The sequence below is a fragment of the Acidovorax sp. NPDC077693 genome (genome assembly GCF_044542805.1).
GTDB lineage: Bacteria > Pseudomonadota > Gammaproteobacteria > Burkholderiales > Burkholderiaceae_C > Acidovorax.
The window spans coordinates 1-55802 of the sequence record NZ_JBITVD010000013.1; the positions used below are offsets into that span (position 1 = coordinate 1).

The following is a 55802-nucleotide window of genomic DNA, read 5'->3' on the forward strand; positions in this document are numbered from 1 at the left end:
AAACATAAGCCAAAAGACATCAATCATTGTCACTGGAGTTCCCAAGATCAACGGCAAGCTCGACGGCAAGGACATCGGCTCGGGCACGGCCGTGTGGCGCCTGCACGAGTCGCTGAAGGCCGGCGAGATCAACGAGCACCAGTTCTTCGCGGCCGAGGCCGGCATGTCCCGCTCCGCCGGCACCTGCAACACCATGGGCACGGCCAGCACCATGGCCTGCATGGCCGAGTCGCTGGGCACATCGCTGCCGCACAACGCGGCCATACCCGCGGTGGACTCGCGCCGCTACGTGCTGGCCCACATGTCGGGCCGGCGGATCGTGGAGATGGCGCACGAAGGGCTCACGCTCTCCAAGATCCTGACGCGCGAAGCGTTCGAGAACGCGATCCGCACCAACGCGGCCATCGGCGGCTCGACCAACGCGGTCATCCACCTGAAGGCCATCGCGGGCCGCATCGGCGTGCAGCTGGACCTGGAGGACTGGACGCGCATCGGCCGCGGCACGCCCACGCTGGTGGACCTGCAGCCCTCGGGCCGCTTCCTGATGGAAGAGTTCTACTACGCCGGGGGCCTGCCGGCGGTGCTGCGCCGCCTGGGCGAAAACAACCTGCTGCCCCACCCCGACGCACTGACCGTCAACGGCAAGACGCTGTGGGACAACGTGCGCGAGGCGCCCCAGTACAACGACGAGGTGATCCGCACCATCGACAACCCGCTGATCGCCGACGGCGGCATCTGCATCCTGCGCGGCAACCTGTCGCCGCGTGGAGCGGTGCTGAAGCCCTCTGCCGCGTCGCCCGAACTGCTCAAGCACCGCGGCCGCGCCGTGGTGTTCGAGAACCTGGAGCATTACAAGGAGCGCATCGTCGATGAGGACCTGGACATCGACGCCAGCTGCGTGATGGTGATGAAGAACTGCGGCCCCAAGGGCTACCCCGGCATGGCCGAGGTGGGCAACATGGGCCTGCCCCCGAAGCTGCTGCGCCAGGGCGTGAAGGACATGGTGCGCATCTCCGACGCGCGCATGAGCGGCACGGCGTACGGCACCGTGGTGCTGCATGTGGCGCCCGAGGCCGCCGCGGGTGGCCCGCTGGCCGCCGTGCGCGATGGCGATTTCATCGAGCTGGACTGCGAGCAAGGCCGCCTGCACCTCGACATCAGCGACGAGGAACTGGCCGCGCGCCTGGCCGCGTTGGCCAGCACCGACATGGGCGGGCGCGGTGGCTACCAGCGCCTGTATGTGGACCACGTGCTGCAGGCCGACGACGGCTGCGACTTCGACTTCCTGGTCGGCTGCCGCGGCTCTGCCGTCCCTCGTCACTCGCACTGATACCGGTGGCCCATCCGCTACCGGACGCGCTACATATTTCATAGCTTTTAGCGCTTTCCAGACAAGCGCTAGAGCCGCATTTCATTCAAATTTCACCCATCCTCCGCCATGCCAGCCACGCCTTCCCTCCAGAGCCCACGCTACCGCGGCATCTTCCCGGTGGTGCCCACCACGTTCCATGAAGACGGCACCCTGGACATCGAGAGCCAAAAGCGCTGCCTCGACTTCATGATCGACGCCGGTGTGGACGGCGTCTGCATCCTGGCCAACTTCTCCGAGCAGTTCTCGCTGTCCGACGCCGAGCGCGAGACGCTGACCCGCGTCTCGCTGGAGCATGTGGCCGGCCGCGTGCCGGTCATCGTCACCACCACCCAATACGGCACCCGCGTGTGCGCCGAGCGCAGCCGCGCCGCGCAGGACATGGGCGCCGCCATGGTGATGATCATGCCGCCCTACCACGGTGCTACCTTCCGCGTGCCCGAAGCGCAGATCCACGAGTTCTATGCCCGCGTGTCCGATGCGATCCGCATTCCGATCATGGTGCAGGACGCACCCGCGAGCGGCACCGTGCTGTCTGCCCCGTTCCTGGCCCGCATGGCGCAGGAGATCGAGCACCTGGCCTACTTCAAGATCGAAGTGCCCGGCGCCGCCAGCAAGCTGCGCGAGCTGATCCGCCTGGGCGGCGCGGCCATCGAAGGCCCGTGGGACGGCGAAGAAGCCATCACCCTGCTGGCCGATCTGGATGCCGGCGCCACCGGCGCGATGACGGGCGGCGCCTTCCCCGACGGCATCCGCCCCATCATCGAAGCCCACCGCCAGGGCGACATGGACCAGGCTTTCGCGCTGTACCAGCGCTGGCTGCCCCTCATCAACCACGAAAACCGCCAGGGCGGCATCCTGACCGCCAAGGCGCTGATGAAGGAAGGCGGCGTGATCGCCTGCGAAGCGGGCCGCCACCCCTTTCCGGCCATGCACCCTGAGGTGCGCCGGGGCCTGATCGACATCGCACGCCGGCTGGACCCGCTGGTGCTGCGCTGGGGCCGGTAAACACGCCATGGCCAACACCGCCAACCTCTCGGACACCCGCCTGGTGGCCCTGGACTGGGGCACCAGCTCGCTGCGCGCCTTTCGCCTGGGTGCACGCGGGCAGGTGCTGGAGCAACGCAGCCGCCCCTGGGGCATCATGAACCTGCCCCCGGTACCCGCGGGCCAGGCCGATGCCAAGCCCGGCGCAGCATTCGAGCGTGCGTTGCAGGACGCCTGCGGCGACTGGCTGGCCACCCTACCCTCGGTGCCGGTGCTGGCCTGCGGCATGGTGGGCAGCGCCCAGGGCTGGCGCGAAGCCCAATACCTGGACACCCCCACCTCGCTGGACGACCTCGCGCGCGGGCTGACCGTGGTGCAGCGTGGCAGCGGCACCCCCCTGCACATCGTGCCCGGGCTGCTGCAGCGCACGGGCCTGCCCAACGTGATGCGGGGTGAGGAAACGCAGGTGCTGGGTGTCTTGGCCGACACATCCGTCGCCAGCCCAGGCCCTGTACTGGTCGGCCTGCCGGGCACGCACAGCAAGTGGGTGGTGGCGCAGGGCGACGGTGCCCGGCGCAGCATCCAGGGGTTCCACACCTTCATGACGGGCGAAGTGTTTGCCGCATTGCGCGGGCACACCATCCTGGGCAAGACGATGCAAACACCGGCTGCGCCTGACGACGCCGCCTTTGCGCAGGGCCTGCAGGTGGCGCGCGGCAGCGATGCGGCGCTGGGCCTGCTGTCGCACATCTTCAGCACCCGCACGCTGGGCCTGACGGGCGCGTTGCCCGCCGCTGCGCAGGCGGACTACCTGTCGGGCATCCTCATCGGGCACGAGATCGCCAGCCTGGCGCGCCTGCACCCGCCCACTGGCGCCGCCCCCATCCCGCTGGTGCTGTGCGGCGAGGCCGACCTGTGCCGCCGCTACGCCATCGCCCTGCAGGCCTATGGATTTACACAGCCCACCATCGCTGCGCAGGCCACCGTCACGGGCCTGTGGCAGATCGCCATCGCTGCTGGGCTCGCCGCCGGGCTGCCAGCAGCAACGGACGCAGAACGCACCCCATTCCCCAGGAGCCACGCCGCATGAACCCCATCGACAAGAACCTGTTCAGCACCATGCAGGCCTGCGGCCTGATCGCCATCCTGCGCGGCGTGCAGCCGCACGAGGTGGTGGCCATCGGCCACGTGCTGTACGACGCGGGGTTTCGCATTATCGAGGTGCCGCTGAACTCCCCACAGCCCCTGGCCAGCATCCGCGCCCTGCGCAATGCGCTGCCCGCCGACTGCCTGGTGGGCGCGGGCACGGTGATCACGGCCGAGGCCTGCGCTGACGTGGCCGCCGCGGGCGGGCAGATCATCGTCATGCCCCACAGCGACCCCGCGGTGATCCGCACCGCCCGCGCGTCCGGCATGGCCTGCGCACCCGGCGTGGCCACGCTGACCGAGGCCTATGCCGCGCTGGCGGCGGGCGCCAACATGCTCAAGCTCTTTCCGGCCGAGGCGCTGCCGCCGCATGTGCTCAAAGCCTGGCGCGCGGTCATCACCCCGCCCATGGCGCTGGTGCCGGTGGGCGGCATCGTGCCCGAGAGCATCGCCACCTACGCAGCGGCCGGGGCCAGCGGCTTCGGCCTGGGCTCGGCCCTGTACCGCCCGGGCGACAGCGCAGGCGACGTGGCCGCCAAGGCCGTTGCGTTCGTCACCGCGTGGCAGGACGCCTACAGCCCGGCACACGGTGCGCACCCCAATGCCGCCACGGGCCCGGCTGCCTAGACGTCCTATCGCTGCGTTGCCGCTCCTCAACCGCATTTGCATTCCCACGGCTTCCTTTCCATCCGCCCTCCCATGAAGATCACCCGACTGACCACATTCCTGGTGCCCCCGCGCTGGTGCTTTCTGAAAATCGAAACCGACGAAGGCATCGTCGGCTGGGGCGAGCCCATCCTGGAAGGCCGCGCGCAGACCGTGGCCGCCGCGGTCGAAGAGCTGGGCGACTACCTCATCGGCAAGGACCCGCGCCACATCGAAGACCACTGGACGGTGCTGTACCGCGGCGGCTTCTACCGGGGTGGCGGCGTGCACATGAGCGCCCTGGCCGGCATCGACCAGGCGCTGTGGGACATCAAGGGCAAGGCCCTGGGCGTGCCCGTGTCCGAGCTGCTGGGCGGCAACGTGCGCGACCGCATCCGCGTGTACAGCTGGATCGGCGGCGACCGCCCCAGCGAAACCGCCCAGCAGGCGCGGGACGCCGTGGCCCGGGGCTTCACCGCCGTGAAGATGAACGGCACCGAAGAAATGCAGTTTGTGGACACCTACGACAAGGTGGAGCGCTGCCTGCAGAACGTGGCCGCGGTGCGCGAGGCCGTGGGCCCCCATGTGGGCATCGGCGTCGACTTCCATGGCCGGGTGCACCGCCCCATGGCCAAGGTGCTGATCAAGGAGCTGGAGCCCTACCGCCTGATGTTCATCGAGGAGCCCGTGCTCAGCGAGCACGAAGAGGCGCTGAAAGAGATCGCGCGTATCTCGTCCACCCCCATCGCCCTGGGCGAGCGCCTGTACTCCCGCTGGGACTTCAAGCGCGTGCTGCAGGAGGGGTATGCCGACATCATCCAGCCCGACCCGTCGCACTCCGGCGGCATCACCGAAACCCGCAAGATCGCCACCATGGCAGAGGCCTACGACGTGGCCCTGGCCCTGCACTGCCCCCTGGGCCCCATCGCGCTGGCCGCCAACCTCCAGCTGGACGCGGTCTGCTACAACGCCTTCATCCAGGAGCAAAGCCTGGGCATCCACTACAACCAGGACAACGACCTGATGGACTACGTGTCCAACCCGCAAGTGTTTGCGTACGAGGACGGGATGGTGGCCATACCGAACGGACCGGGGCTGGGCATCGAGGTGAACGAGGAGTACGTGCGCGAACGTGCGCAGCAGGGGCACCGGTGGCGCAACCCGGTGTGGCGGCACAAGGACGGGAGCTTTGCGGAGTGGTGAGCGGGCGCATCCGGGGCGCATCCTTGGCGCCCTGTGACGCCCTCTTCCCGCGCACCCGGCCCGCACAGCCCCCGTCACCGCGGGGGGCGCGCCGCGCGGCTCAGACCTTCAACGACCGCTCGATGTCGGTGAGCTTGTAGCGAGCCAGGGCCAGATTGCCCTTGGCCTTGTCCAGCACCAGGTACAGGAACAGCCCGTCATTGTTGGGCACCAGGCGGATCAGGTGGTACTGGTCGGCCAGGGTGATGAGGATGTCCTCGATGCCGCGCTTGATGCCCAGGGCCTCCATGGTCTTGAGCTTGGCCTGCACCACCCGGGTGTTGCCGGCCGCCGCCAGGTCCAGGTTCATGCCGCCCCCCGCCTGGGCCAGGCACATGCCGCTGCGGTAGTCGACCAGGGCGACCGCCTGTGCGCCGTCGATGGTCATCGCGGCATCCATGGAACTCTTCAGATTCGAACTCATATCGTCAGGCCTTCTGTCTTCGTTGAAATAATCGTTGACGCGCGGGATCTTTCCCATCTGCTCCATCAGCACGAACCACAGCGTCTGCGGGTCGCTGTTGGGCAACTGGTACTTGTGCACGCCGGCACGCCGTTGGGCGCCCAGGAACCTGGTGATTTCGATGTCTTCCATCACCGCGTTGGGCAAGAGAACGAACCAGACCGCGGGCGCGGAACGCACGGTGCCAAGCGCCAGGATGGCCGGCAGCATGGTGAAGACGCCGGGCCCGACCAGGACGGCCAGTGCGTCGGGCTGCGCAGGCAGTTTCTTCAGGTCGGCCAGGGCTGCCGGCCGGTACCAGCTGATCTCGGGGGCGCCCGCAACCTCCCCCAGCGGCAGGCGTTCCCAGGCGCCATGGCCCGATGCGCCCGCCACGCCCAGGTGGGCCAGTGCGTATCCGCCGATGCGCGAGGTCAGGTCCAGCACTGCGAGTTCAGGGGTGCGCATCGACGGTGGGTGTCCTTGTGGTGGTTCTTGCGCCTCCCGTCGCTGCGCGAGCGCAGGGTGGCTGCGCGGCACGTCGGCAAAGCTCTGGCAAAAAACGCGGTGATCGTGGGTGGTGGGGTGGATGCAGGGCGTGTGGCTGTGGGGGCCACTGCGTCAGCGGGCTGCGCTGGCCCGGCCTGGGCGGCACGCCAGCGTGGGGTTGCCGCATCGGTCGGGCTGCGTTGCGGCGGATTCTAGGGACGTGCATCGGCATTCAACCGCTTGTTGAATGCATTCAACAGTTCATCCCGTCGCAACGATTTTTTTGCTGCAATCGCCATGGCTGGCGGCCGCATTCCGCAGATAGCTCTGCGCCAACGCAGGTCACACCGCGGCCCCGGTATGTGCTGCGGTGCCAGGTGCCTTGACCATAGCCAGAGCCATCAGGCGCCACGCGGAACGGGCCCACTGACTGCGATAGCGCTGGTTGACCGGCGCGATGCACGCGCTCTGCTCTGCATCGCCTGCCTCGGTCGCGGCCGATGCCGTGCGGGGCGAATCGGTGCGGTGGTGCACCCGGTCACAGGGCATTGCCGAACGCCATCGTGACGCGAGGAGGAGATTCGGAACCCCCTCAGCCCTCTCGCAAGGCACTATATTTTTTATAGCATTTACCGCTTATGCAGTGAGCGCTGGAGTCCAAAAATACCCCCCAAACCCCTCGCTCCCCGCATGATCACGGCCCCGTGTTGAGCATCTGCAGGCACTGTGATTAAAATCAGTGCCCAGCCTGCCGACCCCACCACCCCATGACGGCTCTGCCCTCCCCCGCATCGGCCCCTGCGCCCGCCATCCAGCTCACCCGCTTTCACCGCACGCGCCTCATGCAAATCTGGCGCTCGGCGGGTTGGCCGTGCAAGGACGCGCTGGAGATCGACCTGCTGGCCGCGCAACTGGTGGTGCTGCAGGTGTCGCCCGAGGGGTTCGAGTCCCTGCGGCTCACCGACGAGGGCATCCGCACGCTGGCCGTGGCACGCCAGCGCAGCGTGCGGGCGCTGAGCACGCACGACCGGCTGGCCGCCAGGTTCGCCGAGCACCTGCTGGCGGCGGGGCGCATCGTGTGGCGCGAGCTGTCACTGCGCGCGGTGGTGGACGGGCCGGCGCCGCAGACGCTCCCCGCTGCGGACGCCGCCCTGCCGACCGCCCCCACCCCCATCGGCCAAGGCCGCAGCACCCCGCTGTGGAACGAAGACACCGATTCGCCCGCAGCCCGCGCCGCCGCCAACGTGTGGCGCATGGCACGGCCCGACCTGTTTTCGGTGCGCAACACGTCCGTGCCGGCCTACCTGCAGCCCATGGTGCACGAGGTCAAAGCGAGCCGGGCCGACCTGCTGTCGGACCTGCGGCACGACGCCAAGCGCCAGGCCTACCAGTGGCTGTGCGAGGAGTGCTACTACGTGTTCCCGGCAGGCATCGCCCAGCCGGAGGAGATCCCGGAGCACTTCGGCATCTGGGTGCTGCACGGCAAGCTGGACGATGGCGCGCACAGCCGGTTCGAGCTGCTGCGGCCCGCGCGGCATGCCAGCTGCGCCCTGCCGTTTGCGGTGTGGATGGCGCTGTGCAAGGCCACGCCGATGCGCAGCGAGGCCGAGCTGGCGCAGGCCCACCTGGGCGAGGCCGCAGAAGCTGCGGAGCAGACGGCGGGGCATGCGGCAGGGCAGACCGCGGTGCCCGCCAACGATGCATCGGCCAACGACGCCTCGGCCACCGGCGACACGCTGGCCGGCGACCTCCCCGCCCCACCCTGCGCCGAGCCCCCGCCATGACCTACACCGTGGCGGTGCGCGAGCTGTGCGAGTTCACCGCCAAGCAGGGCGACCTGGACCTGCGCTTCACCCCGGCGCCCACGGCGCTGGAGGGCATCGCGGGCCATGCCACCGTGGCCACGCGCCGGGGCGCTGGCTACCGCGCCGAAGTGGCATTGGCGGGCCAGTACAAGACGCTGCGCGTGCGCGGCCGGGCCGATGGCGTCGATGCGGCGCAGCAGCGCCTGGACGAGGTCAAGACCTTCAAGGGCCGCCTGGACCGGCAACCCGCATCGCACCGCGCGCTGCACTGGGCGCAGGCGCGCATCTACGGCTGGCTGCTGTGCCAGCAGGAGGGCTGGAGCCACATCGACCTGGCGCTGGTGTACTTCGACATCGGCACGCAAAAGGAAACCGTGTTCACCGACCGCCACACCGCGGCCGACCTGCAGCAGCACTTCGAGGCGCAGTGCGAGCGGTTCCTCGCCTGGGCCGAGGCCCAGGTGGCGCACCGTGCGGCGCGCGATGCGGCCCTGGGTGCGCTGGCGTTTCCGTTCGGCACCTTTCGCGCCGGGCAGCGCCCGCTGGCCGAGGCGGTGTACAAGGCCGCCGCGTCGGGCCGCTGCCTGCTGGCCCAGGCGCCCACGGGCATCGGCAAGACCATGGGCACGCTGTTCCCGCTGCTCAAGGCCATGCCGGGGCAGCAGATCGACAAGGTGTTCTTTCTGGCGGCCAAGACCTCGGGCCGGCAGATGGCGCTGGATGCGCTGGAGCGCCTGGCCTCACCTGCCACCACGCCACCTGGCCTGCCGCTGCGCGTGCTGGAGCTGGTGGCGCGCGACAAGGCCTGCGAACACCCCGACAAGGCCTGCCACGGCGAGTCGTGCCCGCTGGCGGAGGGCTTCTACGACCGGCTGCCTGCGGCCCGCGCCGCCGCCGTGGCCCCAGCCACCGAAGGCGGCAGCCAGGGCCCGGCCCCGCTGCTGCAGGCCCGCGTGCGCGAGGTGGCGCTGGCCCACCAGGTCTGCCCCTACTACCTGAGCCAGGAACTCGCGCGCTGGGCCGATGTGGTGGTGGGCGACTACAACTACTACTTCGACTTGGGCGGCCTGCTCCATGGCCTGACGCAGGCCAACCAGTGGCGCGCCGCGCTGCTGGTGGACGAGGCCCACAACCTGGTGGAACGCGGCCGCAAGATGTACACGGCCGAGCTGCGCCCGGACAGCCTGGCGCTCGCCCGCCAGTCGCCCGCCGCCACGCGCCACCCCGCCGTGAAAAAGGCGCTGGACAAGGTGCGCCGCTGCTGGGTCGCGCTGGACAAGGAACAAACCGCGGCTGGCGCCCACTACGCGGTCTTCGATGCCTTACCCGACAAGCTGCTGGCCGCGCTGCAGCAGTGCGGCAGCACGCTGTCGGACCACTTTGCCGACCACCCGGCCGAGCCCGACGCGGCGCTGCAGGCCTTCTACTTCGATGCGCTGCACCTGGTGCGCATGGCGGAGCTGCTGGACACGCATTCGCTGGTGGACATTACCCAGCCCCACCAGCCCCACCAGCCCACGCATCACCCGCATCAACCGCAGCGCACAGCCGGCAAGGCACCGGCGCCGGGCGGCTCCACGCTGTGCATCCGCAACGTGGTGCCCGCGCCCTTCCTGCAGCCGCGCCTGCAGGCTGCGCACACCAGCACGCTGTTTTCGGCCACGCTGCAGCCTGCGCGCTACTACGGCGACCTGCTGGGCCTGCCCGACCAGCATGTGTGGGTGGATGTGGAATCGCCTTTTGCCAGCGCGCAGCTGCAGGTGCAGGTGGCCCGCCACATCTCCACCCGCTACCCGGACCGCAATGCGTCGCTGGCGCCCATCGCCGACCTGATGGCGCGGCAGTTCACCGCGCGGCCGGGCAACTACCTGGCGTTCTTCAGCAGCTACGAGTATCTGCAGCAGGTGGCCGATGTGTTCGAGCGCAACCACCCGCACCTGCCGCACTGGCGCCAGTCGCGCCGCATGCTGGAGGCCGAGCAGCGGCAGTTCCTGGACCGCTTCACCGACACCAGCGAAGGCATTGCGTTCGCGGTGCTGGGCGGCGCGTTTGCCGAGGGCATCGACCTGCCCGGGCGCCGGCTGATCGGCGCCTTCCTGGCCACGCTGGGCCTGCCGCAGGTCAACCCGGTCAATGAGCAGATCCGCCAGCGCATGCAGGCCCTGTTCGGCGACGGATACGACTACACCTACCTGTACCCCGGCCTGCAGAAGGTGGTGCAGGCGGCGGGCCGCGTGATCCGCACGCCCAGCGACGAGGGCGTGGTGCACCTGATGGACGACCGGTTCGGGCGCAGCGAGGTGCGGGCGTTGCTGCCGACGTGGTGGCAAGCGTGAGAAATGACCCCCACGCTCCCCACTTCGTGTGGTCGCTGCCTCCCGAGGGGGCCGCTTTTCATCTTGGGGCGACACAGCGATAAAAAAAAGGCCGGTCACGCAGGGTGACCGGCCTTGTCAAGGCTGCCGGGGCAGCTTACAGAGAGTCAATCTGTCGGGTCGTTGAGGTGGTTTCTTCAGGTGGCGTCAGGTCGCAGCCGGTGCCACCACCTCCAGGTCCTTGGCCTTTCCGCGCTGGCGGAAGAAGCCGAGTGTCTGCCAGGCGATGAACAGCACGATCAGGCCGATGAGCGTGCCGCTGATGGGGCGGTTGACGAACACATCGAAGCTGCCGCGCGACAGCAGCATGGAGCGGCGGAAGTTCTCCTCCAGCATGGGGCCCAGGATGAAGCCCAGCATGAGCGGCGACGGGTCCATCTCGAGCCGCATGAACAGGTATCCCAGTGCACCGAAGGCCACGGTGATGAACACGTCGTCCAGGTTGTTGTTGATGCTGTACGTGCCGATGCAGCAGAAGAACAAAATGGCCGGGAACAGCACGTTGTACGGGATCTTGAACACCGACAGCCAGTAGCGCACCAGCGGCACGTTCAGGATCAGCAGGAAGCAGTTGCCGATCCACATGCTGGCGACCAGGCCCCAGAACAGCTCGGGGTGGCCGGCGATCATGTTGGGGCCGGGCTGGATGCCCTTGATGATGAACGCGGCCATCATCAGCGCCATGACGGCGTTCTCGGGGATGCCGATGCTCATCAGCGGGATGAAGCTGGTGCGGGCGGCAGCCTCGTCGGCAGCGGCCTGTCCGGCCACGCCTTCGATGGAGCCGTTGCCGATCTCGTGCTTGTACTTGCTGACCTTCTTGTCGAGCGCGTAGGCTGCGAACTGGGCGATCGTCGGGCCGCCGCCGGGCAGGATGCCCAGGATGGAGCCCACCACGCTGCCCCGCAGCGCGCTGGGGATGATGCGCTTGAACTCGGGCCAGGTGGGGATGAGCTTGATCGTGCCGTTGAAGGGCGAGCGCTCTTCACGCGCATCCAGGTTCTTGGTGATCTCGGCGATGCCGAAGCACCCGAGCGCAATGCTCACGATGCCCACGCCGTCGGCCAGGAAGGGCATGTCCAGCGTGAAGCGGGCCGTGCCGCTGTTCACGTCGGTCCCGATCGAGCCCAGCAGCACGCCCACCATGCACATGGCCAGGCCGTTGAGCAGGCTGCCGGTGGTCACGAAGCTCACGCACACGAAGCCCACCAGCATCAGCGCGCAGTAGTCAGCAGGGCCGAACAGGAAGGCCACCTCGCCCAGGCTGGGCGCGAGGAAGGTCAGCACCAGGATGGCCACCGTGCCGCCGATGAAGCTCGACACCCCCGCCGTGAACAGCGCCAGGCCCGTCTTGCCTTTCAAGGTCATCTGGTACCCGTCGATGCACGCCACGATGGAACTGGCGTGCGGGATCTTCATGGTGATGGCGCTCACGCTGTCGCCGTACTGCGCCCCGTAGTAGATGCCGGCCAGCATGATGAGCGCGCCGGTGGTGTCGATGGAATAGGTCAGCGGCAGCAGCAGGCTGATGGTGGCCAGCGGGCCGAGGCCCGGCAGCAGGCCCACCAGGGTGCCCACGGTGCAGCCGAGGGCGCAGAACATCAGGTTCTGCAGCGTGAGCGCGTGGCCGAAGCCGAACGCGAGGTTGTGGAGGACTTCCATGGTGGTGCTCTCAGAACAGCGGCAGGTTGACGCCCAGAAGCTTCTGGAACATGAAGGCGATGCCCACCAGCACCGCGGCGATCTTGAGGTTGCGCACCACCGAGTACGACGTGCCCGCAAACCCCGAGCAGAACACCAGGAACACGATGCCCGCGATCATGTTCACGAAGTGCGACAGCGCCGCAAAGCCGCACAGGCTGCCCAGGATGATCGAGATGTTGCGTACCTGGAAATTCAGCGGCGCCGGCGCCACCAGGCGCGATCGCACCACGGTGATCACGCCGATGGCGAACAGCATGCAGCTCACGATGAACGGGAACAGGCCGGGCCCGGCGTGGCTGAGCTTGCCCAGCGAATAGCCCACCGACGGCAGGCCAAAGCCCAGCGCCAGCGCCATGAGGACGACGCCCCTGGCTAAGTTGCGGTTGACCATGAAATGTTGTCTCCAGAAAAGCTTGTGGGGGACACCCCGGCGAGCCGGTCCGCACCGGTGGCTGGGGTATGCTGACGGCGCAACTATCCCCACCGAACCTGATCGCTGGCTGATCTGGGCCATGCGTAATTCCACGTAGAACTTTGAACCGACCATGCGCCTCCTTCTGGTGGAAGACGACCCCGTGCTCAGCCGCACCATGGCCCGGGGCCTTGAAAACGCAGGCCACCGCGTCGAGCTGGCCCACACGGTGGAAGAGGCCCAGCACTGGTGGGCGGTGCAGGCCTTCGACGCCGTGCTGCTGGACCTGAACCTGCCCCATGCATCGCACGCGCGCAGCGGCCTGGGCAGCGGCCTCACCGCCCTGCGCAGCGCCCGCGCCCGCGGCGACCGCACGCCGGTGCTGGTGCTCAGCGCGCGCGACAGCACCGAAGAGCGCATCGCCGGCCTGGACGCCGGAGCCGACGACTACCTGGGCAAGCCCTACGAACTCAAGGAAGTGGAAGCCCGCCTGCGCGCCCTGCTGCGCCGCGCCAGCGGCACGGCCGACCTGGTGACCGTGGGCCAGCTGGCGCTGGACCGGCAGGCCCGCCGCGTGAGCGTGGCCGGGCAGCCGCTGGAGTTGCCCGCGCGCGAGTTCGACCTGCTGTGGGAGCTGATGACCCCGCCCGGCCGCGTGCTGAGCAAGGGCGATCTGTCGTCGCGCCTGTCCGATGCGGGCGAGGCGCTGGGCGAGAACGCGCTGGAGGCGTCGTTCTCGCGCCTGCGCCGCAAGATCGCGGGCAGCGGCGCGGCCATCCGCACGCTGCGCGGGCTGGGCTACCTGCTGGAGGAAGAATGAGGCACCGCCCCGCCGAGGCCCTTGCGCGGCGCCGGCCTCGTGCATCGCAGGTGGAGCGCAGTGCCACGCCCCGCTGACACGACGCCCGCGCGCCAGCGCCCCGCCCTGCGCGAGCGCATCGGGCGGCACGTGCTGCTGTCGCTGGTGCTGATCTGGGGCCTGGGCAGTACCGTGGTGCTGGGCGTGGGCAACCACTTTGTGGCCGAGGCCTTCGACCGCGCGCTGCTGGACGACGCGCATGCACTGGCGGCGCACGTGCGCGGTGGCGACGCCGCACCCGGCACGGCGCCGCTGCAGCTGGACCTGACGCAGCGCGAGGTCGGGCTGCTGCGGTTCGACCAGAGCGAGACCGTGTGGTTTGCGGTGTACGGCGACGGCGGCGCGCTGGTGGCGGGCGAGGCGGACCTGGCCCCCGACGGCGTCGCGCCCGGCAGCACACACACCTTCTCTCAATTGCGGCGCGACGGCCGGGAGCTGCGCCGGGTGAGCCTGCGCATCGACGGGCCGCAGCCCTTCACCGTGGTGATGGCGCAGACCACCGCCGAGCGCACGCAGCTGCTGCGCCGGCTGCTGGTGTATTCGGGCCTGGCGCAGCTGTGGCTGCTGGTGGCGCTGGGCTCGTGGCTGCTGCGCGGCATCGAGCGCGACCTGCGGCCGCTGAGCGACCTGCAGGACGCCATGGACCGCCGCGACGCGGCCGACCTGCAGCCGCTGCCCCAGACCCTGACGCAGCACGCCGCCACCAGCGATGTACAGCGCCTGGGCGAGGCGCTGGACGGCCTGCTGGCCCGCGTGCAGCAAAGCCTGCATGCGCAGCGCGAATTTGCCGGCAACGTGGCGCACGAGCTGCGCACGCCGCTGGCCGGCATCCGCACCCAGGCGGCGCACGCCCTGGCGCACGGCGACCCTGCCGTGTGGCGCAGTGAACTGGAAGGCATCGCCGCCGCCGAGCAGCGCGCGAGCCGCACCGTGGACCAGCTGCTGGCCCTGGCCCGGGCGACCGAATGCGGTATCGCGCTGGCGCTGCAGCCCCTGGCACTGAACACCGCCGTGCGCGAGGTCGTGCTGCGCTACCTGCCGCGCGCCGATGCGCTGGGCGTGGACCTGGGTGCCGAGGGGCTGGACCACGCCGTGGCAGTGCAGGCCAACCTGGCGCTGGTGGAGGGCATCCTGCACAACCTGCTCGACAACGCGCTGCGCTACGGCCGCGGCCAGCCGCCGCGCATCACCGTGTCGCTGCACCTACAGGCCGAGCACGCCGTGCTGTGCGTGGCCGACAACGGCCCCGGCGTGGGCCCCGACCTGGCCGGGCAGCTGCAGCAGCGCTGGGCGCAGGGCGACCCGGGCCTGCAACTGGGCCAGGGCGCGGGCCTGGGCCTGTCCATCGTGGCGCGGTATGCGCAGCTGATGGGCGGGCGGCTGGAGCTGGGCGAGGCAGAACCCGGTGCGCAGGCCACGGGGCTGGCCGCCCGCGTGTGGCTGCCCCTGGCGGTGCGAGGCGCGCGGGACGGCGGCCCCGCGAACGACAGGACCGACGGAACCAGCGGCAACACGCACGCTTGATGCAGGTCAAGGCGGCTGCGGGCAGGCCGGCCACAATGGGCCGGTGCCAAACCTCCTGAACCCGCCTTCCCGCTCCCCCACATGACCGTGACCAGCATCACCGACCGCAGACTGCAGCGTGCCGCGCTCTGCGTGGCCGTGGTGGCCGCTGGGGTGGCACTGGCGGCCTGCGACAGAGTGGGTGGTGGCCTGGGCACCCAGGCTGCCGTGCCTGCAGTTGCCAGCACGGCCGAGGCAGACTTCGACACGCTGGTGGCCGCCTGCACGCAGTCGCTGGCAGGCCGGGAGCGCACGGTGCAGCCCGACAACGAAGGCCAGTGGACGCAGACCGGCTACAGCCCCGCGCAGGTGCAGCGCGAGGTCACGCGCACCGAGTCGCCCATCACGCCGCACGTGGGCAAGATCGTGGTCAAGGACAACGTGGCGCAGGCCAGCGCCGGGTCGCAGGCCCAGGCGGCGGCCATCACGCTGACGCCCGCGCACCTGCGCTCCAACCGCACCCACACCTTCGTCTACAGCTTCGACGGCCAGCGGTGGCGCTGGAACAATGGCCTGCGGCTGACCAAGGCGCCGCCGCAGAACGACGAGACCACGCCGTTGTCTCTGGCCGATGTAGCGGCGGACAAAGGCCTGGCGGGGTGTCTGCCGCGTTGATGCGCCAGCGGCGGGCGCCAGGCCAACGCTATCATTTCAATAGCTTCTAGCGCTTGACCATCAAGCGGTAGAGGCCATTTTCATTCAGAACTAGCGGCCCCTGTGATGCCAGGCGCGGGCTGGCTGCCCACTCCTTCACGGACCCCGGGGCGTCAATCACCCACCGGGGTGCCGATCACTGGCCGGATCGAGCCCTGTCGCGGCTGCGGCCAGCGTCATGCAGGCACGGCGTCCTGAGCGCTGGGCACCGTCGACGCGGACGGGGCGTCGGGTGCAGCAGCCGCCCGCGCCGCCCCGTTGCGCCGTGCGGTGTACCGGTTCTCCGGCACCGGCAGGCTCAGATTGCCGCGCAGGGTCTCGGCAGCGTACTCGGTGCGCAGCAGCCCACGCGCCTGCAGCACCGGCACGGCCAGCTCGACAAAGGCCTTGAGCGAGGTGTTGGGCAGCGCCTCGAAGAAGTTGAAGCCATCCGCCGCGCCGCCCTCGAACCAGCGCTGGATTTCATCGGCGACCTGCTCCGCCGTGCCGACGAAGGTGCGCTTGGGCCGGGCGTGCCACAGCGCCACCTCGCGCAGCGTCAGGCCGTTGTCGCGGGCGTGCTGCTTGATGCGGTCGCTCGCGCTTTGCTGGCTGTTGCGGCCCAGGTCGCCCAGGTCCGGGAAGGGTTCGTCCAGCGGGTACTGCGAGAAGTCGTGGTCGCTGAACGGACGCGCCAGCGCGGCGATGGCGTTCTCGATGGGCACGAGCGCAGCCAGCTCTTCGTAACGCTGCTCCGCCTCCTGCTCCGTGCGGCCGACGATGGGCCGAAAGCCAGGCAGCAGAAACACCTCGTCGGGGTTGCGCCCCTCGGCCCGTACACGGGCCTTCACGTCCCGGTAGTAGGCCTGGGCTTCCTCGAACGTGTCGGCGTGAAAGAAGATGGCGTCGGCCCGCTGCGCGGCAAAGGTCTTGCCGTCGTGCGAGGCGCCGGCCTGGAAGATCACGGGCTGGCCCTGGCGCGAGCGGGCGATGTTCAGCGGCCCTTCCACCGCAAAGAACTCGCCCTGGTGGTCCAGTTTGTGCAGCTTGTCTTCGTCGAAGAACTGGCCGGTGGCCTTGTCGTGCACCAGGGCATCGTCCTCCCACGAGTCCCACAGGCCCTGCACCACATCCAGGTGCTCGCCCGCCAGGCGGTAGCGCACGTCGTGGGCGTAGTGCTCCTGGCGGCTGTAGTTGCGCGCGCTGCCGTCCAGCCACGACGTGACCACGTTCCAGCCCGCGCGCCCGCCGCTGATGTGGTCGAGCGAGGCGAACTGCCGCGCCACCGTGAAGGGCTCGCTGTAGCTGGCGGTGAGCGTGGCCACCAGGCCGATGTGCGAGGTGGCGGCCGCCAGGGCCGACAGGATGGTGATGGGCTCGAAGCGGTTGAGGTAGTGCGGGCTGGAGCGCGGCGTGATGTGCACGCTGTCGGCCACGAACAGGAAGGTGAACCGCGCCTGCTCGGCCAGCTGCGCCTGGGCCTTGTAGAACGCGAAATTGGTGCTGGCGTCGGCCACCGCGTCCGGGTGGCGCCAGTCGCCCCAGCCGGCCCCCACGCCGTGCAGCACCAGGCCGAGTTGAAGGGTGCGCGGCGCGCGTGGCGCCGGCGTGGCGGGTGCGGAAGATGAGGTCATGGTGGGGTCCCGAAACAAAAGCCCGAAGGCAGGTCACAAACCCCCCAGCGTAGAAACCTCGGCCCGCCGCGCCAACGAAGAAATTCAGATATCGGTATGCCCCGGGGCCACCCCCGCCACATCCACTGCCGCATCGCCCCCGCCCTGCCCCAACCCGTGCGCGCTTTGCTGCACCGCCTTCTCCACCGCGTCGCGGGTGAGCGTGGGCACGAAGCTTTCGATGAAGTGGTAGGCATAGCCCCGCAGCCAGGCCCCGCGGCGCAGGCCCAGGCGCGTGAGGTTCACCTCGAACAGGTGGCCCGCGTCGATCAGGCGCAGGTGGCGGTCGCGCTCGGCATCCACCGCGATGGACGCGACGATGCCCACGCCCATGCCCAGCTCCACGTAGGTCTTGATCACGTCGGCGTCCATGGCGGTGAGCACGATGTCGGGCGCGATGCCCTCGCGCGCAAAGGCCTCGTCGATGTGCGCGCGGCCGGTGTAGCCCAGCTCGTAGGTGATGATGGGGTGCTCTGCCAGCTGCTCCAGCGTCACGGGGCCCGCCAGGTCCAGCAGTGGGTGGCCCGGGGGCACGACGATGCTGTGCGTCCAGCGGTAGCAGGGCAGCGTGACCAGCCCGTCGTAGCCCGCCAGCGCCTCGGTGGCCACGCCGATGTCGGCCTCGCCGGACATCAGCATCTCGGCCACCTGGCGCGGCGAGCCCTGGTGCAGGTGCAGCGACACCTGCGGGAACATCGCCCGGAAGTCGCGTACCACCTGGGGCAGTGCGTAGCGCGCCTGCGAGTGCGTGGCCGCCACCGACAGGCGCCCCTGCGCGCTGGCGCTGAAGTCCTGGCCCGCGCGCTTCAAATTGTCGGCTTCGAGCAGCAGGCGCTCCACCGTGGGCAGCAGCGCCTCGCCCGGTGGGGTCAGGCCCGTGAGGCGCTTGCCGGCGCGCACGAAGATCTCTACGCCCAGCTCTTCCTCCAGCTCGCGGATCTGGCGGCTCACGCCCGGCTGCGAGGTGTGCAGCATGTTGGCCACCTCGGTCAGGTTGAAGCCGCGGCGCACGGCCTCGCGCACGGAGCGCAGTTGCTGGAAGTTCATGGCTGGCTCCTGGCGGGGAGCGAAGGTGGCGCGTTAAGGGCGCGCACAGCCAGTCGATAGGTCGGGTGGGCGAAGAAGATCACAGGCTGTATGTTGCAGTTCAAATAACCTGTCAATCTTAAAATAACGAATTTAAAACGATAAACAATATATAGAGATAACTTTCCGCCCAAAATGTCTATGTGGGACTGGCTACATCGATGGCGGGAGGCATCGGCGAGCGCTGCCCAGAGCGCCACCCTGGCTGCAACTCATTGGGGAATTGAATCGATGGCCGTTGGACGGCCGGGTACCTGGGCCCAGCCTCAGCGCACCGCGATACGCCGCAGCCACAGCATCACGAACACGGCGCCCAGCCCCGCGGTGACGATACCCACGGGCAGCTCCTGCGCGCCCAGCACCGTGCGGGCCAGCAGGTCGCTGCCCAGCAACAGTGTGGCGCCCAGCAAGGCCGCGCACGGCACGAACGCCGCATGCAGCGGGCCCACGAAGCGCCGCGCGACGTGCGGCACCATCAGCCCGACAAAGCCGATCACCCCTGTCAGCGCCACGCAGCAGGCGGCCGCCACGGCAGCGACGAGAAAGACCTGCACCCGCAGCCGCTCGGGCGCCACGCCGACGCTGTGCGCGGTGTCGTCGCCCGCCAGCAGCGCGTCGAGCGCGCGGTGCCGCAGCGCCACGAAGGCCGCCACCACCACCAGGCCCGCCAGCGCCAGCCACAGGTTGTCCCACCGCGCCAGGCCCAGGCCGCCCATGGACCAGAACACCACGGCATGCGCCGCACGCTGGTCGCCGGCAAACACCAGCGCGTGCGTCAGCGCGCCGAACAGGAACGACACCGACAGCCCCGCCAGCACCGTCTGCGCCGGGCCCTGCCCCACCGCGCGGCGCACCAGCAGCAGCACGGCCGCCGCGGCCACCATGGCCCCGGCGAAGGTGGCCAGCGGCAAGGTCCAGGCGCCCAGCGAATCACCCGCCCAGGCCAGCACCGCCACCGCACCGGCCGATGCGCCCGACGACAGCCCGAACAGGAACGGGTCGGCCAGGTCGTTGCGGGTGACGGTCTGCAGCAGGCTGCCCACCATGGCCAGCGTGGCGCCCACCAGCAGCGCCAGCAGCACGCGGGGCAGCCGCAGGTCGCGCACGATGGCCTGGGCCATGGCACCATCCGCGCCACCACCACCGGGGCGCGCCAGCGCAGCCAGGGCCTCGTGCCACGCGACCGGGGTGCTGCCCATCGTCAGCGACAGCAGGGCCAGCACCAGCAGCACGGCCCCGGCGGCCAGCGGCAGGGCCCAGCGCGGCAGCGTCATGGCACGGCCCGCAGCGCGCAGGCGATCTTCTCGATGGCGCCGATGTTGGCCGGGCCCGGCGTGAGCTCGGCATAGCGCAGCGGGATGAAGCGGCCGTTGCGCACCGCGTCGGTGAGCCGCATGGCCGGGTGCGACTGCAGCACCTGGCGCAGGTGGTCGGGGCCCTGGCCGTTCTGGTAGTCGAGCAGCACGATGAACTGCGGGTTGCTGGCCGCCACGGCCTCCCACGATGCGGTGCCCCAGCTCATGGGCAGGCCGTCCATCACGTTGCGGCCGCCAGCGGCGTCGATCAGCGCGGTGGGCATGGCGGCGCGCCCGGCGGTGAAGGGCTTGTCCTCGCCCGAGTCGTAGACGAACACGCGCGGCGCGGCAGGCAGCGCAGGCTGCGCTGCGGCCCGCACGCGCGCCTGCCACTGGGCCACCAGCCGCTCGGCGGCATCGCGGCGGCCGAACACCGTGCCCAGGCGCAGCATGTCGCCGTAGAGCAGGTCCAGGGTGGCGCGGGGCTTGTCGCGCAGCGTGTGCGCGCAGCTTTCGGTCAGCACCAGGGTCTTGATGCCGTGGCGTGCCAGCGTGGTGGGCGTGACCTCGCCACCGGGCTGCATGCCGTAGTACCAGCCCGCCATGAAAAGGTCGGGCCGCGCGGCGAGCAGGTTCTCGAGCGTGGGGTACTTGGGCGCGAGCTCGGGCACGTCGCCCAGGGTCTCGCGCAGCGATGCGTCGGACTTGTACCAGCCGGTGATGCCCGTCACGCCCACCAGTTGCGGGCGCAGGCCCAGGGCCAGCGCCATCTCGGTCATGTTGAGGTCGTGCACCACCAGGCGCTGCGGCGGGGCATCGAAGCGCAGGGTGTCGCCGCAGTTGGAGACGGTGACGGGAAAGCCCGCCACGGCACCCGCTGCAGCGGCGGGGCCTGCGGCAGCCAGCAGCAACGACATGGACAACAACCAGGATTGCAGCACTGCCTTCATCACGCGGCCTCTCTTTCAAACGACCACAGCGTGCCGCCGTGCCGTGGGTGCCGGGTGTGCACCAGCTCCATGCCGAACACGCTGGCCACGCGCTGCGCGCTCAGCGCCTCGCGCGGGGGGCCGTCGGCCACCAGGCGGCCGGCCTGCAGCATCCACACCCGGTCGGCGAAGGATGGCACCAGCCCCAGTTCGTGCAACGCCGCCACCACCGTGATGCCCAGGCCGCGCACCAGCGCCAGCAGGTCGGCGCGCGCCGCCAGGTCCAGGTGGTTGGTGGGCTCGTCCAGCAGCAGCAGCGTGGGCTCCTGTGCCAGCGCCCGCGCCAGGTGCGCGCGCTGGCGCTCGCCGCCCGACAGGGTGGAGAGCCTGCGCGCGGCCAGGGTGTCGATCCGGCAGGTGCGCAGCGCGGCATCCACCACCCGCGCGTGTTCCGCCCGGGCCACGCGGTGCTGGTGCGGCAGCCGGCCGATGGCCACGTAGTCGCGCACCAGCAGGCCCAGGTCCACCGATTCGGACTGCGCCAGCACCGCCACGTGGCGTGCGCGGTCGGGCGCGGGCCAGCCGGCCAGGTCGTGCCCCTGCACCCGCACCACACCGTGCGTGGCCGCGATGCGTGCGCACAGCATTTTCAGCAGCGTGCTTTTGCCCGCGCCGTTGGGCCCCACCAGGGCCACGCATTCGCCGCGGTGCACGGTCGCATCGATGGGCGCCAGCAGTTCGCGCCCGCCGTCGGTGCAAAAGCCTGCGGCCTGCAACTGCAGCACGGGGGTGGGCGTGGCCAGGGGTGGAGACATGCGGCGAGCTTATAGCGCCCAGCGCACGGCCAGCTCGACGCTGCGCGGCGCGCCCAGCAGGATCTGGTCCGGGTAGAACGGGTCCGACCAGGCGGCATACACCTTGTTGGCCAGGTTGCGCCCGCGCAGCGTGACCTGCACGCCGCGCGCCACGTCCACCGTCAAAGCCGCATCCAGCGCGGTGTAGGCGGCCAGGCGCACGGTGTTGGCGTCGCTGTGAAAGCGCTCGCCCACGTGCCGCACCGAGGCCGACAGCTGCATCGGCACGCCTGCCACGAAGCGGTAGCCCACGCCCGCATTGGCCACCACGCGCGGCGCGTTGGGCGGTGTGTTGCCCGACAGCGACCCGCCGCCGGCCAGGGCGTAGTCCTGGTAGCGCGCGCGGTTGAGCGCCAGGTTGCCCCACATGCTCCACTGCGCATCGGGCCGCAATGCGACCGAGGCCTCGGCCCCGCGCGACTGCAGGGCACCGGCGCGTGCCAGCGTCTGGCCGCCCTGCCCCGCATACACGTTGCGCCGCTTGGTGTCGTACAGCGCGAAGGTCCACTCGCCACGGTCCTGCCAGAAGCCCTGCTTCACGCCCACCTCGGCGTTGCGGGTGCGGGTGAGGTCCAGCGGCTGCGTGCCGCTGAGCAGGAAGATGTTGTTGGCCGCCACGTCGGCGCCCGTGCCGTACTGGCCGTACACGGTGGTCCCCGCCGCAGCCTCCCAGGTGAAGCCCAGGCGGCCCGTGGTGGGGCGCCAGGTCTTGTCGAACGGAAAGCCGTTGCGCTGCACGCCCTGGGCGTTGGCCGAGGTGCGCGACAGCTCGATGGACTCGTGCCGCACGCCGCCGATGAGCGCCACGCTGGGCGTGAGCTTGAGGCGGTCTTCCAGCGCCAGCACGGTGTTGCGGATGCCGGTGGTCTGCCGCTGCTGCGTGAGCGGGCCGTAGGTGCCGCGCGCCGGGTTCACCAGGCTCACACTGTCGCCGGGGAAGTTGGCCGCACCGGGGCGGATGAAGTCGAGGTCGCTGTATTCGAACGCCGCCACCAGGCGGTTGTCGCGGCCTGCCACCTGGCTGTCCCACTGCAGCTCGGTCTTGTTGCCCACCGATGTCTGGTCGTGCGCGAGGAAGAACCGCTCGCGGTCCACCAGGCCCGTGGTGGCATTGAACGCGGCGATCTCGTTGTTGAACCAGGTGCGGTCGGCGGTGTAGCGGTAGAACTGGGTGCGCAGCGTGAAGGCGCTGTCGATGCGCCAGTCGGCGCCCGCGCGCAGCCAGGTCTCGCGGGCCTCGTTGCGGTTGTCCTGCACGTTGTAGTTGGTGCGCAGCGTGCGGCGGTCGATGGCCACCGGGCCCAGGTTCGTGCCGTTGTAGTTGGAGGTATAGGTGCCCGACACCACGCCGCCCACCGGCTGGATGCCCGGGGCGTTGGCCGACACCAGCGGCGTGCCCCAGTAGCTGCTGCCGTTGTCGCGCTTGGCCTCGCCGGCCACGAAGAGCTTGACGCCCGGCGCCACGTGCCAGTCGAGCCCGCCCGAGATGTGGCGGTTGCGCTGGCCGGTGTCGTGGACGAAGCCGTCGCTGTTCGAGCCGCTCACGTCGATGCGGTAGTCCAGGTCCTTCCAGCCCGTGGTGCCGCCCGAGCCGAAGGCCACGCGCCGCTCGCCGAACGAGCCGACCGCTCCGGTCACTTCGCTCTGCACCGCGCCGCGGTGCGGCGCGCGGGTGACGAAGTTGACGGCACCACCCACGGCGCCCTCGCCCGACATCAGCGATGCCGCGCCCTTCAAGAACTCGATGCGCTCCAGGTTGGCCGCGTCCATCACGCGGGATGTCATGTTGGGCGGGCCGATCTTGATGCCGTTGTACAGCGTGTTGATCTGGCTGTTGGCAAAGCCTCGCATCGAGAACGCGCTGGGCTCGGCCGGAAAGTCCCCCGCCGTCACCCCGACTGCGGCCTGGGCGGCTTCGGTCACCGTGCGCAGGCCGCGCTCGGCCAGCACCTCGCGCGGCACCACGTCGATGGACGCGGGTGTCTCACGCACCGTGAGGCCCAGGCGCGATGCGCTGTCGGTGCGCTGCTCGAGCAGCGGGCCGGGTGTGGCGGACTCCTTCACGACGACATCGGGCAAGGTGCCTGCGGTCTGGGCATGCAAAGGGAAAGCAGCGGCCAAGGCCAACGGCAGCGCGGCCATCCGCAGGGGATGAAAAGAGTGGCTCATACGATGATGGAAAACAGATAGGCCCGGCGCCAGCCTCCCGCCAGCGCTTGAGCGTCACGGCAGCGCTCCAAGAGAGCACCACCCACTTGTTGGCCGGTATCCGGGCTGGCGGAAGAATCCCCCAAAGCCTTCCCAGGTGCTTGTTCAAGGCAGTCCAGTGGCTGTAGATAAGGGGAGCGGGCCACCCATAGGGCGACCCATCCGTTGACCGTTGCGGGGGCAGCGCAGGCGCGGCACGGTCCTGTTCGGTGGTGCCTCCCTGCTTCCCGTTGAACTGCGGCATGCGAACCATGCTGCGAGCACCAACGGGGCGATTCTAGGGGCACGGTGCAGTCCTCGCGTCAGAAGTCATACCGGGCCGACAGCTCGAAGGTGCGCTGCGGCGCGATCAGCACCTGGCTGGTGGCCCGGCCTGCGAAGCTGGCATAGAGCTTGTCGGTGAGGTTGCGCACACGGAAGGTCAGCAGCACTGGCTTAATGCGCCAGCTGGCCGCCACGTCGGCCGTGGTGTGGCCGTTGATGCGGATCTGATTGGCGTTGTCGGTGTATATCTTGCCGGTGTGGTTGATGGACAGGAACAGACCGAGCGGCAGGCCCTTGAACCGGTAGTTGGCGAACAGGTTCACGATGCGCTCGGGCACGTTGGGCGGCGTGTTGCCCACGCGCGATACGCCGCCCGCCTCGGTCAGCGTGTCGAAGCGCGCATCCAGCGCCGCCACATTGCCCGACAGCGTGAGCTGCTTCGTCGCGCGCCACGCAGCGGCCAACTCGACCCCGCGCGACGACTGCCGGCCGTTGTTGATGGTGACGTTGGCGTTGTTCGGGTCGCGCGAGAGCACGTTGTCGAGCGCGATGTGGTAGGCCGCCGCCGTCCATTCCACGCTGGCCAGGCTTTGCTTGAAGCCCACTTCCAACTGCTTGCCCTTGGACTGTGGAAACGCCGCATTGCCCGCCGACAGCAGGAAGAGCGAGCCCACCGGAATGGTGGCGTTGGTGTACTGCGCGTAGACGGACGATGACGCGCTGACGTCGTACACCGTGCCCAGCCGCGCCGAGTTGGACGAGTACCGCGTGCCGAAGGCGCTGAACGTGCCCAGGTTGAGGTCGGCCACGCTGCGGTCCACGTCCACGCGGTCGTGGCGCAGGCCGCCCACCAGCGTCCAGGCCGGGGTGAGCTTGAGCGAGTCTTCGGCAAACACCGAGGTGCTGCGCACGTCCGAGGTGAAGTTGGTGCGGTTGCCGCCGCCCGCCATGAGCGCCGGGTCGTCGTTGTAGGTGCCCACGGCCGGGTCGAACAGCGGCACGCGCAGGCTGGTGGCAGTGGCCGCCGAGCCGTTGGAAAAGCGCCGCGTGTTGTCGAAGTCGGTCTTGCTGATCTCGCCGCCCACCACGAACTTGTTCGCCATGCCCGCCAGACGCCCTGTGTGCGCGGCATCCAGCCGGTTGGACAGGTAGCGCTGGTCGTGCGCGATGGTGGTCTGGTCGCGCGTGATGGACGCGGGGGCGGTGAACACCGCGCTTTCCGAATTGCGCCACAGCCGGTCGACCTGGTTGGCCGTGAGCTCGTTGCGCAGCGTCCACTCGGGCGTCAGGCGGTGGGTGATGCGGGCGCGCAGCCAGTAGGCCTCGGACTGGTTCCTGTCGTCCAGGATGTTGTAGTTGTTGCGCGCGATGCGCCGGTCCACCACCCGGCCGTCGGGCGTGCTGACCACGCTGGTGGGCTGGGTCGCCAGACTGCCGGGAACGAGCGGCGTGCCCCAGTAGGCATGGCCTTCGTCGCGGGCATAGTCGAACGACACATCGAGCCGGGTGGCACGCGCCAGATCGAACGACACGCCGGTGGTCAGGTGCTCGAGCCTCTCGCTGTTGCGCGCAATGGTGCCCACGCGGGTGTCGTTGCGGCTGTAGTCGATGCGGTAGGCGCCCGTCTCGCCCACGGCGCCGCCCAGGCCCACCGCCGCCCGGGTGGAGCCGTAGCTGCCGTAGGACAGCAGGGCCTCGCGCCCGGGGTTGTTGCGGTCGGGCCGCTTGGTCTGGAAGTTGACGATGCCGCCGATGGCGCTGTCGCCCTGCAGCACCGACGCCGGGCCCTTGAGCACCTCGATGCGCTCGTAGTTCCAGGTGTCCTGCACCCGGTTGGTCACGCCTGCGCCGGACATGCGCACGCCGTCGTACAGGTACAGCACGTTGGTGAAGCCGCGCATCGACAGCGTGGTGGGTGCCGCTGGCGTGCCCCCGCCTGCCATGCCGGCCGCACCGCGCAATGCTTCGCTTAAGGTGCGCGCGCCGCGCTCCTGGATCACGTCCTGCGACAGGATCTCCACCGACGCGGGCGTTTCGCGCAGCGTGAGGCCCAGGCGCGATGCGCTGGTGCTCCGCTGGTCCAGCTGCAGGCTGTCGCGGTCCTGCCCGCCCACGATGCTGACCGCGGGCAATTCGCGGTCGGGCTCTGGCGTCTGGGACCAGCTGGCGTGCGTGGCAGCAGCCACCGCCAGCGCCACGGCGGTGCGGGTGAAGGGGGTCATGGAATCGTCCTCTCGGGTTTGTTTTTCGGTGTTGGATGGATGCGCTAGACGACGCGGTAGCGGCGCAGCCGCCAGAGCGCTACGCCCAGCAGCACCAGCGTCGGCAGCAGCAGCTGCAGCACGGCCCGCGCGGCCTGGGCCTGCACGGTGCCGGGCGCTTCGTCTCGCCATGCAAAGGCGGGGATGTGCGCGAAGTCCGCCTCGGTGATGGCCAGGCCGCCGTCGATGCGGGGAAAGAAGAAGTCCTTCCACGCCTGGTGGTAGGCCGTGATCTGCGCCATGAACCAGGCGTTGCGGCTGTGCCCCGTGCCCGCCAGCGCGGTGATGCCCTCGTACGCCACGGCCGCAGGCGACACGGCGCTCCAGCGCGCCACCAGCGCCTGTTGTTGCGCCTGCTGCGCATCGAAGCGGTCCAGCTCGGGCTGCAGCGTGTCGTCCACCTGGCGCTGGATGCGGTAGTTGGCCATGGCCCGCCCGCTCATGGCCAGGCGGCCGTCCTTGGGCACCAGCACGTCGGGCTTGTCCACATGCTCGTAGTCGGTGGCCAGCAGCGCGGCGTTCTGCGACATGGCCTGCGCGGTGACCACGCGGGTGCGGGTGGCCAGCTCAGCGCGCGAGGGCGCCGGGCTGGTGTGCGTGACCGCGATGTTCAGCAGCACCGGCACCACGAGCACCAGCACCACCCAGCCGATGATGAGCACCATCGCATTGGTGGCCGAAGACCGGCCGAAGGCATTGACCGCCACCACCGCGGTGAACCAGAAGAGCGCATACGCCCCCACCACCAGCGCCCACCACAGCGTGGCGCCGGGCATGGCCAGGGCCTGGGGGCGGGCCACCAGCAGCACCGCCAGCGGCACCAGCACGGCGGCGCCCAGCAGCACCGCGGCGCGCACCGCGACCTTTCCGGCAATCAGCGTCGGCAACGCCAGCGGCTGCGAGAGCAGCAGGCGCAAGGTGCCGTCTTCCTTCTCACCGGACAGCAGGTTGTAGCTGAGCGCGAAGATCAGCAGTGGCAGCAGGTACACCACCACGAACGCCAGGTCGAAGTGCCCGCTGAGCAGGTGCCAGGGGTTCTCGATGTCGTTGTGGTGCAGGAAGTTGACCTTGCTCTGGTGCGTGACCTTGAACTGCGACGGGAACAGGTCGGTCTGCCCCAGCGCCACCGGCGCCAGCGCGGCGCTGGGCATGACGGCGTAGTGCGCGCCCAGGCCGCCGGCCATGTTGGCGGGGTTGGCCGGGTTGCCGAACGGCGTGGGGGTTTCGGTGCCCGCCATGATGCGCTGGAGTTGCGCGAGCTGGCTGGCGCGCGACTGCGCATCGGCCGCCACCAGGGCCGCCTGCGCGCTGTCGCGCTGCGTGGTCTGTAGCACGCCGTTGAAGAGCGCATAGCCGATGAGCAGCAGGAACAGGCCGCCCACCCACCAGAGGCTGCGCTCCTTGAGCAGCAGGCGCAGCTCCTGCCGGGCGACCATGCGAAATCGTTGGAACTGAAATGCTTGCACGAGTTTTCCTTACAGCGCCCGCTGGCGCGCCACGGCAGCCCAGGCGAATGCGACGGCGAGCAGCAGGCTGGCGCACAGCACCGCCAGGCTCGCACCGCTGCGGGCCAGCGCCCAGCCCACGGAGGGCGCGTGGTATTCAAAAGCCGGCACCCGCGCCCACAGCGACGGGCTGGCCTGGTAGGCGAAGTGCTGGTGGCCCAGCGGGTCGGCGTGCTCCACCAGGTCCTGGCTCACGATGTCCTGGATGACGCGGCGGTGCCGCTCCGCAGCGGTGGTGAAGTCACGGTGGTGCACGAAGTCGGTGCCTGCCATGGCGGTGGAGAAGGTGCGGATGGCCAGCAGCGGCATCAGCAGGCCACCGGCCTCCTGCACCGCCTGCTGGTTCTCCCAGGTGTCCCACAGCCGGCCGAAGTGGCGGTCGTACACGGCATAGCTGGACTGGTCGTCGAGCTTGAGCGCGATGCCCCATTTGTTCAGGGGCACATCGCGGCTCCAGCGCTCGGTGGTGCCGAAGGCCTGCATCCACACCTTGTCGGAAGTCGCCTTGCGGTCGGCGTCCAGCGCCTGGTTGAATGCGAGCCGCGTCGGGCTGGGGAACACGGCGCGCGACAGCTCGGACATCACGCGCGGCGCCACCACGGTGTTGGCGATCCACAGCGCCAGCAGCACGGTGATGGCCACGCGCGAGGTGCGCGATGCGGCCGACACACCGAGCGTGACGAACACGAAGATCGCCAGGTACAGCGCATAGCCCAGCGCGAGGGCCGCAAAGCGCAGCAAGGCGTCGCCGCGCTCGCCACTGGCGGCAGACAGGGCCACCACCGCCGCCGCGATCAACGCGGCCGGCAGCAGCAACGCCGCCAGGCCCATGCCCAAAGCGGCCGCCTTGCCCCACAGCAGGCGCAGCGGCGGCACGCCCAGGCTCAGCGTCTGGCGCAGGATGCCCTGCTCGCGCTCGCCCGCAAAGGCGTTGAAGCCCAGCACCACCACCAGCAAGGGGCCCAGCACCTGCAGGATCCAGCCCACCGACAGGTCGCCAAAGCGCTGCAGGCCGGTGGCGTCCTGCGCGGGGCGGAACTTCACCTCGCTTTGCCGGTGCGCCTGCAGCCACACGGTGCTGCCGATGTAGGGGTTGATGCCGGGGTCGAGCAGCGCCAGCGCCGCGTCGGGCTTGAAGGCGTGCATGCCCTGGTGCGCCGCGTCGTGCGGGTGGCGTGCGCCCTGCTTGAGCCAGTCCTGGTAGTCGGAGTTCTGGGCCGCGGCCTGCTCTGCGCGTGCCTCTTTCTGGTGGCCGTAGCCCACCGCCAGCGCGGTGAACAGCAGCAGCATGACCATGCCGCCGGCCCAGTACAGCCGCCCGTCGCGCAGGCGCTCGCGCAGGTCCTTGAACGCGATCAGCCAGATCATTGGCCGCCCCGCATGTGCCGCAGGTACAGGGCCTGCAGGTCGGTGTCGCTGATCTGCTGGCTGTCCAGGCTCTCGACCAGGCGCCCCTGTTTCATGATGCCGATGCGCGTGGCCGTCTGCTTGGCGTGGAACAGGTCGTGCGTGGTGGCCAGGATGGCCACGCCCGCGTCGCTCGCGCGCTGCAGCAGCGTGGTGAACTCGGCCGCGGCATGCGGGTCCAGGCCCGAGGTGGGCTCGTCCAGCAGCAGCGCCTTGGCGTCCTTGGCCAGCGCCACGGCGATCCAGATCTTCTGGCGCATGCCTTTGGAATACGCGGCCACCCGCTTGTCGGCCGCGCCGGCGTCGAGCCCCACCTGGGCCATCAGCTCCAGCAAGCGCGTGCGCGGCGGCGGCTCGCCCAGGGCCAGCGCCGCGAAGTAGCGCAGGTTCTCCAGCCCGGTCAGCGTGCCGTACAGGTTCACCTGCTCGGGGATGTAGGCCAGGGACTGCTTGGTGGCCACAGGCTCGCGCGTCACGTCCACGCCGTGGATCAGCGCCTGCCCTCCGTCGGGGTCGATGAAATTGAGGAACAGGTTGACGGTGGTCGTCTTGCCCGCGCCGTTGGCGCCCAGCAGGCAATAGATCTCGCCCGGCCGGATGTGCAGATCGAGCGGGTGCAGGGCGGTGTGGTCGCCGTAGCGTTTGGTCAGGCCGATGGCTTCGAGCACGGGGAGGTTCTCCAGTCAGGCGCGGGAAAGGGAGGCAGGCCGTTTACTGCACAAAGGCACAAGGGCAGAAGGGCACAAGGGCAGCCAGCGATCGGCGCAAAAACCTGGCGACGCCAGATCAGCCTTTAATGATAATGCATTATCGATATCAAAAAAGAATCCCATCCGGTGGCCCGCACAAGAAACCACACGCCCGGCATCGCGGACCGCAGGGAGTGCAGTCACCGATAATTCGCAGTCCCTGCCCCACGCCACCCTGTCTTCCCCGATGGAACGATCCACCAAGCAACGCACCGCCATCCACGCCGCCATTGCGGACGCACACCGCCCCCTGACACCGCAAGAGGTGCTGGACAGTGCGAGGGAGAGCGTGCAGGGCCTGGGCCTGGCGACGGTCTATCGCAACATCAAGGCGCTGGTGGAAGATGGGTCGGTGCAGGTGGTGAACCTGCCGGGCGAGAGCCCGCGGTACGAGTCGTCTGCGCACGACCACCACCATCACTTTCAATGCACGGTGTGCTCGCGGGTGTACGACGTGCACGAGTGCCCCGGCGATCTGCGCAACCTGGCGCCCAAGGGCTTCACCGTGGAGCGGCACGAGCTGACGCTGTACGGGCGGTGTGCGGATTGCGCGCCGGTGCCTGCGCGGGCGCGTGCCAAGCGGTAGGCAGCGGGCGGTAGGCGTTTGGTGCGTACCGGGCTGCCGACCAGAACGCAAAAAGGCGAGCCGTGGCTCGCCTTTTCTTCTGGCACCACCGCAACGCGTGAGGCTGCGCTGCGACCTGAGGCTATCCCCGCGTGAGCCGGTGCGGCACGTAGCGGTCGGCCTGGATGTCGGGCGTCACGCCATGGGTGTAGACGTCGTCGGTGATGGGCAAGAACTGCGCGTCCCACGCGGCCCACTGCGTCTTCAGGCGCGCGAAGACCGCGGGCTCAAGATCGCGCAGGTTGGCGCGTTCGCGTTCGTCCTCGGCCACGTCGAACAAAAACTCGTTGTCATTGACCTTGAGGTATTTCCAGTCGCCGTCGCGCACCGCGCGCTGGGCCTGCGCCTTGTAGCGCCAGTACAGCGTGCGCGGGTGCACGGGCGCAGCGCCTTGCAGCACCGGCAGGATGTTCTCGCCATCGCTCGGGTAGTCCGCATGCGGCGACAACCCAGCAGCGGCCAGCAGCGTGGGCAGCCAGTCCATCGATGCGGTGACCTGGTGCTGCACCTGCGGCGCGATGCGTGCGGACCAGCGCAAGAGCGTGGGCACGCGCAGGCCGCCTTCGAGCAGCTCGGTCTTCTGGCCGGTGAAGGGCCAAGTCTTGGAGAAGCGCTCGCCGCCGTTGTCGCTGGTGAAGACGACGATGGTGTTATCGGCCTCGCCCACATCATGGAGCGCCGCGAGCACCTGGCCCACCGCGGCATCGAGCGCCTCGACGATCTCGCCGTATTTGCGCAGGCTGCCGCCGTCGTAGTGGAACAGGCTCTTGATCTGGTGCGCCACGGCCTCGTCGCCCGGCCCTTCCCAGGGCCAGTGCGGCGCGGTGAAGTGCAACGACAGGAAGAACGGCTTGCGCTCGTCGGCACCCTGCCCTGCGCGGGCGTTGATGTACGCCGTGGCCTCGTCGGCCAGCACCTGGGTGTAGTAGCCGGCGCGCTCCACGGGCACCTCGTTCTCCCACAGGTCGCGCGCCACGTCGTCGCCCACGCCGGGCTTGTGCGTGAAGTAGTCGATGGCACCGTGCAGGTTGCCGAAGAAGCGGTCGTAGCCGCTCTGCAGCGGCCCGTACTGCGGCGGCAGGCCCAGGTGCCATTTGCCGATGAGGGCCGTGTCGTAGCCCGCGGCTTTGAGCAGCGACGGCAGTGTGGGATGGTCCGGCGGCAAGCCCAGGCCGGTGTCGCGCAAGGCGATGGGCTCTTCGAGCCCCGCGCGCAGCCGGTACTGGTAGCGGCCGGTGATGAGCGCGATGCGCGTGGCCGAGCAAACCGCCGAATTGGCGTACGCCTGAGTGAAGCGCACACCCTGCCCCGCCAGGCGGTCCAGGTGGGGCGTGGCGAAGTCCGTGGCGCCATAGACGCCCAGGTCCGCCCAGCCCAGGTCATCGGCCAGGATGAAAACGATGTTGGGAGCCTGGGCCACGGTCAATCCGCCCAGAACCCGGACGACTCGATCACCGGCCGCCATTTGGCGATCTCGGCCACGCGCAGTTGCTCCAGGGCTTGCGGCGTGCGCGGGTCCGGGTCGAGCGCGATCTCGTCGAGCCGTGCCTTGACCACCGGGTCTGCCAGCGCCTTGTTGAGCGCACGGTTGAAAGCGGTGACGGTGGCTGCCGGCGTGCCGGTGCGGGCCCACAGGCTGTACCAGCCGCTGCCCACGGCCTTGGGGTAGCCGGACTCGGCGAAGGTGGGCACATCGGGCAGTTCGCGCGTGCGCTTTTCCGAGAAGGTGCCCAGGATGCGGATCTTGCCCTGCTTGTGCAGCGGCAGCAGCTCGGTGGTGGTCTGGATGGCCGAGCTGATCTGCCCGCCCGCTAGGTCCGACAGCATGGGCCCGCCGCCCTTGTAGGCGATGTGCACGATGTCGATCTGCGCCGCGCCGCCCAGCAGCAGCCCGAAGAAATGCGGCAGGCTGCCCGCCGCCGGGCTGCCGAAGTTGGCGCGGTCGGGGTGGGCCTTGAGCCAGGCCACGAACTCGGCCACGTTGCGCGCCGGGTGGTTGGCCGGCACGGCCAGCGCCAACTGGAAGTGCGCGAGCAGGCCCACCGGCGTGAAATCCTTGGCGGGGTCGTAGCCCGGCTTCTTGTAGACGATCTGCGAGAGCACCGGCGTGATCAGCGGAGCAATCAGGAAGGTGCTGCCGTCCGCAGGCGCCGACAGCAGCGCCTGCGCCGCGATCTGGCCGCCGGCACCGGGCCGGTTGTCCACGATGATGTTGTGCTTGCCGCCCAGGTGCGCGGGGATGCGCTCGGCCAGCACGCGGGCCAGCAGGTCGATGCCGCCGCCCGCGCCAAAGCCGACCAGGATGCGCGAAGACTCGGGCACCGCCGTCGCCTGGGCCCACGCGGCCGGGGCACCGCCCACACCGCAGGCCAGCGCGCACACGCTGGCCGCAGCGCGGCCCAGCAGCGTGCGCCGCTGGCGCGACAACTCTGTCGACGATGGCGAAGTCCGTGTCTCGGTCATGGCTGCTTCCGGGTCAGAGCTTGGCGATGGAGACTTCGGTGGACTTCACCAGGGCCACCACATCGGAGCCCACGACCAGGGCCAGGTCGTCCACCGAGCGGGTGGTGATGACCGACGTGACGATGCCCCAGGGGGTTTCGACATCGACTTCGGAGACGACGTCGCCGCGAATGATCTCGCGCACTTTGCCCTTGAACTGGTTGCGGACGTTGATGGCTTGGATGGACATGGAAAGGCTCCTGGAAGATAGGAAAAAATGGGCGGATGCTGGGGCGGAGGCCCGTGTCGACAACGATCTGTCGCACCGGGCAACCTGCCGTGCACCCACAAAACTAAACAACCAGAAGCAATGTAAATTAAGTTTCTTATACGAATAAATGGTCATTACTCATAAGCTTTGACTTAGATGTATGGGGCATGAGTTGCAGCCGCCACGGCATAAGCGCGGGCCGTGGAAGTACCCCGGTATTTGGGCCGCACCACCCGATGGCCGCTGCAAAACGCAGCCGCCCCGCCAGACCTTTCGATCTGGCGGGGCGAATGGAAGCGGCCGGTTCAGCCGGGGAGGTCGCTGGTGTCTCAGGCGGGCTGCGGCAGGTAACTCGGCCGCGTGGCCGTCATCGACAGCTTGACGTGCTGCGTGAGCTCATCGGCCAGCACTTCGTCCGCACCGGCGGCCAGGCCGTCCAGCGCGCGCTGCACGATCTGCTCCGGGCTCGACTTGGGGACGTCGAAGCCGCGCGTCAGGTCGGTATCGACATAGGCCATGTGCAGGCCCAGCACCTGCGTCTTTTGCGCCGCCAGTTCGTGGCGCAGCGCGTTGGTCAGCGACCAGGCGGCGGACTTGCTGGCCGAATACGCCGCCAGCTCGCCGCCATTGACCCACGACGCCACCGACAGCACGTTGAGCAGCGCGCCGCCGCCGTTGGCCGCGAGGATGGGTGCAAAGGCCTTGCTCACGCGCAGCACGGCGAAGACGTTGGTGTCGAAGATGCGGCGGGCCACCTCTTCGCTGTCGGCGTCCATGAAGCCGCCGGGCTGGGCGATGCCGGCGTTGTTGATGACCAGCGTCACATCGGGCGCGGCGGCGGCCGCAGCGGCCACGTCGGCGGGGTTGTTGACGTCCAGGCGCAGGGCCTGCACCCCAGGCTGGGGCGCGACGGTGGCGGGGTCGCGCGCACCGGAGTAGACCTTGCGTGCGCCGCGGGCGAGCAGCTCGCGGGCAAATGCCAGGCCGATGCCGCGGTTGGCACCGGTGATGAGGACGACAGCGTTTTCGATCTTCATGAAAATCTCCAGAGGGACAGGTGGAACGGATGGGAGGTTGGGTGGGGACTGACGGCGTGAGAAAAAGGATGTGCAGCGGCCTGCTGGCTCACACCACCTGGATGACGACCTTGCCCTTGGCACGGCCCGCTTCCACATAGGCCAGGGCGTCGTTGGTGGCGCTGAACGGAAAGACTTTGTCGACCACCGGGCGGATGGCGCCCGCTTCGACAAGGCGCGTGATCTCCTGCAGCTGCGCGCCGTGCGCCCGCATGAAGAGGAACGAGTAGCCCACGCCCAGCGCCTTGGCGCGCCGCCGTGTGCCGGCGCTCAGCAGGCGCATCACCAGCCGCACAAAGCCGGGGGCGCGAATGGCCTGGCCGAATGCCGGGTCGGGCGGGCCGGAGATCGAGACGACCTGGCCGCCGGGCTTGAGCACGCGCAGCGACTTCGCCAGCGCCTTGCCGTCCTGGCTGTGCAGCACGACGTCGTAGTCGCGCAGCACCTCTTCGAAGTCCTGCGTCTTGTAGTCGATGACGACATCGGCGCCCAGGCTGTGGACCAGCGCCGCATTGCCCGCGCTGGCTGTGGTGGCGACAGTGGCGCCCAGGTGCTTGGCCAGCTGGATGGCAAAGGTGCCCACGCCGCCCGACCCGGCCTGGATGAAGACCTTCTGGCCTTTTCGCAACTGCGCCTTTTCCACCAGCGCCTGCCAGGCCGTGAGTCCCACCAGCGGGATCGATGCGGCCTCTTCCATCGTCAGGCCGCGGGGCTTGCGGGCCAGCGACGATGCCTTGACGGCGATGAGTTCTGCAAAGGTGCCGATGCGGAAATCGTCGGCCCGGGCATAGACCTCGTCGCCCGGCTGGAACTGCTGCACACGCGGCCCCACCCGCACCACCACGCCCGCCACGTCGTGCCCCAGCACCAGCGGCATGGCGTACGGCAGGATGAGCTTGAACTCGCCGCTGCGGATCTTGGCGTCGAGCAGGTTCACGCTGGCGGCATGCACCGCCACCAGCACCTCGTCGTCGCGCAGGTCCGGCGCGGGGACATCGGCGTGCCGCAGTGGGCCCTGCTTGGCGTAGCGGTCGAGGACAAAGGCTTTCATGGGGCTTCCTGGGTAAAGGACACAGCGCTAAGCGGTGCAGATCGCAAGCAAATTCGCATGATGATCGTCATATGTAAAGGCAAAAAAAAAGCGCGCCGCTGGGGAAGTCAGCCGGGCGCGCCGGGCGGCGTGGCAGGTGCAGCGTCTGCAGCGTGCGTCGAGTTCGTCAGCTGTATCAGGTGCTTGAGCGCGGCCTCGCGCAGGCTGTCCGACAGCGCGGGCTCGTCCACCGCGCGGGACAGCACCAGCGCGCCCACCATGGTGGCCATGGTGACGAGCGCCTGTTCGTGGGCTGCGGGCTGGCCCCACTGCGGCGACTGGCGCCCGATGAGGTCGACCATTTCCTTGATATGCCGGGTGGCCACGCGGCGCACCTCGGGTGCCTGGCGCGATGTCTCCGAGCCCAGGGCCGCCAGGGGGCAGCCCATCTCGACACTCTCGACATGTTGGCGCGACAAGTAGGCCGAGAGCATCGCGGCCAGCGCGCGGGGCGACGGCTCGCCGGCCGCGGCACCGGCCGCCAGCGCTGCGGATTCGGTGCATGCCTTGGCAGCGGCCTCGGCCAGCATGGCCTCGCGGGAGTCGAAGTGCGCATAGAAGGCGCCGTGCGTCAGGCCCGCCTCTTTCATGATGTCCGCCACGCCCGTGCCGTGATAGCCCTCGCGCCGGATCGCCCGCGAGGCCACCGACACGATGCGCTCGTGCGTGGCCTCCTTGGCGGCGGCTCTGGAATGGGGCGCGGGCTTTGGCATGATGCGCATCATACGACATAGCGCCATGTGTCGCAACCCCGGCCGTCTGCGCCGCTGCTTCTGCGAGGCCCACTCCACCCGAGCTCCCCTGCCCCCTCGGCATCAGAGACTCAGGCCCTGCGAAAGGGTCTGTCTGCAAACACTACTATTTTCATAGCGCCTTGCGCCCTACCAGCAAGCGGTAGGGGCATTTTTGCTCTCTCACCCACTCACAGTTTGGCGATGGACACCTCGGTCGACTTGACCAGCGCGACCACGTCGGAGCCCACGACCAGCGCCAGCTCGTCCACCGAGCGCGTGGTGATGACCGACGTGACAATGCCCCAGGGCGTTTCGACATCGACTTCAGAGACGACATCGCCGCGCACGATCTCGCGGACTTTGCCTTTGAACTGGTTACGGACGTTGATGGCTTGGATGGACATGGGTTTCTCCTTGATGGGGCCGTGGGGCGAAGAAAGGACTGACAGAAGACAGAAAGAACGCAACGGAAGGCAGCGGGCGCCAGAAACGGCTACACCGCCCAGCGCAGACCATGCGCAGGCACGCCGGGCCACGGCGCTTCGTGCGCCGGCTCGCCGTCGGGCTTTTGCAGCACGCGGTCCAGGATGCGCTTTTCGATGGCGGCAAAGGCGGCGTCACCGTGCGACCGGGGGCGTGGCAGGTCGATGCGCTGGTCCAGCGCGATCTGGCCGTCCTCGATCAGGATCACGCGGTCGGCCAGGGCCACGGCTTCTTGCACATCGTGGGTCACCAGCAGTGCGGTGAAGCCGCTGCTGCGCCACAGGCCTTCGATGAGGCGGTGCATCTCGATCCGTGTCAGCGCATCCAGCGCGCCCAGGGGCTCGTCCAGCAGCAGCAGGCGCGGGTTGTGCACCAGGGCACGGGCCAGGGCTACGCGCTGGCGCTGGCCGCCGGACAGGCGCGCGGGCCACTCGGTCAGGCGGTCCCCCAGGCCCACGCGGGCCAGCACGTCGGCGGCGGCGCCGCGCCGCGCAGGCGGCAGGCCCAGGGCCACGTTGTCGGCCACGCGCTTCCAGGGCAAGAGGCGCGAGTCCTGGAACATGATGCGGGTGTCGTCGCTCAGCCCGGCCACGTCCTTGCCATCGAGGCGGATCGCGCCGCCCGAGACGGATTCGAGCCCCGCCACCAGCCGCAGCAGCGTGCTCTTGCCGCAGCCGCTGCGGCCCACGATGGCCACGAACTGGCCAGGCTCGATCACGAGTTCGGTCTTCTTGAGCACGTCGCGGGTGCCGTAGCGCTTGTCCACGCCGCGCACTTCCAGGCGCACGCCTTGCGCGGCGGGGGTGTTGGTCGTCTGGGTCATGGTGTCAGGCTCCGGTCTTGAACAGCGGCACGTCCAGCGCGTTCACGCGCTTGGGCAGCAGCTTTTCGGCAAAGAAGGCATCGGCGATGCGTTGTTGTTCGGTCAGCGCCGCGGGCACCACGGCACGCACCTCGTAGCTGCGGCGGCTGTTGGCCAGCTCGATCACGCCCGCATCCAGCCCCCACACGGGGGCCAGCAACGCGGCCGCGTCCTTGGGGCTTTGCTTGACCCACACGCCGGCCTTTTGCAGCTCGTTGAAGAACACGCGCAGCACATCGGGCCGCGCCTGGGCAAACGGGGTGCCGGCCAGGTAGTAGCGCTGGTAGGAGGCCAGGTCGCGCCCATCGGCCAGCACACGCACGGCCGACTGCTTTTGCACAGCGGCGAGGAACGGGTCCCACACCACCCAGGCGTCGATGGCGCCGCGCTCGAAGGCCGCGCGGCCATCGGCGGGGGTCAGGTAGGCGGGCTCGATGTCCTTGAACGCCAGGCCGGACTTTTCCAGCGCAGCGATCAGCAGGAAGTGCACGCCGGCGGCCTTGGCAAAACCGATCTTCTTGCCCTTGAGGTCGGCGACGGTCTTGATGGGCGAATCAGCGCGCACCACGATGGCCTGGGCCGAGGGCGAAGGCGATTCCTGCGCCACGAAAGTGAGGTTGGCGCCCGCTGCCTGGGCGAACACCGGCACGGTGTCGGCCACGTCGGCGCTCACGTCGATGTTGCCCAGGTTCAGCGCTTCGAGCAGCGGCAGGCCGCTGGTGAACTCGTGCCACGTGACCTTGACGTTGAGCGGCGCAAGCAACTGCTCCAGCGTGCCGCGCGTGCGCAGGATGGTGGTGAGGGTGGACGACTTTTGCAAGCCGATACGCAGTGTTTGCAAGGTTTCAGGCTTGCCCTGCGCGGCGGCCAAACCGCTCGACAACGCTGCGATGGCACCGAGCACAGTGCGCCGGTGAATGTGGAAAGGGTTGGTCATGGTGGTCCGCAATTCTTGGAATGAAGGGTCGGGCTGCAGTGCGCCTTACGGCGTCTGGTAGCCGGGATGCCAACGCAGCCAGTAGCGCTCCAGGCCCTTGGCGAACAGGTCGGCCAGCTTGCCCAGCAGTGCGTACAGCAGGATGCCGACCAGCACGATGTCGGTCTGCAAAAACTCGCGGGCGTTCATCGTGAGGTAGCCGATGCCCGCCTGCGCCGAGATGGTCTCGGCCACGATCAGGATCACCCACATCAGGCCCAGCGAGAAGCGCAGGCCCACCAGAATGCTGGAGAGCGCGCCGGGCAGGATGATCTGTTTGTACAGCTGCCAACGGCCGAGGCCATAGGTGCGCCCCATCTCGATCAGACCCGGGTCCACATTGCGGATGCCGTGGAAGGTGTTGAGGTAGATCGGGAAGAACACCGACACGCTGATGAGGAACAGCTTGGCCGATTCGTCGATGCCGAACCACAGGATTACCAGCGGAATCAGCGCCAGCGCCGGGATGTTGCGCACCATCTGGATGGTGGAGTCGAGCAGGGTCTCGAACAAGCGCACCGAGCCGGTGAGCAGGCCCAGCAGCAGGCCCAGCCCGCCGCCAATGGCCAGGCCTGCCAGCGCGCGGCCGGCGCTCACCTTGACATGGGTCCACAGCTCACCCGACACGGTGAGCGTCCACGCGGCCTTGATGACTTCGAGCGGCGCTGGCAGCACGCGGGTGGAGAGCCAGCCCTGCGACGATGCGATCTGCCACAGCACGATGAGCCCCACGGGCACGGCCCAGGGCAGCAGGCGCTGCAGCAGGCCGGACAGGAAGCGGGACAGCGCTGCAGGCAGCACGGGCTTGTCGATCGGCAGATCGACGGAATCGGCCACAGGCGATACCTGCAGCTCGCGGACGGTCTGGGTCTGGGTCATGGGGTGGTTTCCTGTTCGTGATCGGGCTCTAGAAACTCCAGCTGGTTGCCCGCCGGGTCCTTGACGTAAAAGCGCAGATAGCCGGGCAGCGCGCGGTTCTCCACCAGCGGCAAATCGGCCTGCAGCAGGCGGTGGCGCAGGGCCGGCAGGTCCTGCACTTCAAATGCCAAGTGCGACACCGCGGGCGCGGGCTGCCAGTGCTCGGTGGGCACCAGGTCGATGCGCTGGGTGCCTGCGGCAAAGCGCAGCGTGTTGCCCGCTTGCAGGCGCACCTCGGGCAGGCCCAGCAGGCTGGCATAAAAGCGCCGGATGGGCGCCTCGGCACCGGCCGGAAAGGCCAGTTGCACGTGGTTGATGGACTGGATGCTCATGGCGTGGCTCCTCGTCGGTGCGGTCAGCTTTGCGAAGCGCGTGGCACGAAGTCGTTGGCCACGGTTTCGCCGAACGGGCCCAGCGGGTTGCCGCCGGTGAGCTTCTCGCGCACGCCCAGCGGCAGCAGCGGGAACACCAGCTCGGCAAAGCGGTAGGCTTCTTCGAGATGGGGGTAGCCCGACAGCACGAAGTGGTCGAGCCCCAGGTCTGCGTATTCCGTGATGCGCGCAGCCACGGTCTCAGGGTCGCCCACCAGGGCTGTGCCCGCGCCACCGCGCACCAGGCCCACGCCCGCCCACAGGTTGGGGCTGATCTCGAGGTCAGCGCGGCTGCGCTTCACGCCCCCGGCATGCAGCGCGGCCATGCGGCGCTGGCCTTCGGAGTCCATGCGTGCAAAGACCGACTGGGCGCGTGCCACGGTCTCGTCGTCCACATGGCTGATGAGCTCTTCGGCTGCGGCCCAGGCCTGCGCCTCGGTCTCGCGCACGATGACGTGCAGGCGGATGCCGAAGCTGACGGTGCGGCCGTGCCTGGCCGCACGGGCGCGCACGTCGGCCACCTTCTTGGCGACCTCGGCCGGGGGCTCGCCCCAGGTCAGATACGTTTCCACCTGCTCGGCCGCAAGGTCGTGCGCAGCGTCGGACGAGCCGCCGAAGTACACCGGCGGGTGCGGCTCCTGCAGCGGCGGGAACAGCAGCTTGGCGCCCTTGACGGACAGGTGCTTGCCCTCGTAGTCGAAGGTCTCGCCCCGGTGGCTGCGCGTGAGGATTTCGCGCCAGATGCGGATGAACTCGGCCGACTGCTCATAACGCGTGGCGTGGTCCAGGAACACGCCGTCACCCTCCAGCTCCGCGCGGTCACCACCGGTCACCAGGTTGATGAGCAAGCGCCCGCCCGACAGGCGGTCGAAGGTGGCGGCCATGCGGGCGGCCAGCGCGGGCTGGTGCAGGCCGGGGCGCACCGCGACCAGAAACTTGAGCTTTTTGGTGACCGCCAGCAGGCTCGATGCGATCACCCATGGGTCTTCGCACGAGCGGCCGGTGGGAATGAGCACGCCTTCGTAGCCCAGGCTGTCGGCGGCCACTGCCACCTGCTGCAAGTATTCGAGGCTGAGTTGGCGTGCGCCCTTGGCCGTGCCAAGGTAACGGCTGTCGCCGTGGGTAGGGATGAACCAGTAGATTTTCATGGTGTCGCTTTGCCGTGTGGGGGTCATCAATAGGAGAAGGCCAGGCCGTAGCCCGCCAGCGAAAAGCCGAAACGCAATGGACAGGCCCGCATGCCTCCAGCCGCCACATCGGCACGCACACCGGCCTGCACACGCCTGCGCGTGCGGACCAGCCTGCGCGCCGGCGCCTTCAGGCGCCAGGCGTTGGCCGTGGTGCGCAGCACGCGGCGTGCTGCATCGTGGACAGGGCTTGCGGAAGCGGTGGGCATGTCAGGGCTCCTTGGTTTCAATTGCGGCGGACTGTGTGACCCGAGACCGTAAAAACTGGCGCTGCCAAGGCCAGTGCCAACGTGGAACCGGCTTTGCCGGGCCACCGGTGGCGTCCCCCTCCCGCGCAGCAAGAGAGGGGGAAGGCGCGAAGCGACTCAGGGGGTGCACCCTCTACCACGGCGAGCGCGCCACATCGCGCACCTGGATGCGCTGGGGGATCAGCTTCAGGCTGAAGAAGGTGTCCGCGATCTTTTGCTGCTCGGCCAGGATCTCGGGCGTCACCGGGCCGGTGCCGTATTCGGCACGCGACGTGGACAGATCGAGCACGGCCTTGGGGATGCCGAACAGCGGGGCCAGCTCGGCCGCCAGCAGGTCGCGGTTGACCTTGGCCCAGATGTCGATCTTGTTGAGCTCTTCGATGGCGATGCGCAGTACGTCGGTGTTCTTGTCGGCGTACTGCAGCGACGAGAAGTAGTACGCGCGGTTGCCCACCACGCCCGTGGCGTCGGCCAGCAGGCGGGCGTCCAGCGTCTTTTCGGCCGCAGCGGCAAACGGGTCCCAGATCACCCAGGCGTCCACAGAGCCCTTCTCGAAAGCGGCGCGCGCATCGGCAGGCGGCAGGAAGGCCACGTTCACGTCGCTGTATTTCAGGCCGTGCTTCTCCAGCAGCTTGACCAGGAAGTAGTGCACGTTGCTGCCCTTGTTGAGCGCGATCTTCTTGCCCTTGAGGTCGGCCACGGTCTTGATCGGCGAGCCCTTGGGCAGCAGCACGCTCTCGGCCTTGGGGCGGGGCACGGTGGCGGCCACATAGGCCAACGGGGCTCCTGCAGCCTGCGCAAAGATCGGAGGGGCTTCGCCCACGTCGCCGAAGTCGATGGAGCCGACGTTCAGTGCTTCGAGCTGCACGGGGCCGGCGGTGAACTCGGTCCATTTGATGGAAACACCCAGCGGGGTCAGGCGCTTTTCCAGCGTGCCGCGGCCCTTGAGCAGGCTCAGGAAGCCCTTCTGGTGGCCGATGCGGAACTCACGCGCCGGGGTTGTTTGCGCCAATGCGCCGAAGGCCGGCAGCGCCACAGCGCTGGCCGCACCCTGGACGAGGCGGCGGCGGGACAGGGAGATCGAAGTCGTCATGGTGTTCTTCTGAGAATGAATGCGTGTGCAACAGGCCGGGGCATCAGGGCTGCGCGCCGAGCACGACGGCGTCGCTCACCTTGATGGCCTTGGGGATCAGCTTCAGCTCGAAGAACGTGTCGGCGATCTTTTGCTGGTCGGCCGCCACCGCAGGCGTGATGGGCTTGACGTTGAATTCATAGCGCTGCAGCGCCAACTCGACCACGTCCACCGGCAGACCTTGCAGCGGCGCGATCAGCTCTGCGGCCTGGCGCAGGTTCTTCTTGAGCCAGATGCCTTGCGCCACCGAGTCTTCGAACAGCGCCGCGATCACCTTGGGGTTCTTGGTGACGAAGTCGCGCGCGCCCAGGTAGTACTGGTAGTTGTTGACCACGCCGCCCGTGCCGTCGGCCAGCACGCGGGCGCCGGTGGCTTTTTCAGCCGCGGCCTGGAACGGGTCCCAGATCACCCAGGCATCCACGTTCTTGCTCTCGAACGCGGCGCGGCCGTCGGCCGGGGCCAGGTACACAGGCGTGATGTCGGACAGCTTGAGGCCGTTCTTCTCCAGCTGCTTGACCAGCAGGTAGTGCACGTTGCTGCCCTTGTTGAGCGCGACCTTCTTGCCCTTGAGGTCGGCCACCGACTTGATGGGTGAGTCCTTGGCGACCAGGATGGCCTCGGCGCGCGGCGCGGCGGGGTCGTGGCCGAAGTAGACGAACTTGGCACCGGCGGCCTGGCCGAAGATGGGAGGCGCCTCGCCCACATAGCCCACATCCACGGCGCCCACGTTCAGGCCTTCGAGCAGTTGAGGGCCCGCCGGGAACTCCACCCACTTCACGCCAAAGCCCAGGGGCGCAAGCTTCTTTTCCAGCGTGCCCGTGGCCTTTTGCAGCACGAACAGGCTGGCGGCCTTCTGGTAGCCGATGCGCAGCTCGCCCTTGGTCTGGGCCTGCACCGGCTGCGCCAGCAGGAAGGCGGCGATCAGCACGAAGGCCGTGAAGACCACAAAGCCGATGAACATGTTGCGCAGGGCGGCCAGGCCGCCGGCGCGCGGGGCATGTTCCGCGCGGTCTGAACTGGCTGCGCCGTCGCGTGTCAGTGTGCTCATGGTGAATGTCCTTTGAATCATGGAAAAAGGTGGCGTCTGTCTGAACCCGGGCAGTGCTCCGCCCAGCCCACCGCTCGGGGCAGCGGGCCTGTAAAAAAAGGGGAACGAGAAATGCGGGAGCCCGGCCGCGCCGCAACATCCCCACGGTGGGGTGCGCGCAGGGCGGGCGGCGCCCGTCAGACGCTACATCGCACCTGCGAGAAGTGCACCGGCGCAAACCGCGTGGCCTGGGCGGGCGAGGGGCGCAGGGTTTCCGTGACGAGCACGTTCACGGCGTCGTCCAGCCGTGTGGCGATGTCTTCGTTCACGTGGTAGGCGCCTTCGGGTGTCAACGTGACCTGGGCATCGGTGGCATAGATGCCGGGCAGGATGCTCTTGGCACCCAGCGACTGCAGCACGGGGCGCAGCGCATAGTCCAGCGCCAGCATGTGGTGCGGACTGCCGCCGGTGGCCAGGGGCAGCACGATCTTGCCCTTGAGCGCCGTCTGCGGCAGCAGGTCCAGAAAGACCTTGAGCACGCCGCTGTACGCGGCCTTGTAGACCGGCGTGGCCACCACCAGCACGCTGGCCTGGGCCACTTGGTCGACAGCACCCACCACGGTGGGGTGGCCAAAGTCGGCCAGCAGCAGCGCCTGGGGCGACAGGTCGCGGATGTGGATGCGGTCCACCAGCGCACCGCGCACCGTCAGGCGCTGGGCGACAGCGTCCAGCAGAGCGGCGGAGCGGGAACGCTCGGAGGGGCTGCCGGCGATGAGAAGAGCGGACATGAAATGTGTTTCCTGAGGGCGTGACTTGGCCAGCGCCACCGTGGATCCGGCTTCGCCGGGCCACGGGTGGCGCCCCTTGAGGGGAGGCGGCCGCAGGGCCGCTTCGGGGTGAAATTACTTCTTGGTGTAGATCTGGTCGAAGCTGGCGTTGTCGGCAAAGTGCTCCTTGGCCGCCTTGTCCCAGCCACCGAACGCGTCGTTGATGGTGAACAGGTTCAACTTGGGGAACTGCTTGGCGTACTTGGCCTTGGCCTTGTCGGACACGGCGGGGCGGTAGAAGTGCTTGCCGGCGATGTCCTGGCCTTCTTCGGTGTACAGGTACTGCAGGTAGGCCTCGGCCACGGCACGCGTGCCCTTCTTGTCCACGTTCTTGTCCACCACCGTCACGGCGGGCTCGGCCAGGATGGAGATCGAGGGCGCGATCACGTCGAACTTGGTGCCGAATTCCTTTTCCAGCAGGTAGGCCTCGTTCTCCCAGGCGATCAGCACGTCGCCCTGGTTGCGCTGGGCGAACGTGATGGTGGAGCCGCGTGCGCCGGTGTCCAGCACGGGCACGTTGCCGTACAGCTTGGCCACGAAGTCCTTGGCCTTGGCGTCGCCGCCGTACTTGCGCTTGGCGAATTCCCACGCGGCCAGGTAGTTCCAGCGGGCGCCGCCCGAGGTTTTGGGGTTGGGCGTGATCACGCTGATGCCGGGCTTGACGAGGTCATCCCAGTCCTTGATGCCCTTGGGGTTGCCCTGGCGCACCACCAGCACGATGGTCGAGGTGTAGGGCGAGCTGTTGTGGGGCAGGCGCTTTTGCCAGTCCTTGGGGATCCAGCCGCCGTTGGTGTGCAGCGCGTCGGTGTCGCCAGCCAGCGCCAGGGTGGCCACGTCGGCCTCCAGCCCGTCGATGATGGAGCGCGCCTGCTTGCCCGAGCCGCCGTGGCTTTGCTTGACGGTCACGTCCTGGCCGGTCTTGGCTTTCCAGTGCTTGGCGAAGGCCTGGTTGAAGTCGACATACAACTCGCGGGTGGGGTCGTACGACACGTTGAGCAGCGTCACGGACTGGGCAAACGACGGCAATGCCGTCAGGGCCAAGCTGCCCACCAGGGCGGCGGCGAAGGGAAACTTGATAAAGTCGCGGCGAAAGTTCATTGGGAGGCCTCTTTTTTGGAATGCTGAACGGTGCAATTCACCGATGAAGCGCATTCTGAAAGCCCCTCTACAAAACTGGAACTACTGAGATTTCAGTTCTTTATATCCAAATCATCTGAGCCGCACCACCTCCAGGACGCGGCTCACCCCACATTCATACACAAGGAAACCCCATGGCACGCACCGTCCAATGCATCAAGCTCAACAAGGAAGCCGAGGGCCTCGACTTTCCGCCCTACCCCGGCGAGCTGGGCAAGCGCATCTGGGAAAGCGTGAGCAAGGAGGCCTGGGCCGGCTGGCTCAAGCACCAGACCATGCTGGTCAATGAAAACCGCCTGAACCTGGCCGACGCCCGCGCCCGCCAGTACCTGGCGCGGCAGATGGAAAACCATTTCTTTGGCGGTGGCGCAGATGCTGCGGCCGGCTACGTGCCCCCCAGCGAGTAAGCAGCGAACCGCGCACCTTTTCGCACCCGTCGCAACACTCAGTCAGCACACACGTCCAAGCCTCATGTCCGAACCAGTGGACTGGCTGCCGGACGGCACCCCCTACAGCCCCCGCTTCGGCGACCGCTACCACAGTGAAAAAGGCGGCCTGGACCAGGCCCGCCACGTTTTCCTGCACGGCTGCGGCCTGCCCGCGGCGTGGGCGGGGCAGCCGCAATGGCGCATTCTGGAAACCGGGTTCGGCTTCGGGCTGAACTTCCTGGTGACCTGGGCTGCCTGGCGGGCCGACCCCGCGCGCCCCACCCTGCTGCACTTCGTGTCGACCGAGGCGTGGCCCGTGAGCGCGGCCGACCTGCTGCGCGCCACCACGGCCCACCCCGACCTGGCGCCGCTGGCCGAGGAACTGCACCGCCAGTGGTGGGGCCTGCTGCCGGGCGTGCACCGGCTGCGGTTCGACGAGGGCCGTGTGCTGCTCACCCTGTTTGTGGGCGACACGCAGGCCATGCTGCGCGCGCAGAGCCTGACGGTGGACGCGGTCTACCTGGACGGCTTCAGCCCCCAGCGCAACCCCGAAATCTGGGACCTGCACACCCTCAAAGCCGTGGCACGCTGCTGCCGCCGCGGCACCCGCCTGGCCACCTGGACCATTGCGCGGGCCGTGCGCGACGCGCTGGCGCAGTGCGGCTTCGACGTGAGCCGCGTGCCGGGCGTGCCGCCCAAGCGCGACAACCTGCATGCGGTGTACGACCCGCGCTGGGAGCCCCGCACATCCCGCAAGGATGGGCGCCAGGATGCCGCCGGGACCGCCCCGCGGCCACCCGGCCGCTGCATCGTCGTCGGCGGCGGGCTGGCCGGTGCAGCCACGGCCGCCAGCCTGGCGCGGCGCGGCTGGCAAGTGCAGGTGCTGGACCAGGCCGACGCCCCCGCGGCGGGCGCATCCGGCCTGCCCGCAGGCGTATTCGCGCCCCATGTGTCGCCGGACGACAGCGTGCTATCGCGCCTGTCGCGCAGCGGGGTGCGCACCACGCTGCAACAGGCCGCCTGGCTGCTGCGCGAAGGGGCGGAGTGGGCCCCCAGCGGCGTGCTGGAGCACCGCACCGACGGCACGCCAGGCCTGGGCGCAGGCTGGGCCGACGGAGCCGGCGCGGACTGGAGCGAGGCCGCCAGCGCCGACGCCCTGCAGGCCGCCGGCCTGCCGTTGTCCACCACCGCATGCTGGCACCACCAGGGCGGCTGGGTGCGGCCACCCCGCCTGGTGGCCGCGCTGATGGCGCAACCGGGCATCGAGTGGCAGGGTCGGTGCAAGGTGGCGCAATGGCGGCGCGTGGACCCCGCGCCCGCGGACGCCCCAGCGCCTGAGCACGCAGACGCCGCCCCTGACACAGCGGCCCAGACGGCCCCGCCGGGCACTGCCGGCCACTGGCAGGCCCTGGACGAACAGGGCCATGTGCTGGCACAAGCACCCGTCGTCGTCATCGCGGCAGGGGCCGGCAGCTTGCCATTGCTGCCGGCGCACTGGCAGTTGCAGCCGGTTCGCGGCCAGGTGTCCTGGGGGGCTGCATCAACCGCTGCAGAGGCCCCGCGCGTGCCGTTTCCGGTCAACGGCCACGGCAACCTGGTGCCCCGGTTTCCCCCAAGCGATGGCAACGATGACACCCACGCCGAGGGCGCCCCCCCTGCCACCGCCTGGGTCATGGGCTCCACCTTCGAGCGCGATGTGAGCGCCCTGCCCCCTTCGCCCGCCGACCAGCAGGCCGCGCACGCCACCAACTGGGCCAAGCTGCAGACGCTGCTCCCGGCTGTGGCGCAGCAGCTACAGCCTGCTTTCGCCACGGTGCTGCCCGTGGGTGGAGGCCCCGGTGCAGACGCCAGCCCGACGCCACCTGCCGCTGCGGTCCAGTCCTGGGCCGCCGTCCGCTGCACGGCCGCCGACCGCCTGCCCATCGTCGGCCCGGTCGACCCTGCCACCCTGCCCGGCATCTGGGCCTGCACCGCCATGGGGGCCCGCGGCCTCACGCTGGCGCTGCTGTGCGCAGAACTGCTGTCCGCCAGGCTGCAGGGCGAGCCCCTGCCGCTGGACGCCAGACTGGCCAGGGCCCTGGGCAGCGAGCGGCTTTGACGGGACGACAGCCCCTGCAGGGCTGGGCACTGCAACCCCGCCACATCCCGCATCAATCCTTGCTTATATGAAAAAAGACATACTGGAAGTCAAAAACAATAGTTTGTTTTCATAAGCGAGGCCTCTACATTCGCTGCCATGCATGAATTGGCGTTTGTTTTTGCGGGCTTTGCGGTGGGGCTGATCGTCGGCCTGACCGGTGTGGGCGGTGGCTCGCTGATGACGCCTGTGCTGATCTTTTTCTTCGGCGTGAAGCCGCACCTGGCCATCGGCACCGACCTGTTGTTCGCGGCCTTCACCAAGATGGGCGGCACGGTCAGCATGGCGCGCCAGCGCCTGGTGCCCTGGCGCGTGGTGGGCCAGCTGTGCGCGGGCAGCATCCCGGCCGCGCTGCTGTCGCTGTGGGCGCTGCAGATCCTGGGTCCCGCCAGCGGCACGGCGCAGCGCATCATGACCACGACACTGGGCTTTGCGCTGCTGCTGACGGCGGCGGCCACGCTGTACAAGGTGGTGGCCTTCTCGCGCGAACGCCAGGCCGCCGACCATGCCAAGCGCGTGGCCGGTGCCGAGCATGCCACGCGCCCCCGCCACTGGGCCCTGCCCGTGCTGCTGGGCGCCGTGATCGGCACCATGGTCACCTTCACGTCCGTGGGCGCTGGCGCCATCGGCGTCACGGTGCTGCTGCTGGTCTACCCGCTGCTGCCCCTGCCGCGCGTGATCGGCGCCGACATCGCCTACGCGGTGCCATTGACCCTGGTGGCGGGTCTGGGCCATGCCACGCTGGGCTCGGTGGACTGGCCTTTGCTTGCACAATTGCTGGCTGGCTCGTTGCCGGGCATCTGGCTGGGCTCGCGCCTGGTCACCCGCACACCTGAACGCCTGATCCGCTCCGCGCTGTCCCTCCTGCTGGCCTGGGCAGGCGCCAAATTAATAATGATCTGATGGGTCCACGATGTACCAATACACCCCTTTCGACAAAAAGTTCGTAGAGCAGCGCGCGCACCAGTTCCGCGACCAGCTCAACCGCTGGCAGGCCGGCAAACTGGCCGAGGACGACTTCCGCCCCCTGCGCCTGCAAAACGGCTGGTACGTGCAGCGCTACGCCCCCATGCTGCGCGTGGCCGTGCCCTACGGCGAGATCGCCAGCCGCCAGCTGCGCGTGCTGGCCACCATCGCCCGCGAGTACGACGAGCCCGAAGCGGCCGTGTTCAAGGCCGCCATGGAAGGCCAGGGCCTGCTGGGCACCACCTTCCTGCCCAAGAACTGCGCCCACTTCACCACGCGCACCAACGTGCAGTTCAACTGGATCCCGCTGTCCAAGAGCGCTGACGTGATGGACCTGCTGGCCACCGTGGACATGCACGGCATCCAGACCAGCGGCAACTGCATCCGCAACACCACCACCGACGCGCTGGCCGGCGTGGCCGTGGACGAGATCGTGGACCCGCGCCCCTACGCGGAAATCATCCGCCAGTGGACCACGCTGCACCCCGAGTTCGCGTTCCTGCCGCGCAAGTTCAAGATCGCCATCAGCGGCGCCAAGGACGACCGCGCCGCCACCGGCTGGCACGACGTGGGCCTGCACCTCATCAAGAACGATGCGGGCGAGATCGGCTTCAAGGTCTTCGTGGGCGGCGGCATGGGCCGCACGCCGGTCATCGGCACGGTGATCCGCGAGTTCCTGCGCTGGAACCAGATCATGAATTACATCGAGGCCATCGTGCGCGTGTACAACGAGCACGGCCGCCGCGACAACAAGTACAAGGCCCGCATCAAGATCCTGGTCAAGTCCGAAGGCCAGCAGTACATCGACGATGTGGAAGAAGAGTACCGCCAGATCGTGGAGATCGACGGCGGCCCGCACACCGTGCCGCAGGCCGAATTCGACCGCGTGGCGGCGTGCTTCGTGGCACCCCAACTGGCCGACATCGCCGACGTGGACCCCGCGGCGCTGCAGGCATCGCTCACGGCCCAGGCGGCCGAGCACGTGGCCTTCGGCCGCTGGCTGCAGCGTAACGTGCACGCGCACCAGAACCCGCAGCTGCGCGCCGTGACGCTGTCGTTCAAGCGCCCCGGCCAATCGCCCGGCGACGCGACCAGCGAACAGCTGATCGCCGTGGCCGACCTGGTGGACAAATACTCCGCCGGTGAAGCCCGCGTGACGCACGACCAGAACGTGGTGCTGCCCTGGGTGCACGCCAGCCGCCTGTTCGACCTGTGGCAAGAGGCCAAGGCCCTGGGCCTGGCCAGCGCCAACGTGCAGCTGCTCACCGACATGATCGCCTGCCCCGGCGGCGACTTCTGCGCGCTGGCCAACGCCCGCTCGCTGCCCATCGCAGAGGCCATCACCCAACGCTACCAGGACCTGGACGAGCTCGACGACATCGGCGAGATCGACCTGCACATCAGCGGCTGCATCAACAGCTGCGGTCACCACCACAGCGGCCACATCGGCATCCTGGGCGTCGACAAGGACGGCAAGGAGTGGTACCAGGTCACGCTCGGCGGCTCGGACGGCTCGGACCTGTCGGGCGCCGCCGTGGCCGGCAAGGTGATCGGCCCGTCGTTCTCGGCCGCCGAGGTGCCCGACGTGATCGAAGCCGTGCTCACCACCTACCGCAGCCTGCGTGAAAGCGGCGAGACCTTCCAGAACACCGTGCGCCGCACCGGTCTTGACCCCTTCAAGGAAGCCGCCAAGACCGCCCGCCACCCCGCCAAGCAAGAGCTGGCCACCGCCTGATCGCCAGCCGCCAAGCCCTGATAAGACCCATGAAAATTCTTGCCTCCCAAGACCACCAGCCGCCCGCAGAGGGCGATGCCCGCGCCGTGGCGCTGGCCAACGATGCCGACGCACTGGCGCTGCCGCTCGACGGCGTCGAGCGCGTGGACCTGCATTTCCCCAACTTCACCGATGGCCGCGCGTTCAGCCAGGCCTTCTTGCTGCGCCGCCGCCGCGGCTTCAAAGGCGACATCCGCGCCACGGGCGACGTGCTGATCGACCAGCTGGTGCAGATGCAGCGCACCGGCTTTTCGTCGGCCGTGCTGCGCGATGGCGTGGACCCGGCCGACGCACAGCGCCAGTTCGAGATGTTCCCCGGCTTCTACCAGGGCGACGCGGTGCACCCGCAGCCTCTCTTTGCCGACAAGGCTGCCGCCTGAGCCAGGCCGGCAGCGCTGCTACGCACACCCACCAGCACTCCACCATGAGCCAATTCGATCTCGCACGCGTCAATGCCGACCTGGGCCGCAACGCCGAAGGCCTCGTCGCCTGGGCCCTGGGCCTGGGCCAGAGCCCCATCGTCACCACCAACTTCCGCCCGTTCGAGGCGGTGATCCTGCACATGGTGTCCGCGGTGAACCCGGACGTGCCGGTGGTCTGGATGGACAACGGCTACAACACCGAAGCCACCTACCGCTTTGCCGACGAGGTGACGAAGCAGCTGGGCCTGAACCTCAAGATCTACCTGCCGCTGCGCTCGCGCGCGCACCGCGAGGCCGTGGAGGGACCGACACCTGCGCTGGACGACCCACGCCACGCTGCGTTCACCGAAGAAGTGAAGCTCGAACCCTTTGCCCGCGCCCTGCGCGAAACCGCACCCAAGGTCTGGTTCACCGCGCTGCGCGCCACCGACACCGCCGTGCGCGCACAGATGGACCCGGTCAGCATCAACCCCGACGGCCTGATCAAGGTGGCGCCGCTGCTGCACTGGTCCTCCAAAGAGTTGCACGAGTACTGCGTCAAGCACGGCCTGCCCAACAACTTCGACTATGTGGATCCGACCAAAGGCGAAGACAACCGTGAGTGCGGCCTTCACATAGCCCACTGATACCCAGAAACCGTTCACGCTGAGCTTGTCGAAGCGCCGCGCAGAGCTTTAACAAGCCTGTCCTGAGCCTGTCGACGGGCTCAGCCCGAACGGTTCTGATGGTTCGAACGCGCATCCGCACGAAACACCACTGATCCCACCATGAATGCCCGCACCGATGCCGCGCAGCTGCTGCAGAACAACGACATGAGCTACCACCTGAACAACTCGCACCTGGACGCGCTGGAAGAAGAAACCATCTTCATCCTGCGTGAAGTCGCCGCCGCCTTCGAGCGCCCCACCCTGCTGTTCTCGGGCGGCAAGGACTCGCTGGTGATGCTCAAGTGCGCCGAGAAAGCCTTTGGCACCAAGGCCAGCGGCGGCGGCATTCCGTACCCGCTGCTCATGATCGACACGGGCCACAACTTCCCCGAGGTGACGGACTTCCGCGACTTCCGCGCCAAGGAACTGGGCGCCGAACTCATCGTGCGCAGCGTCGAAGACTCGATGGCGCGCGGCACCGTGCGCCTGGCGCACCCCGGCGAGAGCCGCAACGTGCACCAGTCGGTCACGCTGCTCGAAGCGATCGAGGAATTCCGCTTCGACGCGCTCATCGGCGGCGCGCGCCGCGACGAGGAAAAGGCCCGCGCCAAGGAGCGCATCTTCTCGCACCGCGACAGCTTCGGCCAATGGCAGCCCAAGGCCCAGCGGCCCGAGCTGTGGACCCTGTTCAACACCCGCCTGCAGCCCAATGAGCACTTTCGCGTGTTCCCCATCAGCAACTGGACCGAGCTCGATGTCTGGCAGTACATCGACCGCGAAAGCATTGCGCTGCCCAGCATCTACTACACCCACAAGCGCCAGGTGGTGGACCGCAAGGGCCTTCTGATGCCGGTGACCGAGCTGACCCCGCCGCGCGACGGCGATGTGGTGGAGACGCGCGACGTGCGCTTTCGCACCGTGGGCGACATCACCTGCACCGCACCGGTGGAGAGCACCGCCGCCACCGCGGCCGACATCGTGATCGAGACCCTGGCCGCCGACGTCAGCGAGCGTGGCGCCACGCGCATGGACGACAAGACGAGCGACGCTTCGATGGAGAAGCGCAAAAAAGACGGCTATTTTTGAGACGGGTACTCTGATGACCACTATGAATTCGATAGCTAGCAGCGCTTTGCAGGCAAGCGGTACAGCCCCAAACAACCATGCTTCCGCCCTGAAGTTCATCACCTGCGGGTCGGTGGACGACGGCAAGAGCACGCTGATCGGCCGCCTGCTGGTGGACAGCAAGGCCGTGCTGCAGGACCACCTGGCCGGCGTGCAGCGCCAGGGCGAGACCGACCTGGCCCTGCTGACGGACGGCCTCTCGGCCGAGCGCGAGCAGGGCATCACCATCGACGTGGCGTACCGCTACTTCGCCACCGAAGAGCGCAAGTTCATCATCGGCGACGCGCCCGGCCACGAGCAGTACACCCGCAACATGGTCACGGCCGCCAGCAGCGCCGACGCGGCCGTGGTGCTGGTCGATGCCACCAAGCTCGACTGGAAGAACGCCGGCCTGGCCCTGCTGCCGCAGACCCGCCGCCACAGCCTGCTGGCCCACCTGCTGCGCGTGCATTCGCTTGTGTTCGCCGTGAACAAGCTCGACGCGGTGGAAGACCCCGCCCTGGCCTGGAAGCACATCCAGGGCGCGCTGGCAGCGTTCGCCCAGGCCGCCGGCATCGCCGTGCGTGCGACGGTCCCCGTGTCGGCCCTCAAGGGCTGGAACGTGGTGGACGCCCACCCCGGCTGGTGCGGCTACAACGGCCCCACGCTGCTGCAGGTGCTCGAAGAGCTGCCCAACACGCCCGCCGATACCGGCCTGCCCCTGGCCTTCCCGGTGCAGTGGGTCGAGAAAACCTCGTCCTCGTCGTCGGACACATCCCAGGGCCGCCGCGTGTTCTGGGGCCGTGTGGCATCGGGCCGCGTTGCGCCCGGCACGGCGGTGCAGATCTTCCCGAGCGGCCAGCTGGCCACCGTGGCCCAGGTGATGGACCACGCCCGCCGGCCCACCGATGTGCCCGCCGGCACCAGCGCCGGCATCATCTTGGACCGCGAGGTGGACGTCTCGCGCGGCGACTGGATCCTGGCCGCGCCCACGGCGGCTGCCGCTGCGCCCGCCGACGACGACTTCGGCGACACCCCGGCCGCCACGCCCGCCTGGGCCGCCAGCCGCGAACTGCGCACCACCGTGGCGTGGATGGACGACGAACCCCTGGTCGCCGGCCGCGTGTACTGGGCGCTGCACGGCCACCGCTGGGTCAAGGCCAAGGTGAAAGCCGTGGTGCACAAGCTCAACATCAACACGCTGGCCGAAGAGGCCGCCACGCAGCTCGACCCCAACGCCATCGGCCACGTGCAGCTCGTGCTGCAAGAGGCGATTCCGGCCGCGGCATTCGGCACCGCGCGGGTGCTGGGCTCGCTGATCCTGGTGGATACCGCCAGCCACAAGACGGCGGGCGCCGTGCTCGTGAACTGATCCGCATCGCATGACCAGGCGGGAGCCTAAGGCAGTGCTTTGGCACGGCAAGGCGAACCAACGGCGTCAGGCGTTTGAAGGCAAATTCTCAAGACATCCCTCCCAAGAGAGGGGCCCTGTAACCAAAGGTCGGTGAAAGCTTTTAAAATCGAGGGTTTTCACCGACCCACACAACACTGTCATGACCCACGTCGTCTCCGAAAACTGCATCAAGTGCAAGTACACCGATTGTGTGGACGTGTGCCCTGTGGACTGCTTCCGCGAAGGCCCGAACATGCTCGTCATCGATCCCGATGAGTGCATCGACTGCGCCGTGTGCATCCCCGAGTGCCCGGCCAACGCCATCTTTGCCGAAGAAGACCTGCCCGCAGACCAGATCGCCTTCATCAAGATCAACGCCGACCTGGCCTTTGCCGACGGCTGGAAGAGCATCACCAAGCGCAAGCCCGCCCTGCCCGACGCCGACGAATGGAATGGCAAGCCTGGCAAGGTCAACGAATTGGTCAAGTGACCCTTCACCCCCAACCGTTCGGGCTGAGCTTGTCGGAGCCTTGCGCCGCGCTTCGACAAGCTCAGCGTGAACGGTTTGTGTCGATCCAACTCGACGTGGCGCCTGACGCTGCCACCCTGCCGTGCCGACCATGATTCAAGAAACCGACGCCGTCGTCATCGGCGCCGGCCCGGTGGGCCTGTTCCAGGTCTTCCAGCTGGGCCTGCAGGGCATCACCGCCCACCTGATCGACGCCCTGCCCCATGCGGGCGGCCAGTGCGTGGAGCTGTATGGCGACAAGCCCATCTATGACATTCCGGGCATTCCGGTGTGCACCGGGCGCGAGCTGGCGGCGCTGCTGCTGCGGCAGATCGAGCCCTTCCAGACCCACTGGCACCTGAACACGCTGGTCGCTGCGCTGTCTCTACAGGACGACGGACGCCTGCTGGTCGAGACATCGCAGGGTGCGCAGTTGCTGGCCCGCAGCGTGTTCATCGCGGCGGGCGTGGGCGCTTTTGTGCCGCGCGCGCTCAAGGTGGACGGCATCGAGCAGTTTGTGGGCAAGCAGGTGCATTACCAAAGCCTGCCTGCCGACACCGCGCTGGCCGGGCAGCATGTGGTGGTGCACGGGGGCGACGAGCCCGCCGTGGCGCGTGCGGTGGAGTTGGCCGAAGCCGGCCTGGCCGCCCGCGTGAGCCTGCTGCACCGCCGCGATGTGTTCCAGGCGCCTGACGCCCTGCTGCAGCGCCTGCAGCAACTGCGGGACGCGGGCCGCATCCATGTCGAGGCCGCGCAGATCACGGGCATCGAGACTGCGGGCGACCGGCTGGCCGCACTGCAGCTGGTGGATGCCGATGGCAGTACCCGCGCGCTGGCGCTGGACCTGCTGGTGCCGGTGCTGGGCATCTCGCCGCGCCTGGGGCCGATCGCCGACTGGGGCCTGGCCATGGACCGCAAGCAGCTGGTGGTGGACACCGAGGCGTTCCGCACCAGCGTGCCGGGCATCCACGCGGTGGGCGACATCAACACCTACCCCGGCAAGCGCAAGCTGATCCTGTGCGGCTTTCATGAAGCCACGCTGGCTGCGTTCGGCGCGGCGGAGGCGCTCAAGGGTGACAAGGTGGCGCTGCAGTACACGACCACCAGTGCGCGGC

General features: G+C 68.8%; 51 protein-coding genes and 1 riboswitch (1 of these 52 running past the window's edge). Of the genes, 21 read left to right on the forward strand and 30 right to left on the reverse strand.

Annotated features, from left to right (window positions below):
* The 5 genes from ACIGHN_RS18555 to dgoD form a co-directional block, all read left to right on the forward strand.
* On the forward strand, positions 1-1330 hold a 1330-nt coding region (locus ACIGHN_RS18555), incomplete at its 5' end, for a dihydroxy-acid dehydratase (protein WP_396505508.1).
* 108 nt (positions 1331-1438) lie between these two features.
* The gene (locus ACIGHN_RS18560) at positions 1439-2377 is read left to right on the forward strand and encodes a dihydrodipicolinate synthase family protein (RefSeq protein WP_396505509.1); all 939 of its coding nucleotides are present in this window, start codon (positions 1439-1441) and stop codon (positions 2375-2377) included.
* 7 nt (positions 2378-2384) lie between these two features.
* Positions 2385-3446, forward strand: a complete 1062-nt coding sequence (locus ACIGHN_RS18565) for a 2-dehydro-3-deoxygalactonokinase (protein WP_396505510.1) — start codon at positions 2385-2387, stop codon at positions 3444-3446.
* Positions 3443-4129 (forward strand): 2-dehydro-3-deoxy-6-phosphogalactonate aldolase, encoded by a 687-nt coding sequence (locus tag ACIGHN_RS18570; protein WP_396505511.1) that lies wholly within the window; start codon positions 3443-3445, stop codon positions 4127-4129. Before ACIGHN_RS18565 ends, ACIGHN_RS18570 begins: the two co-directional genes overlap by 4 nt.
* 72 nt (positions 4130-4201) lie before the next feature.
* Positions 4202-5350 (forward strand): galactonate dehydratase, encoded by a 1149-nt coding sequence (gene dgoD, locus ACIGHN_RS18575; RefSeq protein ID WP_396505512.1) that lies wholly within the window; start codon positions 4202-4204, stop codon positions 5348-5350.
* 100 nt (positions 5351-5450) lie between these two features.
* Here dgoD and ACIGHN_RS18580 read toward each other — a convergent pair whose 3' ends face one another.
* The gene (locus ACIGHN_RS18580) at positions 5451-6299 is read right to left on the reverse strand and encodes a hypothetical protein (protein ID WP_396505513.1); all 849 of its coding nucleotides are present in this window, start codon (positions 6297-6299) and stop codon (positions 5451-5453) included.
* A gap of 788 nt (positions 6300-7087) precedes the next feature.
* On the opposite strand from ACIGHN_RS18580, the gene ACIGHN_RS18585 reads away from it, so the two are divergent.
* Complete coding sequence (locus ACIGHN_RS18585) at positions 7088-8104, forward strand: hypothetical protein (RefSeq protein WP_396505514.1); 1017 nt, start codon at positions 7088-7090, stop codon at positions 8102-8104.
* Positions 8101-10461, forward strand: a complete 2361-nt coding sequence (locus tag ACIGHN_RS18590; RefSeq protein WP_396505515.1) for a helicase C-terminal domain-containing protein — start codon at positions 8101-8103, stop codon at positions 10459-10461. Before ACIGHN_RS18585 ends, ACIGHN_RS18590 begins: the two co-directional genes overlap by 4 nt.
* Positions 10462-10647: 186 nt before the next feature.
* On the opposite strand, the gene ACIGHN_RS18595 is transcribed toward ACIGHN_RS18590, so the two are convergent.
* Positions 10648-12162, reverse strand: coding sequence for a tripartite tricarboxylate transporter permease (locus ACIGHN_RS18595; protein WP_396505516.1), 1515 nt, complete (start codon positions 12160-12162; stop codon positions 10648-10650).
* Between the two features lie 10 nt (positions 12163-12172).
* Complete coding sequence (locus ACIGHN_RS18600) at positions 12173-12595, reverse strand: tripartite tricarboxylate transporter TctB family protein (protein WP_396505517.1); 423 nt, start codon at positions 12593-12595, stop codon at positions 12173-12175.
* A 154-nt stretch (positions 12596-12749) separates the two neighbouring features.
* Here ACIGHN_RS18600 and ACIGHN_RS18605 point away from each other — a divergent pair, with 154 nt between their 5' ends.
* The 3 genes from ACIGHN_RS18605 (at position 12750) to ACIGHN_RS18615 (ending at position 15653) form a co-directional block, all read left to right on the forward strand.
* Complete coding sequence (locus ACIGHN_RS18605) at positions 12750-13436, forward strand: response regulator transcription factor (RefSeq protein ID WP_396505518.1); 687 nt, start codon at positions 12750-12752, stop codon at positions 13434-13436.
* A gap of 60 nt (positions 13437-13496) precedes the next feature.
* Positions 13497-14999: a sensor histidine kinase gene (locus ACIGHN_RS18610; protein WP_396505519.1), complete on the forward strand. Its 1503-nt coding sequence runs from the start codon at positions 13497-13499 to the stop codon at positions 14997-14999.
* Between the two features lie 81 nt (positions 15000-15080).
* Complete coding sequence (locus ACIGHN_RS18615; protein WP_396505520.1) at positions 15081-15653, forward strand: hypothetical protein; 573 nt, start codon at positions 15081-15083, stop codon at positions 15651-15653.
* Between the two features lie 215 nt (positions 15654-15868).
* Here the strand turns inward: ACIGHN_RS18615 and ACIGHN_RS18620 are convergent, their stop codons facing one another.
* From ACIGHN_RS18620 to ACIGHN_RS18665, 10 genes are all read right to left on the reverse strand, one after another.
* The gene (locus ACIGHN_RS18620) at positions 15869-17305 is read right to left on the reverse strand and encodes an LLM class flavin-dependent oxidoreductase (protein ID WP_396505521.1); all 1437 of its coding nucleotides are present in this window, start codon (positions 17303-17305) and stop codon (positions 15869-15871) included.
* Between the two features lie 84 nt (positions 17306-17389).
* On the reverse strand, positions 17390-18391 hold the full coding sequence (locus tag ACIGHN_RS18625) for a CysB family HTH-type transcriptional regulator (protein WP_396505522.1): 1002 nt from the start codon (positions 18389-18391) through the stop codon (positions 17390-17392).
* Between the two features lie 305 nt (positions 18392-18696).
* Positions 18697-19704 (reverse strand): FecCD family ABC transporter permease, encoded by a 1008-nt coding sequence (locus tag ACIGHN_RS18630; RefSeq protein ID WP_396505523.1) that lies wholly within the window; start codon positions 19702-19704, stop codon positions 18697-18699.
* Positions 19701-20675 (reverse strand): ABC transporter substrate-binding protein, encoded by a 975-nt coding sequence (locus ACIGHN_RS18635; protein ID WP_396505524.1) that lies wholly within the window; start codon positions 20673-20675, stop codon positions 19701-19703. The genes ACIGHN_RS18630 and ACIGHN_RS18635 overlap by 4 nt, the downstream gene beginning before the upstream one ends.
* Positions 20675-21469, reverse strand: coding sequence for an ABC transporter ATP-binding protein (locus tag ACIGHN_RS18640; RefSeq protein WP_396505525.1), 795 nt, complete (start codon positions 21467-21469; stop codon positions 20675-20677). Before ACIGHN_RS18640 ends, ACIGHN_RS18635 begins: the two co-directional genes overlap by 1 nt.
* A gap of 9 nt (positions 21470-21478) precedes the next feature.
* Entirely contained in the window at positions 21479-23677 is a 2199-nt protein-coding gene (locus ACIGHN_RS18645) for a TonB-dependent receptor (RefSeq protein ID WP_396505526.1), read from the reverse strand.
* Positions 23678-23750: 73 nt separating this feature from the next.
* A riboswitch (cobalamin riboswitch) is annotated at positions 23751-23999 on the reverse strand.
* Positions 24000-24018: 19 nt separating this feature from the next.
* Positions 24019-26202: a TonB-dependent receptor gene (locus tag ACIGHN_RS18650; protein WP_396505527.1), complete on the reverse strand. Its 2184-nt coding sequence runs from the start codon at positions 26200-26202 to the stop codon at positions 24019-24021.
* 44 nt (positions 26203-26246) lie between these two features.
* Entirely contained in the window at positions 26247-27707 is a 1461-nt protein-coding gene (locus ACIGHN_RS18655) for an ABC transporter permease subunit (RefSeq protein ID WP_396505528.1), read from the reverse strand.
* A 9-nt stretch (positions 27708-27716) separates the two neighbouring features.
* Positions 27717-29114 (reverse strand): ABC transporter permease subunit, encoded by a 1398-nt coding sequence (locus ACIGHN_RS18660; protein WP_396505529.1) that lies wholly within the window; start codon positions 29112-29114, stop codon positions 27717-27719.
* Complete coding sequence (locus tag ACIGHN_RS18665) at positions 29111-29821, reverse strand: ABC transporter ATP-binding protein (RefSeq protein WP_396505530.1); 711 nt, start codon at positions 29819-29821, stop codon at positions 29111-29113. Before ACIGHN_RS18665 ends, ACIGHN_RS18660 begins: the two co-directional genes overlap by 4 nt.
* 268 nt (positions 29822-30089) lie before the next feature.
* Between ACIGHN_RS18665 and ACIGHN_RS18670 the strand changes: the two genes are divergently transcribed.
* A complete protein-coding gene (locus ACIGHN_RS18670; RefSeq protein WP_396505531.1) occupies positions 30090-30488 on the forward strand; it encodes a Fur family transcriptional regulator in 399 nt (132 codons plus the stop codon).
* Between the two features lie 121 nt (positions 30489-30609).
* Here ACIGHN_RS18670 and ACIGHN_RS18675 read toward each other — a convergent pair whose 3' ends face one another.
* The 17 genes from ACIGHN_RS18675 to ACIGHN_RS18755 form a co-directional block, all read right to left on the reverse strand.
* Entirely contained in the window at positions 30610-31992 is a 1383-nt protein-coding gene (locus ACIGHN_RS18675; protein ID WP_396505532.1) for a sulfatase, read from the reverse strand.
* Complete coding sequence (locus ACIGHN_RS18680) at positions 31950-32990, reverse strand: Bug family tripartite tricarboxylate transporter substrate binding protein (RefSeq protein WP_396505533.1); 1041 nt, start codon at positions 32988-32990, stop codon at positions 31950-31952. Before ACIGHN_RS18680 ends, ACIGHN_RS18675 begins: the two co-directional genes overlap by 43 nt.
* Before the next feature lie 13 nt (positions 32991-33003).
* Positions 33004-33219 (reverse strand): molybdopterin-binding protein, encoded by a 216-nt coding sequence (locus ACIGHN_RS18685; protein ID WP_056168199.1) that lies wholly within the window; start codon positions 33217-33219, stop codon positions 33004-33006.
* A gap of 350 nt (positions 33220-33569) precedes the next feature.
* On the reverse strand, positions 33570-34277 hold the full coding sequence (locus ACIGHN_RS18690; RefSeq protein ID WP_396505534.1) for an SDR family oxidoreductase: 708 nt from the start codon (positions 34275-34277) through the stop codon (positions 33570-33572).
* An 88-nt stretch (positions 34278-34365) separates the two neighbouring features.
* The gene (locus tag ACIGHN_RS18695) at positions 34366-35367 is read right to left on the reverse strand and encodes an NADP-dependent oxidoreductase (RefSeq protein ID WP_396505535.1); all 1002 of its coding nucleotides are present in this window, start codon (positions 35365-35367) and stop codon (positions 34366-34368) included.
* A 107-nt stretch (positions 35368-35474) separates the two neighbouring features.
* The gene (locus tag ACIGHN_RS18700) at positions 35475-36131 is read right to left on the reverse strand and encodes a TetR/AcrR family transcriptional regulator (protein WP_396505536.1); all 657 of its coding nucleotides are present in this window, start codon (positions 36129-36131) and stop codon (positions 35475-35477) included.
* 197 nt (positions 36132-36328) lie between these two features.
* On the reverse strand, positions 36329-36544 hold the full coding sequence (locus tag ACIGHN_RS18705; protein ID WP_007857120.1) for a molybdopterin-binding protein: 216 nt from the start codon (positions 36542-36544) through the stop codon (positions 36329-36331).
* Between the two features lie 89 nt (positions 36545-36633).
* Positions 36634-37446, reverse strand: a complete 813-nt coding sequence (locus tag ACIGHN_RS18710; protein ID WP_056168188.1) for an ATP-binding cassette domain-containing protein — start codon at positions 37444-37446, stop codon at positions 36634-36636.
* Positions 37447-37450: 4 nt separating this feature from the next.
* Positions 37451-38422: an aliphatic sulfonate ABC transporter substrate-binding protein gene (locus ACIGHN_RS18715; RefSeq protein WP_396505537.1), complete on the reverse strand. Its 972-nt coding sequence runs from the start codon at positions 38420-38422 to the stop codon at positions 37451-37453.
* A 45-nt stretch (positions 38423-38467) separates the two neighbouring features.
* The gene (ssuC, locus tag ACIGHN_RS18720) at positions 38468-39340 is read right to left on the reverse strand and encodes an aliphatic sulfonate ABC transporter permease SsuC (RefSeq protein ID WP_396505538.1); all 873 of its coding nucleotides are present in this window, start codon (positions 39338-39340) and stop codon (positions 38468-38470) included.
* The gene (locus ACIGHN_RS18725) at positions 39337-39711 is read right to left on the reverse strand and encodes a VOC family protein (RefSeq protein WP_218381704.1); all 375 of its coding nucleotides are present in this window, start codon (positions 39709-39711) and stop codon (positions 39337-39339) included. The genes ssuC and ACIGHN_RS18725 overlap by 4 nt, the downstream gene beginning before the upstream one ends.
* Before the next feature lie 23 nt (positions 39712-39734).
* A complete protein-coding gene (gene ssuD, locus ACIGHN_RS18730) occupies positions 39735-40898 on the reverse strand; it encodes an FMNH2-dependent alkanesulfonate monooxygenase (RefSeq protein ID WP_396505539.1) in 1164 nt (387 codons plus the stop codon).
* 26 nt (positions 40899-40924) lie between these two features.
* Positions 40925-41146, reverse strand: a complete 222-nt coding sequence (locus ACIGHN_RS18735) for a hypothetical protein (RefSeq protein WP_056421273.1) — start codon at positions 41144-41146, stop codon at positions 40925-40927.
* Positions 41147-41318: 172 nt separating this feature from the next.
* On the reverse strand, positions 41319-42278 hold the full coding sequence (locus ACIGHN_RS18740) for a sulfonate ABC transporter substrate-binding protein (protein ID WP_396505540.1): 960 nt from the start codon (positions 42276-42278) through the stop codon (positions 41319-41321).
* Positions 42279-42321: 43 nt separating this feature from the next.
* Positions 42322-43365 carry a sulfonate ABC transporter substrate-binding protein gene (locus tag ACIGHN_RS18745; protein WP_396505541.1) on the reverse strand — a complete coding sequence of 348 codons (1044 nt, stop codon included), beginning with the start codon at positions 43363-43365 and terminating at the stop codon, positions 42322-42324.
* 176 nt (positions 43366-43541) lie between these two features.
* Positions 43542-44132 carry an NADPH-dependent FMN reductase gene (ssuE, locus tag ACIGHN_RS18750; protein WP_056421271.1) on the reverse strand — a complete coding sequence of 197 codons (591 nt, stop codon included), beginning with the start codon at positions 44130-44132 and terminating at the stop codon, positions 43542-43544.
* A 114-nt stretch (positions 44133-44246) separates the two neighbouring features.
* On the reverse strand, positions 44247-45269 hold the full coding sequence (locus ACIGHN_RS18755; RefSeq protein ID WP_056421270.1) for a sulfate ABC transporter substrate-binding protein: 1023 nt from the start codon (positions 45267-45269) through the stop codon (positions 44247-44249).
* Positions 45270-45442: 173 nt separating this feature from the next.
* Between ACIGHN_RS18755 and ACIGHN_RS18760 the strand changes: the two genes are divergently transcribed.
* The 10 genes from ACIGHN_RS18760 to ACIGHN_RS18805 form a co-directional block, all read left to right on the forward strand.
* Complete coding sequence (locus ACIGHN_RS18760) at positions 45443-45715, forward strand: oxidative damage protection protein (protein WP_056421269.1); 273 nt, start codon at positions 45443-45445, stop codon at positions 45713-45715.
* Positions 45716-45779: 64 nt separating this feature from the next.
* Positions 45780-47834, forward strand: coding sequence for a tRNA (5-methylaminomethyl-2-thiouridine)(34)-methyltransferase MnmD (mnmD, locus tag ACIGHN_RS18765; protein WP_396505542.1), 2055 nt, complete (start codon positions 45780-45782; stop codon positions 47832-47834).
* A gap of 138 nt (positions 47835-47972) precedes the next feature.
* Positions 47973-48776 (forward strand): sulfite exporter TauE/SafE family protein, encoded by an 804-nt coding sequence (locus ACIGHN_RS18770; protein ID WP_396505543.1) that lies wholly within the window; start codon positions 47973-47975, stop codon positions 48774-48776.
* A gap of 10 nt (positions 48777-48786) precedes the next feature.
* Positions 48787-50574 carry a nitrite/sulfite reductase gene (locus tag ACIGHN_RS18775; RefSeq protein ID WP_396505544.1) on the forward strand — a complete coding sequence of 596 codons (1788 nt, stop codon included), beginning with the start codon at positions 48787-48789 and terminating at the stop codon, positions 50572-50574.
* A gap of 29 nt (positions 50575-50603) precedes the next feature.
* Positions 50604-50993 (forward strand): DUF934 domain-containing protein, encoded by a 390-nt coding sequence (locus ACIGHN_RS18780; RefSeq protein ID WP_396505545.1) that lies wholly within the window; start codon positions 50604-50606, stop codon positions 50991-50993.
* Positions 50994-51037: 44 nt separating this feature from the next.
* Positions 51038-51661 carry a phosphoadenosine phosphosulfate reductase family protein gene (locus ACIGHN_RS18785; protein ID WP_396505546.1) on the forward strand — a complete coding sequence of 208 codons (624 nt, stop codon included), beginning with the start codon at positions 51038-51040 and terminating at the stop codon, positions 51659-51661.
* Between the two features lie 141 nt (positions 51662-51802).
* On the forward strand, positions 51803-52768 hold the full coding sequence (gene cysD / locus ACIGHN_RS18790) for a sulfate adenylyltransferase subunit CysD (protein ID WP_396505547.1): 966 nt from the start codon (positions 51803-51805) through the stop codon (positions 52766-52768).
* A gap of 13 nt (positions 52769-52781) precedes the next feature.
* Positions 52782-54158, forward strand: coding sequence for a GTP-binding protein (locus ACIGHN_RS18795; protein WP_396505548.1), 1377 nt, complete (start codon positions 52782-52784; stop codon positions 54156-54158).
* A 181-nt stretch (positions 54159-54339) separates the two neighbouring features.
* Positions 54340-54669: a ferredoxin FdxA gene (gene fdxA, locus ACIGHN_RS18800; RefSeq protein ID WP_056168144.1), complete on the forward strand. Its 330-nt coding sequence runs from the start codon at positions 54340-54342 to the stop codon at positions 54667-54669.
* Between the two features lie 130 nt (positions 54670-54799).
* Positions 54800-55802, forward strand: the 5' portion of a protein-coding gene (locus ACIGHN_RS18805; protein ID WP_396505549.1) for an NAD(P)/FAD-dependent oxidoreductase. 47 nt of this gene lie beyond the right edge of the window; only the first 1003 of its 1050 coding nucleotides appear in the window; it begins with the start codon at positions 54800-54802; its stop codon lies off the right edge, out of view.

Excerpts from the sequence above, each read along its gene's own strand:
- ACIGHN_RS18560 (WP_396505509.1), top strand. The coding sequence starts at position 1,439 with ATGCCAGCCACGCCTTCCCTCCAGAGCCCACGCTACCGCGGCATCTTC.
- ACIGHN_RS18565 (WP_396505510.1), top strand. The coding sequence starts at position 2,385 with ATGGCCAACACCGCCAACCTCTCGGACACCCGCCTGGTGGCCCTGGAC.
- ACIGHN_RS18570 (WP_396505511.1), top strand. The coding sequence starts at position 3,443 with ATGAACCCCATCGACAAGAACCTGTTCAGCACCATGCAGGCCTGCGGC.
- dgoD (WP_396505512.1), top strand. The coding sequence starts at position 4,202 with ATGAAGATCACCCGACTGACCACATTCCTGGTGCCCCCGCGCTGGTGC.
- ACIGHN_RS18580 (WP_396505513.1), bottom strand. The coding sequence starts at position 6,299 with ATGCGCACCCCTGAACTCGCAGTGCTGGACCTGACCTCGCGCATCGGC.
- ACIGHN_RS18585 (WP_396505514.1), top strand. The coding sequence starts at position 7,088 with ATGACGGCTCTGCCCTCCCCCGCATCGGCCCCTGCGCCCGCCATCCAG.
- ACIGHN_RS18590 (WP_396505515.1), top strand. The coding sequence starts at position 8,101 with ATGACCTACACCGTGGCGGTGCGCGAGCTGTGCGAGTTCACCGCCAAG.
- ACIGHN_RS18595 (WP_396505516.1), bottom strand. The coding sequence starts at position 12,162 with ATGGAAGTCCTCCACAACCTCGCGTTCGGCTTCGGCCACGCGCTCACG.
- ACIGHN_RS18600 (WP_396505517.1), bottom strand. The coding sequence starts at position 12,595 with ATGGTCAACCGCAACTTAGCCAGGGGCGTCGTCCTCATGGCGCTGGCG.
- ACIGHN_RS18605 (WP_396505518.1), top strand. The coding sequence starts at position 12,750 with ATGCGCCTCCTTCTGGTGGAAGACGACCCCGTGCTCAGCCGCACCATG.
- ACIGHN_RS18615 (WP_396505520.1), top strand. The coding sequence starts at position 15,081 with ATGACCGTGACCAGCATCACCGACCGCAGACTGCAGCGTGCCGCGCTC.
- ACIGHN_RS18620 (WP_396505521.1), bottom strand. The coding sequence starts at position 17,305 with ATGACCTCATCTTCCGCACCCGCCACGCCGGCGCCACGCGCGCCGCGC.
- ACIGHN_RS18625 (WP_396505522.1), bottom strand. The coding sequence starts at position 18,391 with ATGAACTTCCAGCAACTGCGCTCCGTGCGCGAGGCCGTGCGCCGCGGC.
- ACIGHN_RS18630 (WP_396505523.1), bottom strand. The coding sequence starts at position 19,704 with ATGACGCTGCCGCGCTGGGCCCTGCCGCTGGCCGCCGGGGCCGTGCTG.
- ACIGHN_RS18635 (WP_396505524.1), bottom strand. The coding sequence starts at position 20,675 with ATGAAGGCAGTGCTGCAATCCTGGTTGTTGTCCATGTCGTTGCTGCTG.
- ACIGHN_RS18640 (WP_396505525.1), bottom strand. The coding sequence starts at position 21,469 with ATGTCTCCACCCCTGGCCACGCCCACCCCCGTGCTGCAGTTGCAGGCC.
- ACIGHN_RS18645 (WP_396505526.1), bottom strand. The coding sequence starts at position 23,677 with ATGAGCCACTCTTTTCATCCCCTGCGGATGGCCGCGCTGCCGTTGGCC.
- ACIGHN_RS18650 (WP_396505527.1), bottom strand. The coding sequence starts at position 26,202 with ATGACCCCCTTCACCCGCACCGCCGTGGCGCTGGCGGTGGCTGCTGCC.
- ACIGHN_RS18660 (WP_396505529.1), bottom strand. The coding sequence starts at position 29,114 with ATGATCTGGCTGATCGCGTTCAAGGACCTGCGCGAGCGCCTGCGCGAC.
- ACIGHN_RS18670 (WP_396505531.1), top strand. The coding sequence starts at position 30,090 with ATGGAACGATCCACCAAGCAACGCACCGCCATCCACGCCGCCATTGCG.
- ACIGHN_RS18675 (WP_396505532.1), bottom strand. The coding sequence starts at position 31,992 with ATGGCGGCCGGTGATCGAGTCGTCCGGGTTCTGGGCGGATTGACCGTG.
- ACIGHN_RS18680 (WP_396505533.1), bottom strand. The coding sequence starts at position 32,990 with ATGACCGAGACACGGACTTCGCCATCGTCGACAGAGTTGTCGCGCCAG.
- ACIGHN_RS18685 (WP_056168199.1), bottom strand. The coding sequence starts at position 33,219 with ATGTCCATCCAAGCCATCAACGTCCGCAACCAGTTCAAGGGCAAAGTG.
- ACIGHN_RS18690 (WP_396505534.1), bottom strand. The coding sequence starts at position 34,277 with ATGAAGATCGAAAACGCTGTCGTCCTCATCACCGGTGCCAACCGCGGC.
- ACIGHN_RS18695 (WP_396505535.1), bottom strand. The coding sequence starts at position 35,367 with ATGAAAGCCTTTGTCCTCGACCGCTACGCCAAGCAGGGCCCACTGCGG.
- ACIGHN_RS18700 (WP_396505536.1), bottom strand. The coding sequence starts at position 36,131 with ATGATGCGCATCATGCCAAAGCCCGCGCCCCATTCCAGAGCCGCCGCC.
- ACIGHN_RS18705 (WP_007857120.1), bottom strand. The coding sequence starts at position 36,544 with ATGTCCATCCAAGCCATCAACGTCCGTAACCAGTTCAAAGGCAAAGTC.
- ACIGHN_RS18710 (WP_056168188.1), bottom strand. The coding sequence starts at position 37,446 with ATGACCCAGACGACCAACACCCCCGCCGCGCAAGGCGTGCGCCTGGAA.
- ACIGHN_RS18715 (WP_396505537.1), bottom strand. The coding sequence starts at position 38,422 with ATGACCAACCCTTTCCACATTCACCGGCGCACTGTGCTCGGTGCCATC.
- ssuC (WP_396505538.1), bottom strand. The coding sequence starts at position 39,340 with ATGACCCAGACCCAGACCGTCCGCGAGCTGCAGGTATCGCCTGTGGCC.
- ACIGHN_RS18725 (WP_218381704.1), bottom strand. The coding sequence starts at position 39,711 with ATGAGCATCCAGTCCATCAACCACGTGCAACTGGCCTTTCCGGCCGGT.
- ssuD (WP_396505539.1), bottom strand. The coding sequence starts at position 40,898 with ATGAAAATCTACTGGTTCATCCCTACCCACGGCGACAGCCGTTACCTT.
- ACIGHN_RS18735 (WP_056421273.1), bottom strand. The coding sequence starts at position 41,146 with ATGCCCACCGCTTCCGCAAGCCCTGTCCACGATGCAGCACGCCGCGTG.
- ACIGHN_RS18740 (WP_396505540.1), bottom strand. The coding sequence starts at position 42,278 with ATGACGACTTCGATCTCCCTGTCCCGCCGCCGCCTCGTCCAGGGTGCG.
- ACIGHN_RS18745 (WP_396505541.1), bottom strand. The coding sequence starts at position 43,365 with ATGAGCACACTGACACGCGACGGCGCAGCCAGTTCAGACCGCGCGGAA.
- ssuE (WP_056421271.1), bottom strand. The coding sequence starts at position 44,132 with ATGTCCGCTCTTCTCATCGCCGGCAGCCCCTCCGAGCGTTCCCGCTCC.
- ACIGHN_RS18755 (WP_056421270.1), bottom strand. The coding sequence starts at position 45,269 with ATGAACTTTCGCCGCGACTTTATCAAGTTTCCCTTCGCCGCCGCCCTG.
- ACIGHN_RS18760 (WP_056421269.1), top strand. The coding sequence starts at position 45,443 with ATGGCACGCACCGTCCAATGCATCAAGCTCAACAAGGAAGCCGAGGGC.
- mnmD (WP_396505542.1), top strand. The coding sequence starts at position 45,780 with ATGTCCGAACCAGTGGACTGGCTGCCGGACGGCACCCCCTACAGCCCC.
- ACIGHN_RS18770 (WP_396505543.1), top strand. The coding sequence starts at position 47,973 with ATGCATGAATTGGCGTTTGTTTTTGCGGGCTTTGCGGTGGGGCTGATC.
- ACIGHN_RS18775 (WP_396505544.1), top strand. The coding sequence starts at position 48,787 with ATGTACCAATACACCCCTTTCGACAAAAAGTTCGTAGAGCAGCGCGCG.
- ACIGHN_RS18780 (WP_396505545.1), top strand. The coding sequence starts at position 50,604 with ATGAAAATTCTTGCCTCCCAAGACCACCAGCCGCCCGCAGAGGGCGAT.
- ACIGHN_RS18785 (WP_396505546.1), top strand. The coding sequence starts at position 51,038 with ATGAGCCAATTCGATCTCGCACGCGTCAATGCCGACCTGGGCCGCAAC.
- cysD (WP_396505547.1), top strand. The coding sequence starts at position 51,803 with ATGAATGCCCGCACCGATGCCGCGCAGCTGCTGCAGAACAACGACATG.
- ACIGHN_RS18795 (WP_396505548.1), top strand. The coding sequence starts at position 52,782 with ATGACCACTATGAATTCGATAGCTAGCAGCGCTTTGCAGGCAAGCGGT.
- fdxA (WP_056168144.1), top strand. The coding sequence starts at position 54,340 with ATGACCCACGTCGTCTCCGAAAACTGCATCAAGTGCAAGTACACCGAT.